Source organism: Rhodococcus sp. AG1013, from assembly GCF_003350365.1.
Lineage (GTDB): Bacteria > Actinomycetota > Actinomycetes > Mycobacteriales > Mycobacteriaceae > Prescottella.
On record NZ_QQAT01000022.1, the window covers coordinates 1 to 55,751 of the forward strand.

59 protein-coding genes (1 of these 59 running past the window's edge) are annotated in these 55,751 nt (G+C 68.4%); 33 read left to right on the forward strand and 26 right to left on the reverse strand.

Translation table 11 applies throughout. The annotated features are described in order from the left end of the window. The first annotated feature begins 104 nt into the window (after positions 1–104). Together DEU38_RS22375 and DEU38_RS22380 are read left to right on the forward strand one after the other, a co-directional pair. Complete coding sequence (locus tag DEU38_RS22375; RefSeq protein WP_114723601.1) at positions 105–569, forward strand: nitroreductase family deazaflavin-dependent oxidoreductase; 465 nt, start codon at positions 105–107, stop codon at positions 567–569. A gap of 100 nt (positions 570–669) precedes the next feature. Further along, on the forward strand, positions 670–1,341 hold the full coding sequence (locus DEU38_RS22380) for a GNAT family N-acetyltransferase (protein WP_114723693.1): 672 nt from the start codon (positions 670–672) through the stop codon (positions 1,339–1,341). A gap of 74 nt (positions 1,342–1,415) precedes the next feature. On the opposite strand, the gene DEU38_RS22385 is transcribed toward DEU38_RS22380, so the two are convergent. Then, positions 1,416–2,330 (reverse strand): SDR family oxidoreductase, encoded by a 915-nt coding sequence (locus DEU38_RS22385; RefSeq protein WP_114723602.1) that lies wholly within the window; start codon positions 2,328–2,330, stop codon positions 1,416–1,418. A gap of 10 nt (positions 2,331–2,340) precedes the next feature. Then, entirely contained in the window at positions 2,341–3,120 is a 780-nt protein-coding gene (locus tag DEU38_RS22390; RefSeq protein ID WP_114723694.1) for an SDR family oxidoreductase, read from the reverse strand. 97 nt (positions 3,121–3,217) lie between these two features. Here DEU38_RS22390 and echA20 point away from each other — a divergent pair, with 97 nt between their 5' ends. From echA20 to DEU38_RS22410, 4 genes are read left to right on the forward strand one after another with little or no spacing between them, the layout of a single operon-like run. Beyond that, the gene (gene echA20 / locus DEU38_RS22395) at positions 3,218–4,003 is read left to right on the forward strand and encodes a (7aS)-7a-methyl-1,5-dioxo-2,3,5,6,7,7a-hexahydro-1H-indene-carboxyl-CoA hydrolase (RefSeq protein ID WP_114723603.1); all 786 of its coding nucleotides are present in this window, start codon (positions 3,218–3,220) and stop codon (positions 4,001–4,003) included. Further along, positions 4,003–4,893, forward strand: coding sequence for a CoA transferase subunit A (locus tag DEU38_RS22400; protein WP_114723604.1), 891 nt, complete (start codon positions 4,003–4,005; stop codon positions 4,891–4,893). The genes echA20 and DEU38_RS22400 overlap by 1 nt, the downstream gene beginning before the upstream one ends. Beyond that, complete coding sequence (locus DEU38_RS22405) at positions 4,890–5,639, forward strand: CoA-transferase subunit beta (RefSeq protein WP_114723605.1); 750 nt, start codon at positions 4,890–4,892, stop codon at positions 5,637–5,639. The genes DEU38_RS22400 and DEU38_RS22405 overlap by 4 nt, the downstream gene beginning before the upstream one ends. Then, entirely contained in the window at positions 5,636–6,700 is a 1,065-nt protein-coding gene (locus tag DEU38_RS22410; RefSeq protein ID WP_114723606.1) for a nitronate monooxygenase family protein, read from the forward strand. The genes DEU38_RS22405 and DEU38_RS22410 overlap by 4 nt, the downstream gene beginning before the upstream one ends. Before the next feature lie 66 nt (positions 6,701–6,766). Here DEU38_RS22410 and DEU38_RS22415 read toward each other — a convergent pair whose 3' ends face one another. The 3 genes from DEU38_RS22415 to DEU38_RS22425 are packed head-to-tail and all read right to left on the reverse strand — an operon-like array spanning position 6,767 to position 9,739. Then, entirely contained in the window at positions 6,767–7,540 is a 774-nt protein-coding gene (locus DEU38_RS22415; protein ID WP_114723607.1) for a hypothetical protein, read from the reverse strand. Beyond that, complete coding sequence (locus tag DEU38_RS22420) at positions 7,537–8,535, reverse strand: hypothetical protein (protein ID WP_114723608.1); 999 nt, start codon at positions 8,533–8,535, stop codon at positions 7,537–7,539. The genes DEU38_RS22415 and DEU38_RS22420 overlap by 4 nt, the downstream gene beginning before the upstream one ends. Positions 8,536–8,590: 55 nt before the next feature. After that, positions 8,591–9,739, reverse strand: coding sequence for a hypothetical protein (locus DEU38_RS22425; protein WP_114723609.1), 1,149 nt, complete (start codon positions 9,737–9,739; stop codon positions 8,591–8,593). A gap of 321 nt (positions 9,740–10,060) precedes the next feature. Here DEU38_RS22425 and DEU38_RS22430 point away from each other — a divergent pair, with 321 nt between their 5' ends. Together DEU38_RS22430 and DEU38_RS22435 are read left to right on the forward strand one after the other, a co-directional pair. Next, positions 10,061–11,107, forward strand: coding sequence for a GlxA family transcriptional regulator (locus DEU38_RS22430; RefSeq protein WP_114723610.1), 1,047 nt, complete (start codon positions 10,061–10,063; stop codon positions 11,105–11,107). Positions 11,108–11,142: 35 nt separating this feature from the next. Continuing rightward, on the forward strand, positions 11,143–11,958 hold the full coding sequence (locus DEU38_RS22435) for a dienelactone hydrolase family protein (RefSeq protein WP_114723611.1): 816 nt from the start codon (positions 11,143–11,145) through the stop codon (positions 11,956–11,958). 3 nt (positions 11,959–11,961) lie between these two features. Here DEU38_RS22435 and DEU38_RS22440 read toward each other — a convergent pair whose 3' ends face one another. Next, on the reverse strand, positions 11,962–12,249 hold the full coding sequence (locus DEU38_RS22440; protein WP_114723612.1) for a DUF2277 domain-containing protein: 288 nt from the start codon (positions 12,247–12,249) through the stop codon (positions 11,962–11,964). A gap of 103 nt (positions 12,250–12,352) precedes the next feature. On the opposite strand from DEU38_RS22440, the gene DEU38_RS22445 reads away from it, so the two are divergent. Further along, the gene (locus tag DEU38_RS22445) at positions 12,353–13,756 is read left to right on the forward strand and encodes a cytochrome P450 (RefSeq protein WP_114723613.1); all 1,404 of its coding nucleotides are present in this window, start codon (positions 12,353–12,355) and stop codon (positions 13,754–13,756) included. Between the two features lie 93 nt (positions 13,757–13,849). Then, positions 13,850–14,770, forward strand: coding sequence for a bile acid:sodium symporter family protein (locus DEU38_RS22450; protein WP_114723614.1), 921 nt, complete (start codon positions 13,850–13,852; stop codon positions 14,768–14,770). Positions 14,771–14,777: 7 nt separating this feature from the next. On the opposite strand, the gene DEU38_RS22455 is transcribed toward DEU38_RS22450, so the two are convergent. Next, entirely contained in the window at positions 14,778–15,743 is a 966-nt protein-coding gene (locus DEU38_RS22455; RefSeq protein WP_174908172.1) for a zinc-binding dehydrogenase, read from the reverse strand. Positions 15,744–15,851: 108 nt separating this feature from the next. Between DEU38_RS22455 and DEU38_RS22460 the strand changes: the two genes are divergently transcribed. The 3 genes from DEU38_RS22460 to DEU38_RS22470 all read left to right on the forward strand — a co-directional run bounded on the left by DEU38_RS22460 (position 15,852) and on the right by DEU38_RS22470 (position 18,360). Next, the gene (locus DEU38_RS22460) at positions 15,852–16,427 is read left to right on the forward strand and encodes a TetR/AcrR family transcriptional regulator (protein ID WP_114723616.1); all 576 of its coding nucleotides are present in this window, start codon (positions 15,852–15,854) and stop codon (positions 16,425–16,427) included. Between the two features lie 35 nt (positions 16,428–16,462). Further along, positions 16,463–17,563 carry an alpha/beta fold hydrolase gene (locus DEU38_RS22465; protein ID WP_114723617.1) on the forward strand — a complete coding sequence of 367 codons (1,101 nt, stop codon included), beginning with the start codon at positions 16,463–16,465 and terminating at the stop codon, positions 17,561–17,563. Positions 17,564–17,661: 98 nt separating this feature from the next. Beyond that, on the forward strand, positions 17,662–18,360 hold the full coding sequence (locus tag DEU38_RS22470) for a class I SAM-dependent methyltransferase (protein ID WP_114723618.1): 699 nt from the start codon (positions 17,662–17,664) through the stop codon (positions 18,358–18,360). Positions 18,361–18,445: 85 nt separating this feature from the next. On the opposite strand, the gene DEU38_RS22475 is transcribed toward DEU38_RS22470, so the two are convergent. The 4 genes from DEU38_RS22475 to DEU38_RS22490 all read right to left on the reverse strand — a co-directional run bounded on the left by DEU38_RS22475 (position 18,446) and on the right by DEU38_RS22490 (position 22,401). Beyond that, positions 18,446–19,600, reverse strand: a complete 1,155-nt coding sequence (locus DEU38_RS22475; protein WP_114723619.1) for an acetyl-CoA C-acetyltransferase — start codon at positions 19,598–19,600, stop codon at positions 18,446–18,448. A gap of 19 nt (positions 19,601–19,619) precedes the next feature. After that, positions 19,620–20,243 (reverse strand): TetR/AcrR family transcriptional regulator, encoded by a 624-nt coding sequence (locus tag DEU38_RS22480; RefSeq protein ID WP_114723695.1) that lies wholly within the window; start codon positions 20,241–20,243, stop codon positions 19,620–19,622. Positions 20,244–20,383: 140 nt separating this feature from the next. Next, the gene (locus DEU38_RS22485; protein WP_114723620.1) at positions 20,384–21,193 is read right to left on the reverse strand and encodes an SDR family oxidoreductase; all 810 of its coding nucleotides are present in this window, start codon (positions 21,191–21,193) and stop codon (positions 20,384–20,386) included. Beyond that, positions 21,190–22,401: an acyl-CoA dehydrogenase family protein gene (locus DEU38_RS22490; protein WP_114723621.1), complete on the reverse strand. Its 1,212-nt coding sequence runs from the start codon at positions 22,399–22,401 to the stop codon at positions 21,190–21,192. Before DEU38_RS22490 ends, DEU38_RS22485 begins: the two co-directional genes overlap by 4 nt. Before the next feature lie 76 nt (positions 22,402–22,477). On the opposite strand from DEU38_RS22490, the gene DEU38_RS22495 reads away from it, so the two are divergent. The 5 genes from DEU38_RS22495 to DEU38_RS22515 are packed head-to-tail and all read left to right on the forward strand — an operon-like array spanning position 22,478 to position 28,182. Beyond that, positions 22,478–24,055 (forward strand): FadD3 family acyl-CoA ligase, encoded by a 1,578-nt coding sequence (locus tag DEU38_RS22495; RefSeq protein WP_114723622.1) that lies wholly within the window; start codon positions 22,478–22,480, stop codon positions 24,053–24,055. Continuing rightward, positions 24,052–24,933: an enoyl-CoA hydratase gene (locus tag DEU38_RS22500; RefSeq protein WP_114723623.1), complete on the forward strand. Its 882-nt coding sequence runs from the start codon at positions 24,052–24,054 to the stop codon at positions 24,931–24,933. Before DEU38_RS22495 ends, DEU38_RS22500 begins: the two co-directional genes overlap by 4 nt. Beyond that, positions 24,933–26,072, forward strand: a complete 1,140-nt coding sequence (locus DEU38_RS22505) for an acyl-CoA dehydrogenase family protein (protein WP_114723624.1) — start codon at positions 24,933–24,935, stop codon at positions 26,070–26,072. Before DEU38_RS22500 ends, DEU38_RS22505 begins: the two co-directional genes overlap by 1 nt. Next, the gene (locus DEU38_RS22510) at positions 26,069–27,058 is read left to right on the forward strand and encodes an acyl-CoA dehydrogenase family protein (RefSeq protein ID WP_114723625.1); all 990 of its coding nucleotides are present in this window, start codon (positions 26,069–26,071) and stop codon (positions 27,056–27,058) included. Before DEU38_RS22505 ends, DEU38_RS22510 begins: the two co-directional genes overlap by 4 nt. Continuing rightward, entirely contained in the window at positions 27,055–28,182 is a 1,128-nt protein-coding gene (locus DEU38_RS22515) for an acyl-CoA dehydrogenase family protein (RefSeq protein WP_258558106.1), read from the forward strand. The genes DEU38_RS22510 and DEU38_RS22515 overlap by 4 nt, the downstream gene beginning before the upstream one ends. Before the next feature lie 73 nt (positions 28,183–28,255). On the opposite strand, the gene DEU38_RS22520 is transcribed toward DEU38_RS22515, so the two are convergent. Together DEU38_RS22520 and DEU38_RS22525 are read right to left on the reverse strand one after the other, a co-directional pair. Then, entirely contained in the window at positions 28,256–28,897 is a 642-nt protein-coding gene (locus DEU38_RS22520) for a ScbR family autoregulator-binding transcription factor (RefSeq protein WP_114723627.1), read from the reverse strand. A 95-nt stretch (positions 28,898–28,992) separates the two neighbouring features. Next, on the reverse strand, positions 28,993–29,805 hold the full coding sequence (locus tag DEU38_RS22525; protein WP_114723628.1) for an HAD-IIB family hydrolase: 813 nt from the start codon (positions 29,803–29,805) through the stop codon (positions 28,993–28,995). Between the two features lie 100 nt (positions 29,806–29,905). Between DEU38_RS22525 and DEU38_RS22530 the strand changes: the two genes are divergently transcribed. The 6 genes from DEU38_RS22530 to DEU38_RS22555 all read left to right on the forward strand — a co-directional run bounded on the left by DEU38_RS22530 (position 29,906) and on the right by DEU38_RS22555 (position 33,514). Then, on the forward strand, positions 29,906–30,235 hold the full coding sequence (locus tag DEU38_RS22530) for a helix-turn-helix transcriptional regulator (protein WP_114723629.1): 330 nt from the start codon (positions 29,906–29,908) through the stop codon (positions 30,233–30,235). Then, a complete protein-coding gene (locus tag DEU38_RS22535) occupies positions 30,199–30,891 on the forward strand; it encodes a cation transporter (protein ID WP_114723630.1) in 693 nt (230 codons plus the stop codon). The genes DEU38_RS22530 and DEU38_RS22535 overlap by 37 nt, the downstream gene beginning before the upstream one ends. Before the next feature lie 46 nt (positions 30,892–30,937). Beyond that, complete coding sequence (locus tag DEU38_RS22540; protein WP_254622795.1) at positions 30,938–31,441, forward strand: nuclear transport factor 2 family protein; 504 nt, start codon at positions 30,938–30,940, stop codon at positions 31,439–31,441. Between the two features lie 23 nt (positions 31,442–31,464). Then, complete coding sequence (locus DEU38_RS22545) at positions 31,465–32,340, forward strand: aldo/keto reductase (RefSeq protein ID WP_114723631.1); 876 nt, start codon at positions 31,465–31,467, stop codon at positions 32,338–32,340. Positions 32,341–32,415: 75 nt separating this feature from the next. After that, positions 32,416–32,844 (forward strand): cupin domain-containing protein, encoded by a 429-nt coding sequence (locus tag DEU38_RS22550; protein WP_114723632.1) that lies wholly within the window; start codon positions 32,416–32,418, stop codon positions 32,842–32,844. 106 nt (positions 32,845–32,950) lie between these two features. After that, positions 32,951–33,514 (forward strand): hypothetical protein, encoded by a 564-nt coding sequence (locus DEU38_RS22555; RefSeq protein ID WP_258558107.1) that lies wholly within the window; start codon positions 32,951–32,953, stop codon positions 33,512–33,514. 12 nt (positions 33,515–33,526) lie between these two features. Here the strand turns inward: DEU38_RS22555 and DEU38_RS22560 are convergent, their stop codons facing one another. Further along, positions 33,527–34,732, reverse strand: a complete 1,206-nt coding sequence (locus DEU38_RS22560) for a cytochrome P450 (RefSeq protein WP_114723697.1) — start codon at positions 34,730–34,732, stop codon at positions 33,527–33,529. Positions 34,733–34,851: 119 nt separating this feature from the next. On the opposite strand from DEU38_RS22560, the gene DEU38_RS22565 reads away from it, so the two are divergent. From DEU38_RS22565 to DEU38_RS22575, 3 genes are all read left to right on the forward strand, one after another. After that, positions 34,852–35,712 (forward strand): SDR family oxidoreductase, encoded by an 861-nt coding sequence (locus DEU38_RS22565; protein WP_114723634.1) that lies wholly within the window; start codon positions 34,852–34,854, stop codon positions 35,710–35,712. Continuing rightward, the gene (locus DEU38_RS22570; RefSeq protein WP_114723635.1) at positions 35,709–36,440 is read left to right on the forward strand and encodes an acetoacetate decarboxylase family protein; all 732 of its coding nucleotides are present in this window, start codon (positions 35,709–35,711) and stop codon (positions 36,438–36,440) included. The genes DEU38_RS22565 and DEU38_RS22570 overlap by 4 nt, the downstream gene beginning before the upstream one ends. Before the next feature lie 115 nt (positions 36,441–36,555). Further along, complete coding sequence (locus DEU38_RS22575; protein WP_114723636.1) at positions 36,556–38,613, forward strand: neutral/alkaline ceramidase; 2,058 nt, start codon at positions 36,556–36,558, stop codon at positions 38,611–38,613. A 58-nt stretch (positions 38,614–38,671) separates the two neighbouring features. On the opposite strand, the gene DEU38_RS22580 is transcribed toward DEU38_RS22575, so the two are convergent. The 5 genes from DEU38_RS22580 to hsaA form a co-directional block, all read right to left on the reverse strand. Further along, a complete protein-coding gene (locus tag DEU38_RS22580; RefSeq protein ID WP_254622793.1) occupies positions 38,672–39,109 on the reverse strand; it encodes an SRPBCC family protein in 438 nt (145 codons plus the stop codon). 333 nt (positions 39,110–39,442) lie between these two features. Then, positions 39,443–40,030 carry a 3-hydroxy-9,10-secoandrosta-1,3,5(10)-triene-9,17-dione monooxygenase reductase subunit gene (hsaB, locus tag DEU38_RS22585; RefSeq protein ID WP_114723638.1) on the reverse strand — a complete coding sequence of 196 codons (588 nt, stop codon included), beginning with the start codon at positions 40,028–40,030 and terminating at the stop codon, positions 39,443–39,445. Then, positions 40,031–40,930: an iron-dependent extradiol dioxygenase HsaC gene (hsaC, locus tag DEU38_RS22590; protein ID WP_114723639.1), complete on the reverse strand. Its 900-nt coding sequence runs from the start codon at positions 40,928–40,930 to the stop codon at positions 40,031–40,033. Further along, positions 40,930–41,811, reverse strand: a complete 882-nt coding sequence (hsaD, locus tag DEU38_RS22595; RefSeq protein WP_114723640.1) for a 4,5:9,10-diseco-3-hydroxy-5,9,17-trioxoandrosta-1(10),2-diene-4-oate hydrolase — start codon at positions 41,809–41,811, stop codon at positions 40,930–40,932. Before hsaD ends, hsaC begins: the two co-directional genes overlap by 1 nt. A gap of 9 nt (positions 41,812–41,820) precedes the next feature. Beyond that, positions 41,821–42,996 (reverse strand): 3-hydroxy-9,10-secoandrosta-1,3,5(10)-triene-9,17-dione monooxygenase oxygenase subunit, encoded by a 1,176-nt coding sequence (gene hsaA, locus DEU38_RS22600; RefSeq protein WP_114723641.1) that lies wholly within the window; start codon positions 42,994–42,996, stop codon positions 41,821–41,823. A 189-nt stretch (positions 42,997–43,185) separates the two neighbouring features. Here hsaA and DEU38_RS22605 point away from each other — a divergent pair, with 189 nt between their 5' ends. Together DEU38_RS22605 and DEU38_RS22610 are read left to right on the forward strand one after the other, a co-directional pair. Continuing rightward, on the forward strand, positions 43,186–44,349 hold the full coding sequence (locus DEU38_RS22605; protein ID WP_114723642.1) for a Rieske 2Fe-2S domain-containing protein: 1,164 nt from the start codon (positions 43,186–43,188) through the stop codon (positions 44,347–44,349). Next, positions 44,346–44,687 carry a hypothetical protein gene (locus tag DEU38_RS22610; RefSeq protein WP_114723643.1) on the forward strand — a complete coding sequence of 114 codons (342 nt, stop codon included), beginning with the start codon at positions 44,346–44,348 and terminating at the stop codon, positions 44,685–44,687. The genes DEU38_RS22605 and DEU38_RS22610 overlap by 4 nt, the downstream gene beginning before the upstream one ends. Positions 44,688–44,840: 153 nt before the next feature. On the opposite strand, the gene dmpG is transcribed toward DEU38_RS22610, so the two are convergent. Then, positions 44,841–45,914: a 4-hydroxy-2-oxovalerate aldolase gene (gene dmpG, locus DEU38_RS22615; RefSeq protein WP_114723698.1), complete on the reverse strand. Its 1,074-nt coding sequence runs from the start codon at positions 45,912–45,914 to the stop codon at positions 44,841–44,843. A 13-nt stretch (positions 45,915–45,927) separates the two neighbouring features. Then, a complete protein-coding gene (locus DEU38_RS22620) occupies positions 45,928–46,830 on the reverse strand; it encodes an acetaldehyde dehydrogenase (acetylating) (protein WP_114723644.1) in 903 nt (300 codons plus the stop codon). A 129-nt stretch (positions 46,831–46,959) separates the two neighbouring features. On the opposite strand from DEU38_RS22620, the gene kstD reads away from it, so the two are divergent. The 4 genes from kstD (at position 46,960) to DEU38_RS22640 (ending at position 52,019) form a co-directional block, all read left to right on the forward strand. Beyond that, positions 46,960–48,663, forward strand: a complete 1,704-nt coding sequence (gene kstD / locus DEU38_RS22625; protein ID WP_174908050.1) for a 3-oxosteroid 1-dehydrogenase — start codon at positions 46,960–46,962, stop codon at positions 48,661–48,663. A gap of 12 nt (positions 48,664–48,675) precedes the next feature. Next, positions 48,676–49,536, forward strand: a complete 861-nt coding sequence (locus DEU38_RS22630; RefSeq protein ID WP_114723646.1) for a MaoC/PaaZ C-terminal domain-containing protein — start codon at positions 48,676–48,678, stop codon at positions 49,534–49,536. A gap of 101 nt (positions 49,537–49,637) precedes the next feature. Further along, the gene (locus DEU38_RS22635) at positions 49,638–51,485 is read left to right on the forward strand and encodes a cholesterol oxidase substrate-binding domain-containing protein (RefSeq protein ID WP_114723647.1); all 1,848 of its coding nucleotides are present in this window, start codon (positions 49,638–49,640) and stop codon (positions 51,483–51,485) included. A 153-nt stretch (positions 51,486–51,638) separates the two neighbouring features. After that, entirely contained in the window at positions 51,639–52,019 is a 381-nt protein-coding gene (locus tag DEU38_RS22640) for a CD225/dispanin family protein (RefSeq protein WP_114723648.1), read from the forward strand. Positions 52,020–52,023: 4 nt separating this feature from the next. On the opposite strand, the gene DEU38_RS22645 is transcribed toward DEU38_RS22640, so the two are convergent. The 5 genes from DEU38_RS22645 to DEU38_RS29435 all read right to left on the reverse strand — a co-directional run. Beyond that, positions 52,024–53,487 (reverse strand): MFS transporter, encoded by a 1,464-nt coding sequence (locus DEU38_RS22645; RefSeq protein ID WP_114723649.1) that lies wholly within the window; start codon positions 53,485–53,487, stop codon positions 52,024–52,026. Next, positions 53,484–54,329, reverse strand: coding sequence for a mycofactocin-coupled SDR family oxidoreductase (locus DEU38_RS22650; RefSeq protein WP_114723650.1), 846 nt, complete (start codon positions 54,327–54,329; stop codon positions 53,484–53,486). The genes DEU38_RS22645 and DEU38_RS22650 overlap by 4 nt, the downstream gene beginning before the upstream one ends. A 166-nt stretch (positions 54,330–54,495) precedes the next feature. Next, on the reverse strand, positions 54,496–54,828 hold the full coding sequence (locus DEU38_RS22655) for a DUF202 domain-containing protein (RefSeq protein ID WP_254622791.1): 333 nt from the start codon (positions 54,826–54,828) through the stop codon (positions 54,496–54,498). After that, positions 54,828–55,193: a YidH family protein gene (locus DEU38_RS22660; RefSeq protein WP_114723652.1), complete on the reverse strand. Its 366-nt coding sequence runs from the start codon at positions 55,191–55,193 to the stop codon at positions 54,828–54,830. The genes DEU38_RS22655 and DEU38_RS22660 overlap by 1 nt, the downstream gene beginning before the upstream one ends. Before the next feature lie 30 nt (positions 55,194–55,223). Continuing rightward, positions 55,224–55,751 carry the 3' portion of a DUF1214 domain-containing protein gene (locus DEU38_RS29435; RefSeq protein ID WP_258558109.1) on the reverse strand. It continues 66 nt past the right edge of the window, so the window shows 528 of its 594 coding nt (coding positions 67–594); its start codon lies off the right edge, out of view — the gene reads right to left on this strand; its stop codon occupies positions 55,224–55,226.

Here is a 55,751-nt window from a genome sequence, read left to right on the forward strand (position 1 = left end):
GCTGCACGAACTCGAGCGCCGCGACGGCTCGACCGCCCTGATCACGATGTGCGCGGGCGGCGCACTCGCGACGGGCACCATCATCGAGCGGATCTGACGCCACGATGAAGCGCCCACCGTTGCTCGATACGCAGTTCACCCGATCCCTCGTCAAGTGGATGTCGAAAACGAACGTCGTCGTGTACCGGGTCACGGGTGGGCGCATCGGCGGCAAGTGGCGGATCGGCAGCGCCGCGAAGCACGGCCTGCCGATCTGCCTGCTCACCACCACCGGACGCAAGACCGGCGAGCCACGGGTGACCCCCCTGGTGTTCCTCGAGGATGACGACCGCATCGTCCTCGTCGCCTCGCAGGGCGGCCAGCCGATGAACCCGATGTGGTACCTGAACCTGAAGGCCGACCCGAAAGTGACGATCCAGATCCGTTCACAGGTACGCAATCTGGTAGCCCGTGTCGCCGACGACGACGAGCGCGCGCAGCTGTGGCCGAAGCTGCTGGCGATGTATCCCGAGTTCGATGATTACCAGGCCTGGACCGATCGGCAGATCCCCGTCGTCGTCTGCGAATAGCGCGCGGCACTCCCCCGCAGGCGCACAGACGGGAATAATGAGGGTCGACGCCCGGCACATCGGCGCCGGGACCCCCGTTCTCGAGGAGGAATGTCGCACCATGACAGTGAAGAACCACGACCAGGTGATCGACCGGCGCGAGATCGCTTCGGCCCTGCTGAAGGCACTCGACCGTCGTCACGAGGTCCTGGACGCAATCGTCGAGAGCAAGGACCGTGCCGCCGCCGTCGCGGCCGTCCGTGACCTGCTCGAGACGTCCGACTTCTGCGCCGAGGCCGTGCTGAACCTGCGTTTCGACCGGCTGACGGTCACGGAACGCGACCGGATCCGCACCGAGCTCGAGGACCTCGACGCCACCCTGCAGTGGCTGCCCGAGCAGCGTCCGTTCAGCACCGGCGCCGGAGTTCGCTTGCGCCCCTTCACCGATTCGGACGGGGACACCGACCTGTTCCGCAAGCGGTCCGCCGAGCGCTTCGACGACTCGGGCGCGCCGTGGAGCCCGGACCGCGTCGAGCAGGAGCGTCGGGACGGGCTCGAGCGCATCGACGACGAGTCGGCAGGGTGGTTCGTCGCGGAATGCACGACCGGCGACGAGCCCAGCAGTGTCGGCCTGGTGTTCGGCGAGCTCACCGGCAACGAGGTGGACGTCGCGGTCTGGGTGGCGCCCGACGCCCGCAAGCAGGGTTACGGGACCGCGGCGCTCAAGCAGGCGCGCAGCGAACTCGCCGCCTACTTCCCCGGCACGGTCCTGATCATCCGTACCCCGGCATAAACACGCCGAAACGCGAAAACCGCCCGTGCGCATCGAGCGCACGGGCGGTTTTCGTCAGGCGAGAATGCCGCTGCTCAGGCTCCGTAGACCGGGGTGGGGGTCTCGGCCTTCTCGAGCAGGTCGGCGACGACCGGTCCGAGCTCCTTCGGGTCCCAGCGGTCACCCTTGTCCTGGGTGGGGCCGTGGCGCCAGCCCTCGGCGACGGTAATCTTGCCGCCCTCGACCTCGAACACGCGGCCGGTGACGTTCTTCGCCTCGGCGCTGCCCAGCCACACGACCAGCGGGGAGATGTTCTCCGGCGCCATCGCGTCGAAGCCCTCCTCCGGAGCGGCCATCGCCTCGGCCATCGCGCCACCGGCGCCGACGGTCATGCGGGTACGGGCCGCGGGGGCGATCGCGTTGACGGAGACGCCGTAGTTCTTCAGCTCGGCGGCAGCCTGGATCGTCATCTCGGCGATGCCGGCCTTGGCCGCGGCGTAGTTGCCCTGGCCGATGGAGCCCTGCAGGCCCGCACCCGAGCTGGTGTTGATGATGCGGGCGTCCACCGGGCGCCCGGCCTTGGACTCGGCACGCCAGTACGCGGCGGCGTGGCGCAGCGGGGCGAAGTGGCCCTTGAGGTGCACGCGGATGACCGCGTCCCACTCTTCCTCGCTCATGCCGACGAGCATGCGGTCACGCAGGAAGCCCGCATTGTTGACCAGGATGTCCAGTCCACCGAACGTGTCGATAGCCGTCTGGATCAGGTTCTGGGCACCCTCCCACGACGCGACGTCGTCGCCGTTGACGACGGCCTCGCCGCCGGCGGCCTTGATCTCGGCGACAACCTGCTCGGCAGGGGTCTCGCCGGTGTTGGAGCCGTCGCCGCCGACACCGATGTCGTTGACGACGACCTTGGCGCCCTCCGCCGCGAAGGCCAGCGCGTGCGCGCGACCGATTCCACGGCCGGCGCCGGTGATGATGACGACTCGGCCGTCAAGCAATCCGCTCACTTGATTCTCCTTAAGTTGTTGCCGCGGCCAGGAAGGCCGGGCGCTCGCCGCCGCCGTGGACGGTAAGGGTCGAACCGCTGACGTAGGCCGCCAACGGTGATGCCAGGAATGTCGCACAGTTGCCGATGTCCTCGGGCAATGCCATCCGACCCAGCGGGACGGTGGCGCCGACGGCGTCGATGCCGGCCTCGTCGCCGTAGTGCAGGTGGCTCAGCTCGGTCTGCACGAGGCCGACGACGATCGAATTGACCCGCACCTTGGGCGCCCACTCGACGGACAGGCTGGCCGCGAGCGAGTCGATGCCCGCCTTCGCGGCGCCGTACGCCGCGGTGCCCGGGGAGGGTCGGCTGCCGCTGACGCTGGAGATCATCACGATCGACCCACCGTCCTCCTGCTTCTGCATGATCGCGTTCGCGATCTGCGAGATCAGCAGCGGAGCGAGGAGGTTCAGCTCGACGATCTTCGAGTGGAACTTGGGGCTCGCGTCGGCGGCCATCGCGAACGGGGCGCCACCGGCATTGTTCACGACAGTGTCGAGCCGGCCGTACTTCGCAACGATCTGATCGATCATCGACTGCACCTGGTCCGCGTCGCGCACGTCGCACGGGATGAAGTCGATGCTGCGCAGTTCGCCTCCGGGACCCGCGACCTCGACGGGTTCGTCGGCCGGGCGACGCGCGCACGTCACCACCGTCGCGCCCGCACGCAGGAAGGACCGGCTGATGCCGGCCCCGATTCCGCGCACTCCGCCGGTCACCAGCACGACCTTGCCTTCGAGACCGAGATCCACGTTCATCCTCCCTGAAGCGGCACGAGTCATTCGCACCCGTCTGTGATAACTTACCAAGCAATCGCTTGGTTCGGTCAACAGACGTAAGGAACATGCCATGGGCATCACTTCGACCTCGGACGGTGCCGGGATCACCACGGTCACCGTCGACTACCCGCCCGTGAATGCCATCCCCTCGAAGGGCTGGTTCGAGTTGGCCGACGCCATCCTCGAAGCGGGCAAGGATCCCAGCACGCACGTGGTGATCCTGCGCGCCGAGGGACGCGGCTTCAACGCCGGCGTCGACATCAAGGAAATGCAGGCCACCGAGGGTCACGGCGCGCTCATCGACGCCAACCGCGGCTGCGCCGCAGCCTTCTCCGCGGTCTACGACTGCGAGGTGCCCGTCGTGGTCGCCGTCAACGGCTTCTGCGTCGGCGGTGGCATCGGCCTGGTCGGCAACGCGGACGTCATCGTCGCGTCCGACGATGCGATCTTCGGCCTGCCCGAGGTGGACCGCGGCGCACTCGGTGCGGCCACGCACCTCGCCCGCCTGGTCCCCCAGCACATGATGCGCACGCTGTACTACACGGCCAAGAACGTCGACGCCCAGACGCTCAAGCACTTCGGTTCCGTGTACGACGTGGTCCCGCGCGCCGAGCTCGACGCATGCGCGCTGAAGATCGCCGGCGAGATCGCCGCCAAGGACACCCGAGTGATCCGCCGCGCCAAGGAAGCGATCAACCGCATCGACGTGATGGACGTGCACACCAGCTACCGGATCGAGCAGGGCTTCACGTTCGAGCTCAACCTCGCCGGCGTCGCCGACGAGCACCGCGACGAGTTCGTCGCCACGGGCAAGCCGAAGTCGAACACCACCGCACCCAAGGGAGACAGCAAGTAATGGCTGAGAAGCGCGACAAGCGCCGCTCACTGGATGAGGCCGTCGCCGGCATCCAGAGCGGGATGACCATCGGCATCGGCGGCTGGGGCTCGCGGCGCAAGCCGATGGCACTGGTGCGCGCGCTGCTGCGGAGCGACGTCAAGGACCTGACCGTCGTCGGGTACCTCGGCCCGGACCTCGGTCTGCTGATCTCCGCGGGCAAGGTCAAGCGCGCCTACTACGGCTTCGTGTCCCTGGACTCGGCGCCGTTCTACGACCCCTGGTTCGCACAGGCCCGCGTCGCCGGGACCATCGAGTCTCGCGAGATGGACGAGGGCATGGTCAAGGCCGGCCTGCAGGCCGCCGCCGCGCGCCTGCCGTTCATGCCGATCCGTGCCGGCCTCGGCTCGGATGCGCAGACCGTCTGGGGCGACGAGCTCAAGACCGTCGCATCCCCGTACCCGCATGCCGACGGCCGCATCGAGTCCCTCATCGCGATGCCCGCGCTGAACCTCGACGCCGCCCTGGTCCACCTGGACCTGGCCGACGAGCGCGGCAACGCCGCCTACACCGGCGTCGACCCCTACTTCGACGACCTGTTCTGCCTCGCGGCCGAGCAGCGCATCCTCAGCGTCGACAAGATCGTCTCGACCGAGGAACTCGTCAAGTCCGTCCCGCATCAGGCCCTGATCCTGAACCGCGCGATGGTCGACACCGTCACCGAGGCCCCGGGCGGCGCGCACTTCACCTTCGCCGGCGAGTACAAGCGCGACGAGAAGTTCCAGCGCCACTACGCCGCGTCCGCCAAGACCCCCGAGGCGTGGCAGGCCTTCGCCGACACCTACCTGTCCGGCAGCGAGGACGACTACCAGGCCGCCGTGCGCAAGTTCGCAGAGGAGCAGAAGTCATGACCGAGGTAACCCGCGCGGAGTACTGCGCCATCGCATGCGCCGAGTTGTTCGCCGACGCCGGCGAGATCTTCGCCTCCCCCATGGCGACGCTGCCGCTGATCGGTGCCCGCCTGGCCAAGCTCACCACCGAGCCGGACCTGATCATCACCGACGGTGAGGCCCTGATCCTGGCCGACGCACCGGCCATCGGCGCGAGCGCGCCGATCGAGGGTTACATCCCGTTCTCCAAGGTGTTCGACGTGGTCGCATCCGGCCGTCGCCACGTGGTGATGGGCGCGAACCAGATCGACAAGTTCGGCAACCAGAACCTCTCCGCGTTCGGCCCGCTGGACAAGCCGACCCGCCAGATGTTCGGCCTGCGCGGCGCCCCCGGCAACACCATCAACCACGCCACCAGCTACTGGGTGGGCAAGCACTCCACCCGCGTGTTCGCCGAGCAGGTCGACGTGGTGTGCGGCGTCGGCTACGACAAGGTGGACCCGGAGAACCCGGCGTTCCGCTTCCTGAAGAACCACCAGGTGGTCACCAACCTCGGTGTGTTCGACTTCCAGGGCCCGAACCAGACGATGCGTGCGGTGAGCCTGCACCCCGGCGTCACCGCCGAGGACGTCAAGGCCAACACCTCCTTCGAGATCGCGGGCCTGGCCGAGGCCGGCATCACCCGCGAGCCCACCGCCGAGGAGCTGCGCCTGATCCGCGAGGTCATCGATCCGAGGAGCCTGCGTGACCGCGAGGTCTCGGCGTGACCGCCGTGCTGAAGACGCCGTTCACCGAGCTGGTCGGTGTCGAGCATCCGATCGTGCAGACGGGTATGGGCTGGGTGTCCGGCCCGCGCCTCACCGCGGCCACCGCCAACGCGGGCGGCCTTGGCATCCTCGCCTCGGCGACGATGACCTACGAGGAGCTCGAGGCAGCGGTCCTCAAGACCAAGCAGCTGACGGACAAGCCGTTCGGCGTCAACATGCGCGCCGACGCGTCGGACGCCTCGAAGCGCTGCGATCTGCTGATCCGCGAGGGCGTCAAGGTCGCCTCGTTCGCGTTGGCGCCCAAGAAGGAACTGATCGCCAAGCTCAAGGGCAACGGGATCGTCGTGATCCCGTCGATCGGTGCCGCCAAGCACGCCGTGAAGGTCGCCTCGTGGGGCGCCGACGCCGTGATCGTGCAGGGCGGTGAGGGCGGCGGCCACACCGGCGGAGTCGCGACGACGCTGCTGCTGCCGTCCGTGCTCGACGCGGTCGACATCCCGGTTGTCGCCGGCGGCGGCTTCTTCGACGGTCGCGGCCTGGCCGCGGCGCTGTCGTACGGTGCCGCGGGCGTCGCGATGGGCACCCGGTTCCTGCTCACGAGCGATTCGGCGGTGCCGGACTCGGTCAAGCAGGAGTACCTCAAGCGCAGCCTGACGGACACCACGGTGTCGGTGAAGGTCGACGGCATGCCGCACCGCGTGCTCAACACCGAACTGGTGAACGCACTCGAGAAGTCCAGCTACGCAAAGGGACTCGTTGCGGCCACCAAGAATGCCATGAAGTTCAAGGCGATGACGGGCATGAAGTGGTCCACGCTCGCCAAGGACGGACTCGCCATGAAGAAGTCGGGCGACCGCACGTGGCAGCAGATCATCATGGCCGCCAACACCCCGATGCTGCTCAAGGCCGGTCTGGTCGAGGGCAACACGGAGGCCGGTGTGCTCGCGTCCGGTCAGGTGGTCGGCATGATCGACGACCTGCCCAGCTGCCAGGAACTGATCGACCGCATCATGGCCGACGCCACGGCGCGCATCGATGCACTTGGAGACCTCAAGGCCTGATCGGCCGGCCTCCAGCTGAAGGGACCCATCATGCGCCACCAGCGCGTGAAGGGTCCCTTCGTCCGTTCAGGCGAGTTCCTCGCTCGCCTCCCCCGGCTGCTCCGGCCGGGAGAACAGTCCGCCGAGCACGTCCAGGACGTCGGTCCAGGCGTCGATCGTCGAGGTCGCCAGACGGCGGTGGTCGATGACTCCGGGCTGCGCGAGGGCCGCGTCGAAGGGCACCTCGACGAATCCTGCGATCCGCGGTGACAGTGCGTCCCGGATCGGCCCCAGATCGACTGGCGCGTCGGGCATCTGGTGCGAGACGACGACGGTGGTGCCGCCGAGCACCTGCGCACCGTACGTCGACATCACCCAGGTGAGGGCGTCACGCATCCGGCTCAGCGGTTCGGAACGAGCGGGCGCGACCACCACCAGTGCCGCACCGGAGCGGATCAGTGGCGCCAGTCGCGGCGAGCGCAGCGCGGTACCGACGTCGTGGACGCGAGCGCTGTGCCGGGCCGCGAGCAGCTCGTCGACGATCGCGGGGTCGCTCGCCTGCGCGTTGCCGCTGCCCACCACCACCACACCGGCGGACGTGAGCGCCATGCGCGACTCGAGCTGCCGGATCGATCGGGCGGGATCGACAGCGCCGAATCCGGCACGCGCGAGGAGGTTTCCGCCGTCGCTGGTCGCGTCGACCGCCGAGACGTCCTTGCCGGTACCGAGGCGGAGCGCAGTGGCCAACCCGTACACCGTCGTGGTGGTCGCGGCCCCACCCGATCCGGCGACCACCATCGCGGACACCCGCTCCGGCTCGGGCACCCTGGGGGTGCGGCGCAGCGAGACCACGTTGTTCATCGCAGGTCCTCCACCTTGGCGATCTTGAATCCCGCCGACGACGGTGCGACCGTGACACGTTGGCGGATCACGCCGTCCGAACCGGTCGGCGACCGCAATCCCAGATCGACCTCGAATACGTTCGGGTCGGCGGTGGGGACGACGGTGACGCAGTGCTCGGTACCGAGCGGAACCTCGTCGATCCACTTCTGGATGTCCGGAACGGCGTTGGGCGTCACCATCAGTGACGCGACCCTGGCGCCGTCGCGGTCGACGTAGTACGCGTGGTCGAACGCCCTGATCGCGCCCGGGCCGTCGTCGACACTTCCCGGTCCGCGACCGACGCTCCGCCCGTCGGCGACAGAATCCGCACACCACCCGGCGGACTGCGCCGGCGCCACCGCGACCGTCGTGTCCGCCGCCGCCGACGACGACGCCGCAGTGGAGCCGGCGACGGGATTCGGCGAGCCCGCGATCGCGTCGCTTGCGCCGCGGAACCCGACGATCGTCGCGGTCGCAGCGATGACGAGGAGCGCGGCGGCGCCGCCACCGATCAGCAGCGGCTTCCTCTTCGCGGACGGCTTCTCCGCCGGTGACTCCGCCGGGGCGGTCACCAGCCACGTCGGCAACTGGTCGAACTCGGCGACCGGTTCAGGTACAGCGTCGGACTCGGGCGGTTCGATGGGCCCGGGTACGGCGAGCGATTCGGCGGTTGTGGCCGACTCGGGAGTTGCAACAGGCTCGGGGGTTGCGACCGGCTCCGGGTTTGCGACCGGCTCGGGGTTTGCGACCGGCTCGGGGGTTGCAACAGGCTCGGAGGTTGCAACAGGCTCGGCGACCACGGCGGGCTCGGGCGCCGGGTGCGCCTGCCCCGAGGGGCGCCCGAGGTCCGGTTCGGACGGAACCGGCAGCGCCGCAATCTCTTCGGTCACCGGGCGTTCGGGGACCGACTCCGTCCCGTAGTGCTCGGTGACGTCCGGGAACAGCGAATTGTCCGCTCGGTTGTCCGTCGCCATATGTCCTCCCCGAAGTCGACGGATGGGGCGGACACCGGTCCGCCCCACCCGTGGCTCATGCCTGGATGCCGCCCCCGACGGCTCCACTGATCATGTTCGCGGCAACGCCGAGTGACGACTCGGCGACGAATGTGGTGAGCGCCCCGTCGATCTGGTCGAGCACCTGCGAGCCGCCGGGCCGCGCGGCCACGAAATCACGTGCCTGACGGTCGATTCCGGGTGCGGCGTTCACGACGTCCCGCACGGCCGACGCGGTGGCCCCACCGATCGGCGTGGTCTCCCACTGCGCGAGGGTCTCCTGCGTCTGCGCCGTGACCGCGGGCTGGTCGACGTCGTTGAAGTAGCTACGCACCTCGGCAGGCAGCTCCTGCGGCTCGCCGAGATCACCAGTGCCGATGGTGGTTCCCGCGATAACACCAGTCACAGCGCCCGGCACAGCGCCGAGCACTCCGCCGACGGCAGCACCGATCGCGGTGCCGGCCACACCGTTGGTGACGAAGACGACCTGCCCACCTGGAATGAGCAGATCGGTTCCGCCCCACATTCCTGCTCCGATGCCGCCGCCAATCGTCCCGCCGACCAGCGCGCCGACAACACCCGTCCCGATCGCGCCCGCCGCACCCATACCCAATTGTGCCGCCGCCAACCGGTTCGCGCGCGTGGTCTCGACGCCCAGCGAGCGCCAGAACGTCGACACCTCGGCCTCGATGACGGCGGACGTGTTGTTGGTGCGCGCGAGGTCACCGTCGGTGATCCAGTTGGGCTGCGGCGTGTGGAAGGTACCCAGGCGCAGGGTTTCGCGCGGCGCGATGATCGGCGCGGTCGGCTCGACATACGTCGGCAGGTGCAGGTCCTCGAACTGGACGGGCGCCACGTAGTAGTTGTCGGGCGCGTTGTAGGTGTTCGTGTCGTAGTCGTAGTTGTCGAGCGGCTGGTACTCGATGTTCTGGTACTGGGCCGGGGGCTCCACCCAGTAGACCGGCTCCGGCTGCGCGGGCGCGGACGTGACGCCGCCCTGCGACGACGGTCCGGAGGTGACGCCGCCCTGCGTCTGCGGAGCGGAGGTGACACCGCCCTGCGACGGCAACTGGTCCGGCGCAGCCGACGCCGCGCCCGATGCCGCCACGACCACTGCGGCCGCGGCGGAGGGAACCAACGCCACCCGAGCGATCGTCCTCGCCCGGCTCTTGCGGTGCTTACCCATCTGTGAAACCCCCTAGTGATATGTCGAGCTGACTCGAGTCTGAGACGTCGCGGATGATCAGGCCTGGAAGAACCGCAGGCCGGCGGGCGCGAGGTACACCGATGTCGTGGCCGGGTATGTCTCGGAGATCGCGGGCGCCGACGCTGCCCACACACGATCGTGGGCACACACGTGCCCGTTCGTCCCCCTCGGCAACAAAGCCGCCCCCATCGCGAAAGTCCTCCCCCACCGACCCGATGCCCCCGGTCGGTCCTTTGCATTGGGCAATATAACAGGGGTTCAGGGTGACTTCGGTACACCCCTGGAGACGGGACGGGAAGCATGCGGATCGGGATCCTCGCCTACGACGGCTGCCTCGCGGCCGAGATCTTCCTCTTCTCCGATCTGCTGCTCATCGCGAACCGCGTAGCGCGGGAAACGGGTGTTGCGTCGGAGGATCCGTTCCAGGTGTCGGTCATCGCTTCGTCGGCATCCCCTGTCACGGCAGCCGGCGGATTCCCGATCGGGGCGCAGGCGTGGCACCACGACTTCGACCGCCTGGTCGTGCCGGGTTTCGAGCTCGCGCCGTCGGCGGATCTCGACGCCCGACTGTCCGGCCTGAGCCGCGAGACCGCGTTCCTGCGCGCCGCCGAGGCCCGAGGCACTCGTATCGCATCGGTGTGTGTCGGTGCGTTCCTACTCGGGGAGGCCGACCTGTTGGACGGGCGTCGGTGCACCACGTCGTGGCTGTTTTCTTCACAACTCGCCCAACGGTATCCACGCGCGAGCGTTCGCGGCGAGGCGCTGATCGTGGATGACGACCGCGTCACCACGACGGCGGCGTTCAGTGCCGCTCTCGATCTCGCGACGGTCATCATCCGCGAGCATCTCGGCGACGACGTCGCCCGGGCCACGGCCCGCATCACCCTCGTCGCCGAGAACCGCTCGAGCCAAGCGCCGTACATCGTCGAATCGATGCTCCCGCCGCGCCGCGGGCAGTTCGTCGAGGACGTCGGCCGATGGCTGGTCGAACACCTGGCAGACCCCTACGACCTGACTCGTCTCGCGGCGGCGTTTCACGTCAGCACCCGAACGATGTTGCGGCGGTTCGGTGCCGAGGCCGGCGAGTCGCCACTGTCATTCCTGCGGCGGGCGCGGGTCCGCGCCGCCAAACGGCTGTTGGAGACGACGGACCGGCCGTTGGAGGAGATCGTGAGCCTCGTCGGCTATCGGGACGCCGGCACGTTCCGTCGACTGTTCGTCGAGCAGGTGGGTGTCAGCGCCGCCGACTACCGCCGACGGTTCCGCGCCGACACGCGAGGTGGCGAGAATGCCCCCGAACGTGGCGATCGCGCCTCTCGTCCCGTCGACGCGGCGAGGAGAGACTGATCTCGTTCGCACACACGGGATGAGGAGGTACGGCGGTGCCGCACCGGAGCATGAACGTCGACGATCCCCTCGAGGACTTCACGCGTCGGCAGATCGACCTCGAAGGCGTGACGAAGGTGGTGCACGTGGCCGGCGCGGGACCGGCGGTGATCGTCATGCCGGAGATGCCGGGGATCAGCCCGCACGTGGCCCGCTTCGCCCGGTGGGTGCGGGACGCGGGCTTCACCGTGTACCTGCCGTCGCTGTTCGGTCGCGACGGCGCGGTGCCCACCGTCGACGAGGGCACCGCAGTGTTACGGCGGGCGTGCGTCAGCGCGGAGTTCCGCGCGTTCGCGGCGGACGAGCAGAGTCCGGTGACCGTGTGGCTGCGGTCCCTCGCCAGGCTCGCCCACGCGGAATGCGGCGGCCCGGGCGTCGGGGCGATCGGAATGTGTTTCACGGGCAACTTCGCGCTGACGATGATGCTCGAGCCCGCGATGCTCGCGCCGGTCCTGTCACAGCCGTCGCTCCCGCTCGACGATCCTGACGCAACGGCCAGTCCCGCAGATGAGCTCGCCGCCGTTCGGAAACGTCTCGACAACGACGATCTGACGGTGCTGGCCTACCGGTTCCGGGGCGATCGATTCTGCCGGGCGCAGCGGTTCGCGGCGTACGCCGAGGCGCTGGGCGACCGCTTCATCGCGCGCGAACTTCCCGACGAGGCGGCCAATCCGGCGACCTCGCCGTTCTTCGAGCACGTGATCGGGAGCCCGCACAGCGTGGTGACGGCCCACCTGATCGACGACGCGGGCCAGCCCACGATCGCGGCCCGCGACGAGATCCTGGCGTTCTTCGCCCACCGTCTCAGCTGACGGTCAGGATCCCGCGGCCGCACCCTTCGCCGCCGCCATCCGCGCCCGCACCTCGGGCCGGCGCAGGGGCGGCACCGTCGGGGGCGGCTGCTTGCGCGGCGGCAGCGCCCCGAGCAGTTCCGCCGTGGTCGCGGTGACCTCCTCGACGGCCCGCTCGAACGCGGCGCGGTTGGCGTCGGACAGCTTGTGGATGCCGCTGACCTTCCGGACGTACTGTCGGGCGGCAGCCTCGATTTCCTCGGGGGTGGCGGCCGGCTCGAGCCCTCGCAGCTCAGTGATGTTTCGGCACATGCCTCGAACGGTAATCCCGCGTCCGGCCGCGCAAAAGGCTGTTCCCCGGTCCGGTTACCGCGTACTTTCGGTATCAGACACCGGACGGTCGAACGGGGGCGGGATGCGCGTCGAGGAGAACCTGGAAACCGCAGCGACGGCCGTCCCGCATCCGCCCCGGCGCCTTCCTCTGCTCGGCGACGTCCTGGGCGTCTCGCTGCACACCCCGGTGCAGGACTCGATGAGGATCGGTCGACAGCTGGGGCCGATCTTCGAGCGCAACGCGCTCGGGCACCGCTTCGTGTTCGTTTCGGGCGCCGACATGGTCGCGGAACTGTCCGACGAGTCGCGCTTCGCGAAGAACGTCGCACCCGGGATCGCGGAACTGCGCGGCATCGGCGGCGACGGCCTGTTCACCGCCTACAACGAGGAACCCAACTGGGGCAGGGCGCACAACCTGCTGCGGCCGGCATTCACCCAGTCTGCGATGCGGTCGTACCACGACATCATGGTGCAGGTGGCCGACGAGCTCACCGAGCACTGGGACGGCCTCGCCGGCGGCGCACCGGTGGACGTCTCGTCGGACATGACGAAGCTGACGCTCGAGACGATCGGACGGACCGGCTTCAGTTACTCGTTCGATTCGTTCCGCCGCGAGCGGCCGCACCCGTTCGTGGAGGCGATGGTCCGCGCCCTCACACACGCGCAGCGCCGGACGTTCCGGGCCGTTCCGGTCCTCGGGAAGGCTCTCTACCGCAGGTCCGATCGACAGAACGCCGCCGACACCGCGTACCTGGCCGACGTGGTGGACGAGGTGATCCGCAGCCGCCGCGACACCGCTGCGGCCGGCCCGGAGGACCTGCTCGAGATCATGCTCCGCGCTGCCCGCGAGGACGATCCGAACCGCCTCGACGACGTCAACATCCGCCACCAGGTGGTGACGTTCCTCGTCGCCGGGCACGAAACCACTTCGGGCGCGCTGTCGTTCGCGTTGTACTACCTGGCCCACAACCCCGACGTCCTGGCGAAGGCCCGCGCCGAGGTGGACGCCGTGTGGGGCGACGAGACGCCGCCGTTCGAGAAGGTCGCAAAGCTGCGCTACGTCCGACGTGTGCTCGACGAGACACTGCGACTGTGGCCCACCGCGCCCGGCTACGCGCGGGAGGCCCGTGAGGACACCGTGCTGGGCGGCCGCTACCCGATGCGGGCCGGCGACTGGGTGCTGGTGCTGATCCCGTCGCTGCACCGCGATCCTTCATGGGGCGACGATCCGGAACGCTTCGACCCGGACCGATTCGCCCCCGATAATGTTCGCGGCCGGGCACCGCACATCTACAAGCCGTTCGGAACCGGTGAACGCGCCTGTATCGGACGGCAATTCGCACTGCACGAGGCGGTCCTCGTGCTGGGCACGATCCTGCGCCGCTACGACTTCTCCGCCGACCCCGACTACCAGTTGCGCATCCAGGAGCGACTGACACTGATGCCTACGGGGTTCACGCTGTCGCTGCGGCGGCGTCGAGACTGATTCCGCCAGTATCTATTCGGGCATTTCGCCCACCCGCGCAGTGCAGTGTCGTTACCGTTCGCGTCACATCCGCACACCAGAACGGCGAACAACATGGACTCAGCCCTGGCCACGGTGGCCCTGCCGGCCGCCCTCGCGATCATCATGTTCGGCCTCGGCCTGTCGCTGACGGTCGCCGACTTCGCCCGCGTCGCACGACATCCCCGCGTCGTGACGATCGCTCTCGCCTGCCAGCTGCTGATTCTGCCGGCGGTGGCGTTCGGACTCGTGCTGCTGTTCGACCTGCCGCCGCTGCTCGCGGTCGGCATGATGGTGCTCGCGGCCTCCCCCGGCGGCACCACCGCCAATCTCTTCAGCCACCTCTACCGCGGCGACGTCGCCCTCAACATCACACTGACGGCGGTCAATTCGGTGATCGCCGTCGTGACGCTGCCACTCATCACGAATTTCGCGCTCGGCCACTTCGACCCCGATGACACCGGCACGTCGATGGGCCTCGACTTCACCAAGATCCTGCAGGTGTTCGCGATCGTGCTGATCCCCGTCGCGATCGGCATGCTCGTGCGTGCCAGGCGCGAGGACTTCGCGCAGCGGATGGACCGCCCGGTCCGGATCGCGTCGGCCCTCGTCCTGGTGCTCGTCATCGTCGGCACCATCGCGGCCGAGCGGGAGAACGTGCCGTCGTATCTCGCGGACGTCGGCGTGATCACGATCCTGTTCTGCCTCATCAGTCTCGCCGTGGGCTACTGGATCCCGAAACTGCTCAGCGTCGGGCAGCGTCAGGCGATCGCGTGCTCGATGGAGATCGGCGTCCACAACAGCACCCTGGCGATCGCGATCTCCATCAGCGTCCTCGACAGCGTCGACATCGCGATCCCCGCCGCCGTGTACGGCGTCGTGATGTTCCCACTGGCCGCGGCCGTCGGCTGGCTGATCAGTCGCGGCACGCAGGCCGGGGCGACGGATGCCGTCTCGGTTCAGGATCGAACCGAGAGGGCCTCCGAGGCAGGCTGACACAACGTCACGGCACGAGCACGATCGTTCCGCTGGTCGCTCGCTCGTCGATCCGGCGGTGGGCCGTGGCCACCGCATCGAGCGGCATCGTTGAATCGAAGACGGGCCGGACCGTGCCGCCGGCGACGCGATCGAGCGCGATCGAACGAAGCGCGGCGACGCGGTCGAGCCAGGCGGGCCCGGCGCAGGCGGTGACGGTGTACCCACCGGCATACAGATCCGCCGCTGCGATCCGGGGCGCCTCCCCGGAGAGCATCCCGTACGACAGCAACTGTCCGCGCAGCGGCGTGAGGGCGTCGAGCACACGCCGTGCGGTCGATCCCCCGATCGAGTCGAACGCCGCATCGATCGTGCGCCCACCGGCCGCCGCCGCGAGTGCGCCCGGTCGGTCCAGGTCGGCATGATCGAGCACGACATCTGCACCGAAGGATGCTGCACGGGTGCGGCTTTCATCGCTCCCCGCGGTTGCGACCACCAGCCCCGCCCGGCCTCGCAGCAGCTGCGTCAGGTACGCACCGATCCCGCTGCCCGCCGCCTCCACGAGCACCGTCGCATCACTCAGATCACCCGCCCGTTCCAGCAGTGCGAGCGCGACGGGGAGCCCGGTGAGCGCGACGGCCGCATCCACGGCCCCGATCGCGTCCGGCACCGCCACGCACTGCTCGACCGCGGCGCAGACGAACTCGGCGTGTGCGCCGATCCCCACACCACTCACCGCGACCCGGGTGCCGATCAGTTGCGGATCGACGCCGTCGCCCACCTCATCGACCAGCCCCACGGCCTGGGAGCCGAAGACCGTCGGCGGCGCGGCCGGCGACGGCACCAGCCCTGCCCGCATCTGCGTCTCCACCCACAACACCGGACTGGCCTCGGTGCGCACCCGCACCTGCCCACCGGCGGCATGCACATCGTCGCCGTCTCGCGCCGCCAGCGTGTCCGGCCCGCCCGCCTGTGACCACAGAACCCCACGCATCACATCACCCCTTAAATGGACCATCGGTTCAGTTAAAGCATGCGTCGATCTGGACCGGCGGTCAAGATATATTCGGTCACCCTCGTACAACGGCTTCCAGGAGATGTAATGCCCGACGCGCGACCGGAACGCGCCGACGCCGCCCGAAACCGGCGCGCGATTCTCGCCGCCGCGCAGCGTCTGTTCACCGAGCACGACCCGGACCGGGTGTCCGTCGACCAGATCGCCGCGGCCGCCGGTGTCGGGAAGGCGACGGTGTTCCACCGGTTCGGCAGTCGCAACGAACTGGTCCGCGCGGTCGTGTACGAACAGGCGAACGCGCTGCGCCAGGCGGTCCTCGACGCGCCACCGCCACTCGGTCCCGGAGCGCCCGCGGACGCGCGGCTCGTCGCATTCCTCGTCGCCTTCGCGCACCTGATCGTCGACCACCCCGCACTCACCGCCGCATACGACGCCTCCGATGCCGACGAACGCGCCGACGACCTGCACCGGTTCTGGTACGACCACCTGAGCGCGCTGATCACCGAGGTGCGGCCGGACATGGACCCGGACGGGACCGCCGTGCTGCTGCTCGCGATGGTCGCCGGGGCGGCGCGTCCGCTCGCCGCCGGCGGCGCCCGCGCCGGACGGATCGTCGACTCGGTCGAGGCGGTGGCCCGCTCGATCGTCGGCGACCGGGCATGATGGTTTGACGTAGGCATCACAGGCTGGAGGCCCACATGGGCCAACCGTCCTCGCGGGAGGCATTCGAGCCGCGCCGCCCGGTCCGCTTCTGCACGGCGCCGACCGGCACGCGGATCGCGTACACCTGCATGGGACGGGGAAAGGCGCTTCTGGTTCCCGCGGCGTGGATCAGCCATCTGGAACTGCTGTGGCAGGACCCGGCCTACCGAGCCTTCTTCACGCCGCTGGCGGCGGTCCGGACAGTGGTGCAGTACGACCGGCCCGGCTGCGGGCTCTCCGACCCCTGGCCGGGGGCGCAGGGGCTGGACACCGACGTGGCGGTGCTCCAAGCCCTTGCCGATCATCTGGAACTGGAACGCGTCGATCTGCTGGGCATCTCCCTGGGCGCGCCGGTGTCGGTCGCCTTCGCAGCGCAGTTTCCCCAGCGGGTCGACCGGCTGATCCTGTACGGCGGTTACGCCGACGGCGCGCACATCGCCACGCCCGAGGTCCGCACTGCCATGCTGGGCATGATCCGAGCCCACTGGGGATTGGGATCGGAGTTGCTGTCCGACATCTTCCTGCCGGACGGCAGTGCCGCGACCAAGGCAGTCTTCGCCCGGCTGCAGCGGGAGGCGGCATCTCCTCGCCTCGCCGTCGACCTGCTGGCGCAATGCTACGAGGTCGACGTGGTCGATCGGCTCGCCCGGGTCGCCGCCCCGACCCTGGTGGTGCACCGGCGCGGAGACCGGGCGATCCCCTACCGCGCGGGCCGAGAGCTGGCCGCGCGGATCCCCGGCGCGCGACTGGTCTCGCTGCCCGGCAACAGCCATTTCCCGCACGTGGGCGAGGCCGCCGCCGTCGTCCGGGCGATCCTGGAATTCCTGGGGGACGGTCCCGCCGTGCCCCCACCGGAGCGGCCGGCCCCGCCCTCGGGCGAGTTGACCCCGCGGCAACTGCAGGTGGCGGCACTCGTCGCCGAGGGCATGACCAACCGGCAGATCGCCCAGCGGCTGGGCATCGAGGAGCGCTCCGCCGAGGGACACGTCGAGCGCATCCGTCTCCGCCTCGGCGTCACCTCCCGCGCCCAGGTCGCCGCCTGGTGGGCCCGACGCGTCTCCCCCGGCCCGGGAACCGACGTCGAGGTACCGGATTGAGGTACCGGCAGGGGTGATTCCCGCCTATCCGCCGGTGCGTCCCTCCGCGAGGCTCGTAGTCACATCGACCGACCACGAATCTGGAAGGAGCGCCCGCGATGGACGCCAGCCACGATGTGTTGCCCTCGAAGCTCGAGGAGTATGCACCGACCACGCCGGAAGCATTTCGGCCCCATCCACTCCGCGGGCCGTTCAACGCCCTGTTCTTCACCGCTCTCGACCGGTACCTGGATCACCTACTGCAGCCGCACAAACGATCCCTGTTCGGCAACCTTCCCCGCACGGTCGTCGAGCTGGGGCCCGGTGTCGGCGCCAACCTGCGCTACCTCCGTGCGGGCACCCGGCTGATCGCCGTCGAGCCGAACCCGGCCATGCATGATCGCCTGCGCGCACGAGCCGCCCGCGCCCGAATCGATCTCGAACTGCACACGACCGGCGCCGAACGGCTCGATCTGCCCGACGCGTCGGTGGACGCGGTGATATCCAGCCTCGTGCTCTGCACCGTGCCCGACCCCGTCGCCGTCCTCACCGAGGTCCACCGCGTCCTGCGTCCCGGCGGGCAATATGCCTTCCTCGAACACGTCGCCGCTCCGGACGGCACAGTGCTCCGCCGCCTGCAGCGGGCCGCACGCCGGCCATGGAGTTGGACCTTCGAAGGCTGCTCCTGCGAGCGGGACCTGCAGACAGTCGTCGAGGCTGCCGGATTCGCCGAGACGACCATCGAGGCCTACCGGCTGCGCTCACCCTTCCTGCCGGTCAACACCCAGATCGCCGGCGTCGCCCGCAAACACAACTGACAAACACCGAAGCCCTCCCGATCGATGATCGGGAGGGCTCGGGAGGGCTCGGGAGGTCTCGGGAGGTCTTCGGAAGCGGCCGGGACTAGTCCTGGATGCGCTCGATGATCGTGACGTTCGCGGTGCCGCCACCCTCGCAGATGGTGAGCAGGCCGTAGCGGCCGTCGGTGCGCTCGAGCTCGTTGAGCAGCGTCGCCATCAGCTTGGTGCCGGTGGCGCCCAGCGGGTGGCCCAGCGCGATCGCGCCGCCGTTGACGTTGACCTTGGCCGGGTCGGCGCCCAGCTCCTTGATCCACGCGAGGACGACGGGCGCGAAGGCCTCGTTGATCTCGACCAGGTCGATGTCGTCGATGGTCAGGCCGGTCTTCTCCAGCGCGTGCTGGGTGGCCGGGATCGGCGCGCTCAGCATGAAGATCGGGTCGTCGCCGCGGGCGCTCATGTGGTGGATGCGCGCGCGGGGCTCGAGGTTGTACTTCTGCACGGCCTCCTCCGACGCGAGCAGCAGCGCGCTGGCACCGTCGGAGATCTGGCTGGCGACGGCCGCGGTGAGGCGTCCACCCTCGACCAGGACGTTGAGTCCGGCCATCTTCTCGAGGCTCGTCTCACGCGGGCCCTCGTCGGTGGTGACGTCGCCGAAGGGGACGATCTCGTTCGCGAAGCGGCCCTCGGCGATCGCGGCCTTGGCGCGCTCGTGGCTCTGCAGAGCCCACTTCTCGAGCTCCTCGCGGCTGATGTCCCACTTGTCGGCGATCATCTCGGCGCCGCGGAACTGCGACACCTCCTCGTTGCCGTAACGCTCGGTCCAGCCCTTGGACTCGGCGGTGGGAGTGCTGAAGCCGTACTGCTGACCGACGATCATCGCGGCCGAGATCGGGATCTGGCTCATGTTCTGGACGCCACCGGCGATGATCAGGTCGGCGGTGCCGGCCAGGATCGCCTGCGCGCCGAACTGGATGGCCTGCTGGCTCGAGCCGCACTGGCGGTCGACGGTCACGCCGGGCACGTGCTGCGGCAGGCCCGCGGCCAGCCACGACATGCGCGCGATGTTGCCGGCCTGGCCACCGATCGCGTCGACGCAGCCGAAGACCACGTCGTCGACGTCGGACGGGTCGATACCGGTGCGCTCGACGACGGCCTTGATGACGTGCGCGCCCAGGTCGATCGGGTGAACGGGGGCCAGGCCGCCGTTCTTCTTGCCGATCGGGGTGCGGATGGCGTCGACGATGTAAACCTCGGGCATAACAGCTCCTGGATTCGGATTACTTGTGGGAGTCGGGGCTGGCAAGCCCGTCCAGAACGATGGAGAGGTACTGCTTGGCGACGGCCTCGGCGGTCAGCGGGCCACCCGGCCGGTACCAGCGCACGGCCACCCAGACCGTGTCGCGCATGAAGCGGAAGACGATTTCGATGTCGAGGTCCTGACGGAAGCTGCCGTCGGCGACACCGGCCTCGAGTACCCCGACCCACAGGTCGCGGAACTCCTGGCTACGCTCGGCAAGGTACGCGAAGCGTTCGTTGGCGGCGAGGTGCTTGACCTCGTCCTGATAGATCGCGACCGCGCTGTGCCGGGTGTCGATCGCCTCGAACGACGCGACCACGAGGGCCTCGAAGGTCTCGCGCGAGCCCATGCCCGCGTCGACGATCTCGTGGTAGCGCCCGAACAGGTCGTCTTGGAATCCGCGCAGGATCTCGTCCACCATGGACTCCTTGGAGTCGAAGTGGTGGTAGAGGCTGCCGGACAGGATGCCCGCCGCGTCGGCGATGTCGCGCACGGTGGTGGCCCGCAGACCGCGTTCGGCGAACAGGCCCGCAGCGAGGTCGAGGAGCTCGGCGCGGCGGCCCGACTTGCTCGAAGACTCGTCGGCGTCTCGGGGTGGAGTCATGCCACGCATCCTACCAACCAAGCGATTGCTAGGGTATCGGCGAGTTTCACTCGGCGGACACTCCCCAACAACGGCCGAATGTCACATCGGTCCAGTCGAACTGAACCGATGTGACATTCGGTGACGGTCACGAGCGGGTGTTACGCGCGCTGGCTGGAGATCGAGACGATCTCGCCGGTGAGGTAGGTGGTGTAGTCGCTCGCGAGCATCGCGATGGTCGCGGCGATCTCCCACACCTCGGCGGCGCGGCCGAAGGCCTCGGACGAAGCCAGCTGGTCCAGCAGCTCCTCACTGGTGACCTTCGCCAGGAACGCGTGACGCGCGATGGACGGCGCTACGGCGTTGATGCGGACGCCGTACTCGGCGGCCTCGATCGCCGAGCAGCGGGTGAGCGCCATGACGCCGGCCTTGGCGGCGGCGTAGTGCGCCTGCGAGTGCTGCGCACGCCAGCCGAGCACCGACGCGTTGTTCACCAGCACGCCGTTGTGGTCGACGGACTTGAAGTAGCGCAGCGCCGCGCGGGTGGCGCGGAACGTGCTGGTCAGCGTGATGTCGAGGACGCGGTCCCACTGCTCGTCGGTCATGTCGACGACCGGGGTCTCGCCGCCCAGGCCGGCGTTGTTGACGAGCACGTCGATGCGGCCGAGCTTCTCGGCGGCACCGGCGATGAGAGCGTCGACCTGCTCGGTGCTCGAGACGTCGCACACGAACGACTCGACCTGCTGGCTGCCGAACTCGGCGGACAGCTTCTCGACGGTCTCACCGAGGCGACGCTCGTGGAAGTCCGAGACCAGGACGTCGGCACCCTCGAGCAGCGCGCGGCGGGCGGTGGCGAAGCCGATGCCCGTGCCGGCGGCGGCCGTCACGACGACCTTCTTGCCCTTCAGCAGGTTGTGACCCTCGATCTCCTCGGGGGCGACGGAGAGCGGGGACTTGATGGTGGCGGTCACGGGCGTGCCTCTCGGGGAAGGCCGAGCACGCGCTCGGCGATGATGTTGCGCTGAATCTCGTTGGATCCGCCGTAGATGGTGTCGGCGCGGGTGAACAGCCACAGACGCTGCAGGTCGTTCAGCTCCTCACCGGGCTCGGTGTTCTCGACACCCACCAGCGAGGCCGCACCCTGGACCTCCATGGCGAGTTCGCCGAGGCCACGGTGCCAGTTGGCCCACAGGAGCTTGGCGACCGACGCCTCGCCACCGTTGGCGCTCGCGTCGACCGCCGCGAGGGTCCGCAGCGCGTGGGCACGCATGACCTGCAGGCCCATCCACGCGCGGGAGATCTTGTTGCGGATGGCCGGATCCTGGGCGGCGCCGTTGCGCTCGGCCAGTTCGACGATGGACTCGAGCTCACGGGCGAAGCCGGTCTGCTGGCCGAGAGTCGAGACGCCGCGCTCGAAGGTGAGCGTGCCCATCGCGACGCCCCAGCCGTTGCCCTCGCCGCCGACGACGAGGTCCGCATCGGTGCGGGCGTTGTCGAAGAACACCTCGTTGAACTCGGAGGTGCCGGTGAGCTGGATGATCGGACGGACCTCGACGCCCTCCTGGTTCATGGGAACCAGCAGGTACGACAGACCCTTGTGCCGCGAGGAGCCCGGCTCGGTGCGCGCGACCACGAAGCACCAGTCCGACAGGTGTGCGAGCGACGTCCAGACCTTCTGGCCGTTGACCGACCACTGGTCGCCGTCGAGGCGCGCGGTGGTCGACACGTTCGCAAGGTCGGAGCCCGCACCGGGCTCGGAGTAGCCCTGGCACCACAGCTCGGTGACCGTCTTGATCCCCGGCAGGAAGCGCTTCTTCTGCTCCTCGGTGCCGAACGCGATGAGCGTCGGACCCAGCAGTTCCTCACCGATGTGACTCACGCGCGCAGGCGCATTGGCGCGCGCGTACTCCTGATGGAAGATGATCTGCTGGCTCAGCGTCGCCTCGCGTCCGCCGTATTCCTTCGGCCACCCGAGGCAGGTCCAACCGGCGGCAGCCAGGTGGCGATCCCACTCGAGGCGTTCCTCGAACGCCTCGTGTTCACGCCCCGGCCCGCCCAGGCCCTTCAGCTCGGCAAACTTCCCGGAAAGGTTCTCTTCGAGCCATTCGCGAATTTCCCGCGCAAAGGCCTCGTCAGCAGCTGCCTGCTCGCTGGTCTCAATACCCTGGCTAACGTCCACAGCGATACGGTACCCTACCAAGCACTTGCTTTGTATAGAGGTTCTGCCTCGTTGAGGAGAGATTGTGAGCACGAATGTGACCACCGAGCCCCGGACGACCCCGGCTGCGCTGTGGCGCGCCGCTGAGCAATTCGGATCGAACGAGGCTGTAGCGGACGGATCCGACCGGACCACCTACACCGAGCTGCTCGAACGGGTCCGCCTCGCGGCCCGGGCGTTCATGGCGAAGGGCGTCGAGGCGGGCGACCGCGTCGCGGTGTGGGCCCCCAACACTCATCACTGGATCGAGGCGTTCCTCGCCGCGCAGTACGTCGGCGCGACGCTCGTCCCGATCAGCACCCGCTACACCGGTCACGAGGCCCTCGACCTGCTCGAGCGCACCCGGGCGAAGGTCCTGGTCGTCCCCGATCGCTTCCTCAAGAACGATCGCCTCGCGGACGTCCTGAAGGCCGCCGGACCCGAGGGCATCCCGACGCTGAAGCTCGTGCTCCGCACGCCGTCGGACGATCCCTCCGCCGGCGCCCCGACCACCGAGTTCCCCGGCGGCGAGATCCTCGAGTGGGATCAGCTCGCGGCCGCTGCCGAGCCGGTTTCCGCCGACGACGCTGATGCGCGTGCTCGCGCCGTCTCCCCCGATGACGTCGCCGACATCCTGTTCACGTCCGGGACCACCGGGAAGAGCAAGGGCGTCATGACGGCTCACCGCCAGACCGTCGGCATCGCCGACGCGTGGGCGGACTGCGCCGAGGTCGACAGCAACGACCGTTACCTCGTCATCAACCCGTTCTTCCACACGTTCGGCTACAAGGCCGGAATCATGGTGTGCATCCTGCGTGGCGCCACCATCGTGCCGGCCGCGGTCTTCGACGTCCCCACGATCATGACGACGATCGCGAACGAGAAGATCAGCGTGCTGCCGGGCGCCCCGACCATCCACCAGACGATCCTCGACTTCCCGACCCGCGACGAGTACGACCTGTCGAGCCTGCGCGTCGCGATCACCGGCGCCGCCGCGGTGCCCGTCGTTCTCGTCGAGCGCATGCAGGCCGAACTCGGCTACGACGCCGTCATCACCGCCTACGGCCAGACCGAGGCCGTCGTGGTGACGATGTGCCGCACCGACGACGACCCGGTCACCGTGTCGACGTCGTCCGGTCGCGCGATCCCCGGCATGGAAGTCAGGATCGGCGACCACGGCGAGATCCTGGTGCGCGGCGACAACGTCATGCTCGGCTACCTGGACGACCCCGAGTCGACGAAGAAGACGATCGATCCGGACGGCTGGCTACACACCGGAGACGTCGGCGTGCTCGACGAGCGCGGCTACCTCGACATCACCGACCGCCTCAAGGACATGTACATCTCGGGCGGCTTCAACGTGTACCCCGCCGAGATCGAGAACGCCCTCGCACGAATGGATTCCCTCGCCGAGGCGGCCGTGATCGGCATCCCCGACGAGCGGATGGGCGAGGTGGGCCGCGCCTACGTCGTACCGAGGCCCGGCGTCACCGTGACCGCGGAGGATGTCATCGCGTTCTGCAAGGAGCGCCTGGCGAACTTCAAGATTCCGCGCGAGGTGACGGTCGTCGGCGCACTGCCGCGCAACCCGTCGGGCAAGGTCCTCAAGAACGATCTGCGCGAGGGCAAGGAATGACCGTCGCCCACAGTGTTTCCGATCGGGGCGATGTTCCCGACGAGGGCGATGTCGTCACGTACGAGGTCCGCGACCATGTCGCGTACGTGACGATGAACCGTCCCGACTTCCGCAACGCGCAGAACTCGGTGATGACGTACGCGCTCGACGCCGCATTCGTGCGGGCCGTCGAGGACGACGACGTGAAGGTGATAGTGCTGGCCGGGAACGGCGAGCACTTCAGCGGCGGCCACGACATCGGCACGCAGGGTCGCGACCATCACGTGCACTACGAGAACAAGGCCGCCCTGTGGTGGGATCACCTCGACAAGCCTGGCGGTGACCAGCGTTTCGCCCGCGAGACCGAGGTGTACCTGGGGATGTGCCGCCGCTGGCGGGAGATCCCGAAGCCGATGATCGCCCAGATCCACGGCGCGTGCATCGCCGGCGGCCTGATGCTCGCATGGTGCTGCGACCTGATCGTCGCGTCGGAGGACGCGTTCTTCTCGGATCCCGTTGTCCGGATGGGCATCCCGGGTGTCGAGTACTTCGCGCACCCGTGGGTGCTGGGGTCGCGGTTCGCGAAGGAGATCCTGTTCACCGGCGACCGCTTCACCGCGCAGCGCGCGTACGAGGTGGGCATGGTCAATCGGGTGGTGCCGCGCACCGACCTCGAGGCCGAGACGCTCGCTCTCGCCGGCCGTGTCGCGGAGATGCCGCGCTTCGGTCTGGCACTCACCAAGAAGGCCGTCAACCAGTGCGAGGACCTGATGGGTCAGCGGGCCGGTATGGATTCGGTGTTCGGCCTGCACCACTTTGCCCACGCACACAATGCCGAGGTGGGCAGGGACTCGCTGGGTGGAATGGACGTCAACAGTATGAAAGCGAAGGCGAAATAGTGGATCTCGAACTGGACGAAAAGGCCCGCGCCTTCCAGCTGGAAGTGCGCGAATGGCTCGCGGCTAACGTCCCGGCACAGCCGCTGCCGTCGATGGACACCGCGGAGGGCTTCGAGGCTCACCGCGAGTGGGAGCACAAGCTGGCCGACGCCCGCCTGTCGACCGTCGCGTGGCCGGTCGAGTACGGCGGCCGCGACGCGTCGATGATCGAGTGGGTCCTCTTCGAGGAGGAGTACTACAAGGCCGGCGCCCCCGGGCGGGTCAGCCAGAACGGCATCTTCCTGTTCGCGCCGACGCTGTTCGAGCACGGCACCGAGGAGCAGCTCGCGCGCATCATGCCGAGCATGTCGAACGCCGACGTCATCTGGGCGCAGGCGTGGTCCGAGCCGGAGGCCGGCAGCGACCTGGCAGGCATCCGTTCGACGGCCCGCCGCACCGAGGGCGGCTGGATCCTCAACGGCCAGAAGACGTGGAGCTCGCGCGCCACGTACGCCGACTGGGGCTTCGGCATGTTCCGCACCGACCCGGAGGCGCAGCGCCACAAGGGCCTGACGTACTTCATGTTCCCGCTGAACGTGGACGGCGTCACGGTGCGCCCGATCCCGCAGCTCGACGGCGAGCCCGGCTTCGCGGAGATCTTCTTCGAGGACGTCTTCGTCCCGGACACCGACGTCGTCGGTGAGGTCAACAACGGCTGGCGCGTCGCGATGAGCACCGCCAGCAACGAGCGTGGCCTGTCGCTGCGCAGCCCGGGCCGCTTCACCTCCGCGGTCGATCGCCTGGTCGAGGTGTGGAAGGCCGAGAGCGAACCGGCCGATACGTCCTCCAGAGACCGCGTCGTCGACGCGTGGATCGGCGCCGAGGCCTACCGCCTGCACACGTGGGGCACGGTCACCCGCATGCTCGAGGGTGTCCCCCTCGGCGTCGAGGGCTCGATCAACAAGATCTTCTGGTCGGAGCTCGACGTCCGCATCCACGAGACGGCCCTCGACCTGCTGGGCGCCGACGGCGAGCTCGCCGGCAAGTGGCAGGACGGGTACCTGTTCTCGCTGTCCGGCCCGATCTACGCCGGCACCAACGAAATTCAGCGCAACATCGTTGCCGAGCGGATGCTCGGACTCCCGAAGGCGGATCGATGAAATTCTCCCTGTCCACCGAGCAGCGCGATTTCGCGGACAGCCTCCGCGGCATGCTCGCCAACGCCAACACCCCGGCCGTCGTCCGGTCGTGGGGTGGGAACGACACCGCTTCGGGTCTGGCACTGCTGCAGCAGCTGGCCGAGACCGGCGTGACCGCACTCGCCGTGCCCGAGGAGTTCGACGGCATCGGCGCGCATCCGGCCGATCTGGCCGTCGCGTTCATCGAGCTTGGCCGCGCCGCCGTCCCGGGCCCGATCCTGGAGACGGCCGCCGCCGTCCCCGCGCTGCTGTCGGCGCTCGACGACCAGCAGCTCGCGAAGCGCTTCCTGCCCGGCATCGCCGAGGGCGCGTCGCTGGCGTCGCTGGTGCTCGAGCCGTCCACGCCGCGGGCGCTCGACGGTGACATCGCGGATCCGGTCCTGCGGGTCTCGGGCGACACGCTCGAGCTGGTCCGCGCGACCACGCAGCTCGAGTCGGTCGACCCGGCTCGCCGCCTGTTCGAGGTCGAGTCGGTCGAGACGCTCGCGCAGGGCGCGGACGTCGCCGCCGCCGCGGAGAAGGCGTACGACCTCGCGGTCCTCGCCGCCTCGGCGCAGCTGATCGGCGCCGGTCACGCGATGATCGAGACGGCCACCGAGTACGCCAAGAACCGTTCGCAGTTCGGCCGCGTCATCGGCAGCTTCCAGGCCATCAAGCACCACCTCTCGGACGCCCTCGTGGCCGTCGAGATGGCCACCCCGCTCGTGTACGGCGCGGCGATCTCCATCGCCGAAGGTTCCGACACCATCGCCCGCGACGTGTCGGCCGCGAAGGTCGCCGCCGCGAACGCCGCGTACGTGGCGTCGCGCAAGGCGCTGCAGGTCCACGGCGCGATCGGCTACACCCTCGAGTGCGACCTGTCGCTGTGGCTGACCAAGACGCGGGCGCTGCAGTCCGCCTGGGGCACCGCTTCCGCACACCGCGCACGGATTGCGAGCGCGCTGTGAGTGGGGTCGGAGTGTTCGCGGAGGAGCAGATCGAACTCCGCAAGACGGTTGCCCAGCTGCTCGCCAAGCGCGCCGACCCGGCCGCGCTGCGCAAGACGCTCGAGTCGGGCGAGAGCTACGACCGTGGCCTGTGGGACGTGCTGTGCCAGCAGGTCGGTGTCGCGGCGCTGGCGATCCCGGAGGAGTTCGGCGGCTTCGGTGCCACGCTCGTCGAGCAGCACCTGGTGCTCGAGGAGCTCGGCGCCGCGCTGACGCCGTCACCGATGTTCGGTTCCGCAGTCCTGGCCGCGCAGGCGATCCTGGCGACCGGCAACACGGAAGCGTGCGAGCGCCTGCTGCCCGGCATCGCCGAGGGCTCGTCGATCGCGGCACTGTGCTGGGTGGGCCCCGAGGGCCACTGGCGCAGCGACGAGGTCGCGTGCACCGCATCCGGCAGCGACGCCGACGGCTACACCGTCTCGGGCACCGCGCACTACGTGCTCGACGGCGCGCACGCCGACGTGCTCATCGTCGCCGCTGCGGTCGACGGCGCGATCGCGCTGTTCGAGGTGGACCCGTCCGCCGAGGGCGTCGCCCGCCGCGAGCTGCCGACGATGGACCTGACCCGGCCGATGTCGTTGGTGGAGTTCACCTCCGCCGCGGCGGTCCGGCTCACCACCGACGATGCGACGGACGCGCTCGAGCGCGTCCGCACCATCGCGATCGTCGCGCTGTCCGCCGAGCAGGTCGGCGCCGCCGCGCGCTGCCTGCAGATGACGGTGGACTACAGCAAGGACCGCGTGCAGTTCGGTCGCGCGATCGGCAGCTTCCAGGCCCTCAAGCACCGCATGGCCGAGCTGTACTTCCAGGTCGAGACGGCCCGGTCCGCGTCGTACGCGGCGGTGTACTCGCTGAGCGAGGGCCTGCCCTCGGCCGCCGCCGACGCCGCGGTCGCGAAGGCGTACTGCTCGGAGGCGTTCAACATCGTCACCGGCGATTCGATCCAGCTGCACGGCGGCATCGCGATCACGTGGGAGCACGACGCGCACCTGTTCTTCAAGCGCGCCCACGGCAGCTCGCAGCTGTTCGGCCAGCCGGAGGAATACATCAAGGGCATGGAGTCGCTGGCGGGCCTGCCGGCCTGATTCCGTCCCCCATCAGCCGAGGGCCGGCCCGGAATTTCCGGGCCGGCCCTCGGCGTCATTCGGACCGCTCGTCTCAGTCCGCGGCCGGTGTCCAGCGGGCCGCCAGGGTCCGGTCGATCTCGCTCCGTCGATCCGGCGGAACGATCCCGGGAAGCAGCAGCGTGAGCATCTGGTCGATGCAGTCGTAGAGATCCGTCCGGGCAGTCAGCACATTCGAAACGATCTGCACGCCGGTGAAAGCCGAGACGATGAAGCGTCCGAGTTGGGCGGGAACGACCGTGTCGACCACGTCGCCCTGCGCGACGGCGTCCCGCGCGAGCCGCTCACAGCTGTCGATCCAGTCGAGGTAGGGCCGCTGGGGCCCACCGACGGCGCTCATCTCCAACGTGAGGCGGATCCCCGCTCGCACCACCGGATCCTCGACGATCGACCGGCCCATCTCGTAGCAGAGCATGACCAGTTGTTCGAGCGCGGGAGCACCGGTACGACCGATGGCCACGACCGCGTTCATCGAGATGGCGTGCTGTTCCTCGATGACGACACCGGCGAGGTCGTCCTTCGACCTGAAATGGAAATACAGCGCCCCTTTGGTGATTCCGGACAGGGCGACGATCTCGGCGAGACTGGCTCGTTCGTATCCCACGCGGTCGAACATCTCGGCGGCACCCTGGATGATCTGCTTCCGCGTGATCACCGCGCGCTCCTGTTTGAGCATTCAGCCGCACCCTTCGTCTCGCTTCTCCGACGGATTGCATCATTGCCGACGACAACGATTCGGGCCAGAGGCACCCCTGGCCGGGCGAAGCCGGTTCAGCCCCCGATCTCCTCGAGATACTGCGCGACGCCGTCGTCGTCGTTGCTCGGCAGCACCCGGTCGGCCAGCGCACGCACCTCCGGCAACGCATTCTCCGGGCACAGCGCGGTGCCGGCCCACAGCAGCATCGGCACATCGTTGACCGCGTCGCCGATCACCGCAACCTCATCGGCCGCAATGCCTCTCGCCGCGCAGAGCCGGGCGAGGGCGCTGGCCTTGGACACCCCGGACGCGGCCATCTCCACGTACGGCGCCCCCGAATGCGTCAGCTCCACGCCGTCGACGCCGGCCGCGACGGCGAGCCGGTACAGCTCGTGGCTGGGGACCTCCGGATGCCGGGCGACGATCTTGACCATCGGCTCCCCCATCCGCGGCAACTGCTCCTCGAGGATCATCTCGTCCAGGGTGCGGTGGTGGTCGGCGTAGTCGCAGAGCGCGGCGTACTCGGGTTCGGCGACGAACGTCGTCGGCCCGACGTTCGCGAACACCACGCCCGGTACGAGGGTGCGGACGCGGTCCATCGCGGCGAGTGCCTCGGTGACCTCGATCGAGACGGTGCCGGTGATCTCGGGGGTGCCGTCCGCCAGGTCGAGGGTGACCGCCCCGTTGGCGCAGATCGCCTCGCCGCGGAACCCGCACGAGCGGGCCAGTGTGTCCACCGAGTGGCGGGCGCGGGCCGTCGCCCACACCACCTCGATACCGGCGTCGCGTGCAGCGGTCATCGCGCGCGCCGTGCGCGGCGAGACCGTCCGGTCGGACCGCAGGAGGGTCCCATCGAGGTCGGATGCCACCAGTCTGATTCGCGTCACCTGTGAATGATCCCAGCATCCCCACGGTGGTGGCCGCCCACGTCCGACCGCGCCTCTGTACACCCTTTTCTGAATACAGAATCGGATGTACTGTTGGGTCATGGAGACCCTCGTCCACCGTGACGCGCTGGCCCGGTTCGGCTACGCGTTGTCCGACCCCACGCGCGCACAGATCCTGCTGAGCCTGCGGTCGAGCCCCGGCTACCCGTCCGATCTCGCCGACACCATCGGGGTCTCCCGCCAGCTGGTGTCGAATCACCTTGCCTGCCTACGCGGTTGCGGACTGGTCGTCGCGGTACCCGAGGGCCGGCGCAGCCGGTACGAGCTCGCGGACCCGCGGATCGGGCACGCGCTCGGCGACCTCATCGGCCTCGTACTCGCCGTCGACCCGGCATGCTGCCCGGCCGCCGCGAGCGAGGGTTGCTGCTGATGGCGCCCGGCGTCGCGGTCTCGTCCGATCGACGGGCGGTCCTCGCGCGCCGCATCCGGTTCCTCGTCGCGGCCACCATCACCTACAACATGATCGAGGCGGCCGTCGCGCTCACCGAGGGCGCCCGGGTGTCGTCGGTGGCGCTGTTCGGCTTCGGACTGGACTCGGTGATCGAGGTGTCGTCGGCCGCCGCAGTGGCCTGGCAGTTCTCGGGACGCTTCCCGGAGGCACGGGAGAAGGTGGCGTTGCGGATCATCGCGTTCTCGTTCTTCGGTCTCGCCGTGTACGTCACCGTCGACGCCGTCCGCTCGCTGCTCGGTGTGGGCGAGCCACAGCATTCGACGGTAGGCATCGCGCTGGCCGCGGCGAGCCTGGCGATCATGCCGGTGCTGTCGTGGGCCCAGCGCCGGGCCGGCCGGGAGCTGGGGTCGCTGTCCGCGGTGGCGGATTCCAAGCAGACGCTGCTGTGCACCTACCTGTCCGCAGTCCTGCTGGTGGGGCTGCTGCTCAACAGCCTCGTCGGTTGGACCTGGGCGGACCCCGTCGCAGCGCTCGTCATCGCCGTCGTCGCGGTGCGTGAGGGCGTCGAGGCGTGGCGGGGCGACACATGTTGTCCCACACCGGCTGCCTCGCGCCCGGATTGCTGCGAATCCTGACGCGAATCGCCTGCGGCCGGCCGATGCGACGTGCCATGCTCCGCGCGTGAGCATCCGTTCCCTCGAAGAACTCGCCGCCCTCGAAGACCTCCGGCAGCTCAAGTACCGCTACTTCCGGACGTTGGATCTGAAGCGGTGGGACGAGTTCGCGGACACCCTGGCGGACGACGTCGTCGCCCGGTACGGGACGCATGCGCTGCGCGATCCGCTGGTGTTCGAGGGCCGCGACACGCTCGCCGGCTTCATGCGGGACTCGCTCGGTCCGGCGGTCACCACCGTCCACGTCGCGAACCACCCCGAGCTCACCGTCGACGGGTCGCGGGCGTCCGGCTCGTGGGCGTTCGAGGACACCGTCATCGTCCCGGACGCCAAGAGCGTCATCCGCGGCGCCGGCTACTACACCGACCGGTACCGGCGCGACGACGACGGCCGCTGGCGGATCGTCGAGACGTCGTACGACCGCATCTACGAGTCGATCACCTCGCTCGACGACACCCCGAGCTTCAAGCTGCTCTCCCACATGTGGGAGGCCGGTTCCCAGCAGGGCTGAGCCGGAACTCCTAGCCTGGATCCATGACCACTCCAGAGATCACCCTGAATTCCGGAACAGTCATCCCTCAGCTCGGCCTCGGTGTGTGGCAAGCGACCAACGACGAGACCGAGCACGCCGTCCGCTTCGCCTTGGACGACGCCGGATACCGCCACATCGACACCGCCGCCGCGTACGGCAACGAGGAGGGCGTCGGACGCGGCATCGCGAACGCGTCGGTCCCCCGCGAGGACATCTTCGTCACCACCAAGCTGTGGAACTCCGACCAGGGGTACCAACCGGCCCTCGACGCATTCGACGCGAGCCTCGCGCGCCTGGGCGTCGACTACGTCGACCTGTACCTCGTCCACTGGCCGCTGCGCGACCGGAACACCCGCCTGCGCACGTGGGACGCGATGGAGAAGATCGCCGAATCGGGCCGCGCGAAGGCCGTCGGCGTGTGCAACTTCGAACCGCACCACCTGCAGGAACTCGTCGACCGCGGCGGCCTGCTGCCGGCCGTCGACCAGGTGGAGTTGCACCCGCACCTGCCGCAGCACGCGATCCGGGACTTCTCCGCCCTGCACGGCATCGCGGTGGAGTCGTGGAGCCCGCTCGGCGGCACCAGCAACTCCGGCTGGGGCAACGCGTCCAAGCCCAACACCCTGCTCGACGACCCGGTCATCACCCGTATCGGCGAACGCCACGGCAAATCGGCCGCGCAGGTCCTCATCCGCTGGCACCTGCAGAACGGACTGATCGTCATTCCGAAGTCCGTGCACGACAACCGGATCGCCCAGAACTTCGACGTCTTCGACTTCGAGCTCACCGACCGGGACCTCGCCGACATCGCCACCCTCGACGACGGCGTGCGCGTCGGCTTCCATCCGGACGAGATGAATCTCGGGGCACCCGCGTAGGCGAAAACCCCACGGTCGAGGCCGACCGGCGCGCACGATGTTCTCGCACCTCCGCAGGTTCGGGAAGGAACAGCGATGCGCCGTCGGTACCGAATTGCACTGGCCGCCACCTCCGCCGCCCTCGTACTCGGCCTGGCACCGGCAACCGCCGCCGCGACCCCCAGCGAGGGCGTCACCGGCGAGATCCTGGCCCAGGCCACGGTCGGCGGGCAGGACTACATCCTGCGCCGGATCACGATCGCACCCGGCGGCACCACGGGCTGGCACTTCCACGACGGCATGCTGTACGGCCTCGTCACGGAGGGCACGCTCACGCACTACAAGTCGGACTGCACCACCGACGGCATCTACAACGCCGGCGGAACCATCGTCGAGCCGAGCGGGCACGGATACGTCCACATGGGCCGCAATCTCGGCCCGACGCCGATGGTCCTGCACGTGCTGTACGTGAACCCGGTCGGCAGTCCGCTGTCCGAGGACGCACCCGCCCCGAGCTGCGCTTAGTCTTTCCGACTGCTCACCGACTGGCGGACAAACAGTCGGTTTCGATCGGGAGGGAAATCGTGAACGTAGGCTGCCCGATATGGGGGCTTCAAGGATTTTCGTGGGGATGACTGCGGTCGTACTACTGGCCGGTTGTGGATCGTCGGGCGACAACGCCACCACCGCGGCGCCGCAACCGACCACGCCGACGACCGTGCCCGACCTGGTGGAACCGACCTGTCTGGCCGGCAATCTCCTCGGATTCTCGGGTCTGCCCCAGACCGCGCCGCCCGTGCCCGACCCGATGCCGATCCCGGACGACTTCGCCCCGGTCCGCGTCGTCACGTGCGTAGACGACGGGGATGCCAGCGTCGCCGACGACCACACCGTCTCGTGGGTCGAGGAGCGTCGCGGGGGCGACATGACGGCGATCATCGCCGGCTACCGGCTCCCCTCCGAACCGCCCGACGAACAACCCTGCCGTATCGATCAGCCGACGCCACCGATCGTCTGGCTCGTCAACGAGAACGGACTCGGCCTGCGGGCACCGGGTCTGCCGACCGGCGAGTGCGGCGCGTTCAAGTGGGACGCGATCACCGCGATCCGTGCGCTGCCGCTCACCGAGCGGATCGTGCACCGGATCCCGCTGTCCCCGACGATGGAGGCCCGTTTCAACGGCGAACCGGGATGACCCGCCACGACCTCAACTATGCTGCGCTGCAGTAAATTTCACCGGCATCGCCTCGAGCCCTGACACGAAGTTCGCCGGCCGCCGCGACAGTGGCTCGCTCGTCGCCAGGGCCATGTCGGGCAGCCGGGCCAGGAGGCGGTCGAACATCATGTTCCCCTCGAGCCGGGCCAACTGGTTGCCGAGGCAGAAGTGGGCACCGAAGCCGAAGGCCACGTGCGGGTTCGGGGAGCGTCCGATGTCGAAGCGGTCCGGGTCGTCGAACACGGCCCCGTCGAAGTTGGCGGACTCGAAGAGCAGCAGCATCTTCTCACCCTCCTTCAGGTCGGTTCCGAGGAACGTGGTGTCGCGGGTGAGCGTGCGGGCCATGTTCTTGATCGGCGACACCCAGCGCAGCATCTCCTCGATCGCCAGCGGAATGCCCGACGGATCGGCCACCAGTCGGTCGCGCTGATCCTCGTGCCGCATCAGCTGTTCCATGCCGCCGCTGAGGACATGCCGGGTGGTCTCGTCACCGCCGATGAGGATCAGCAGCGACTCGTTCACGATCTCCTGGTCGTCGAGTCGCCGGCCGTCGATCTCGGCGTGCACGAGGATGCTGATCAGGTCGTCGGTGGGGTTCTCCCGCCGCTCCGCGATGGTGCGGAACGTGAACTCGTTGAACGCGACGTACGCGTCCATCATCGCCTTCAACTGTTCCTCGGTCGCGTTGCTGCCCAATGCCTTCACCAGATCGTCGGACCAGCGCAGGAACGTCTCGCGCTCCTCGGCCCGAACCCCGAGCATGTCGCCGATGACCGCCATCGGCAGCGGCGCCGCGAGGTCGGCGACGAAGTCGCACTCCCCCTTCTCGCACACCGCGTCGATCAACTGATCGCAGATCTCACGGATCCGCCCGATCTTCGCCTCCACCTTCTTGCGGGTGAAGCCGGTGTTCACGAGCCGCCGGCGCTGCAGGTGTGCGGGGTCGTCCATGTCGATCATCTGCGGCAACGGGCCGGTCTCGGGGCGGATCCCGCCCGCGTTGGAGAACAGGCCCGGAGCGCGCTCGGCGGCGATCAGCGCCGCATACGTCGTCGCGGCCGCCATCCCGTTCCGGTCCCGGAACACCGGTTGATGCGCCCGCATCCACGCGTACGCCGCGCGGGGGTCACCCAGTTCGCCGGCGTAGAAACGCCCGTCGAGCAGATCCGTGTCCTTCACGTTGTTCACGATCGTCATCCGGTGCTCCTCGGTCCGTACGGACAAACTGGAAGGCCTCGACAATCACCCAAACCTGCCCCGATAGTAGAACTTGTTCCTACTATCGGCGGGGTATCGGACACACGAGGGGAGACGTGATGAGTTCGGACGGCGTATCCGGGACCTTCACCGGACGATCGATCCTGGTCACAGGAGGTGGCAGCGGCATCGGCCTGGGCATCGCGCAGGCTCTGGTCGCCGAGGGTGCCCACGTCACGATCTGCGGCCGCAGCGCGGACAAGCTGTCGACCGCGGCCGAGAAGATCGCCGCGACCGGTGCGTTCGCGTCGGGCGGGTCGATCTCCACCGTCGCGGCGGACGTCACCGACGAGGCCGACGTCGCCCGTGCCGTGGCCCGCGCGATGGAGACCACCGGGCGACTGGACGGCGTCGTCGCGTGCGCCGGCGGCAACGAGACCATCGCACCCATCACGCAGCTCGACGCCGACGCGTGGCGCCGCACCGTCGACCTCAACGTCACCGGCACGATGCTCACCATCAAGCACGGGGCCCGCGCGCTCGTCGCGGCCGGCGGCGGCGCGATCGTCGCGATCTCGTCGATCGCCGCCAGCAACACGCACCGCTGGTTCGGCGCCTACGGCGTCTCCAAGTCCGGCGTCGATCATCTCGTCCAGCTCGCCGCGGACGAACTGGGCGCCAGCGGGGTTCGCGTCAACGGCATCCGTCCGGGACTGACCCGGACCGATCTGGTCGCGATGATCACCGACGGCGGACCGATCCTCGACGACTACATGGCGTGCACTCCCCTCGCGCGAGTCGGCGAGGTGGACGACATCGCCGGGCTCGCCAAGTTCCTGCTCGGTCCGGAGTCCACGTGGATCACCGGGCAGGTGATCAACGTCGACGGCGGCCAGATGCTGCGCCGCGGACCCGACTTCACGTCGATGCTCGAACAGGTCTACGGCGCCGACGGACTGCGCGGGGTGGTGTCGGAGTGAGTTCACATGAGGTGCTCGGCCGACGGGTCGACATGCCCGTCGAGATCCGCGCCGCCACCGCGTTCATGGCGATGTACTCGGTCCCGACCGCGGCCGCCCAGGCGCTCATCGACTACACCGGGCTCGAGATCCTGCAGTTCCGCCCCGGGCGCGGCCTGTGTGGCCTGGTGTTCGTCGACTACGTGGACGGAGACCTCGGCCCGTACAACGAATTCGGCGTCACGTTCATGGTCCGCAACCACCGTGGCCGGGGACGGTCGTCGGTGCTCGGCGACCTGCGGGCACTGGCCACGGGGCAGGCCGGCGCCCTCATTCACCAACTGCCCGTCGACGGCGAGTTCACCCTGGCCGCGGGCCGTGGGATCTGGGGATTCCCCAAGATCCTGGCCGACTTCGAGGCCGACCACACCAGTGACGTCCGCCGTGGCAAGGTCAGCCAGGACGGCCGGCTCATCGCGGAACTCACCGTCAAGCAGGGCATCCCGACACCCGGCGGCGGCGCCAACACCTCACTCGAGGCGTACTCGCACGTCGACGGCGTCACCCGGCACACGGCCTGGGACATGAATCCAAGCGGCGTCCGGTCGCGGCTCGGTGGCGCCGAACTGCGTCTGGGTAACCACCCGATCGCCACCGAACTCCGGTCCCTCGGCCTGCCGCGGCGAGCCTTGATGACCACCACGATCCCCGACCTGCAGATGACCTTCGGGGACGCGGCGAAGGTCTGAACCGGGACGACACTCGACGGAAGAACCCTTGCGAAACGAGACCTACTGGTGTGTGCTTGAAGACTTGGACGTTTGATCAAGTAATGATTCTCGACCTCGCGCAAAGGACTTCGTCGTGACGATCAGTCGACGCACCGTGCTGGCCGGAGCCGCCGCCGCACCGGCGCTCGCAGCAGTTGCCGGTGCCACCGCACACGCTCTGCCCAGAACCACCGCCGCACCCGCGCGTCGCGCCGCCGACAGCCAGGGATTCCGGGTGGGCGTCGGCCTGTCCGACATGACGGGCCCTGTCGCCGAGAACGGCATGATGGGCTACTCGAGCTTCGAGCAGCGCGCGGAGGGTCTGCATCAGCGGACCCGGGTCCGCGCGTACATCTTCGCCGATGCCGACGACAACCGCGTCGTCTACGCATGCGCCGATACCTGCATGGTGTTCCAGGCCGTGCACGACGCGGTCCTGGCCCGGCTGGCCGCGAAGTTCGGTGGCCTCTACACCGAGAAGAACGTGATGCTCACGGCCGTGCACTCGCACGCGGCATGTGGCGGTGCGTCGCAGGACTACGCGTACAGCCTCGCGACTCTCGGCTTCCAGCCGCAGGTGTTCGGCGCCGAGGTCGACGGCATGGTCGAGGCGATCGTCGCCGCGCACGACAACCTCGCCGCGGGTGTCGTCTCCTACGGACGCAGCGAGCTGAAGGACGCGAGCGTGAATCGTTCGCGTGCAGCATTCGATCGGAACCCGCAGCGCGACAAGGACTACTACCCGCTCGGAATCGACACCTCGATGCGGGTGCTCAAGATCAGCCAGGGCGGCGACAACGTCGGCGGCATCGGCTGGTTCCCCACGCATGGCGCATCGCTCACCAACAAGAACCACCTGATCTCGGGCGACAACAAGGGTGCGGCCGCGTACTTCTGGGAGCACGACGTCGCCGGCGTGCGCTACCTCGACGGTGCGCCCGGGTTCGTCGCCTGCTTCCCGCAGACCAACACCGGCGACATGTCCCCCAATCTCGACCTCGAGCCCGGACACGGCCCCACCGCCGACGAGTTCGAGAACGCGCGGCTCATCGGTGAACGTCAGGTGACCGCGGCCCGGACGGCGTTCAAGGCTGCGTCACCGCTGGCGTCGACCACCGTCGACAGCCGAATCATCTACCTGGACATGGCCGACCAGCTGGTGGACGGCAAGTACACGTCCGACGGGCAGCCGCGCCGCACCGCACCCGCGTGCGTGGGCGCCGCGATGGCTGCGGGTAGCACCGAGGACGGCCCCGCGATCGAGATCTTCACCGAGGGCACCCGCAACCCGCTGATCGGCGCCCTCGGCGGCATCGACACCCCCACCCCGCAGTGGCTCGCCGACGCGCAGGCCCCCAAGCTGGTGCTGGTGCCCGTCGGCCTGCTGCCTCCGGACGGCTGGGTGCCGCACGTGGTCAAGATCCAGATCATCCGGATCGGCGACATCTACGTGGTCGGCGGACCGGCCGAGTTCACCATCGTCTCGGGCCTGCGGATTCGCCGCACCGTCGCCGAGGAACTCGGAGTCCCTTTGGAGAACGTCATCTTCCAGGGCTACGCCAACGCGTACTCGAGCTACTGCACGACGCCCGAGGAGTACGACGCCCAGCAGTACGAGGGTGGTTCGACGCTGTTCGGCCGCAACACCCTGCCCGCCTACCAGCAGGGGTTCGCGAAGTTGGCCGCGGCGATGAAGACCGGTGCCGACGTCCCCCGCGGCCCGGCACCGCGCGACCTGTCCGGCTTCCAGCCCGGCTTCGGGCAGGACTTCCCGGTCGACGAGCCACTGCCCGGACGCGCGTTCGGTGACGTGGTGGTCCAGCCCGCCGGCAGCGCCGGGGTGGGCGATCAGGTGGCCGTCGAGTTCGTCACCGGACATCCCAAGAACGACCTGCACCGCCGCGGAACGTATTTCGAGGTGCAGCGCCGCGACGGCGGCCGCTGGGTGCGGCACGCCGACGACGGCGACTGGGCCACCAAGTACCGGTGGCGCCGCGAAGGCCTGGGCGCATCGATCGCGCGCATCACCTGGGACGTCCCGACCGGAACTCCGTCGGGCACGTACCGGATCCAGCACTTCGGCGACCGCAAGGCCCCGGACGGCGCGGTGTCCCCCTTCACCGGCACATCCGCGGAGTTCACCGTCCGCTGAGCCTGCTGTCGAAAGCTGAAGGGCCCCTTCGTGCGCTGTCGGCGCGTGAAGGGATCCTTCAGCCGTTCGGGGTCTCGAGAATCGTCTTGGCGTTCTCCAGATTGCCGTGCACGTCGCGGGCGTACAGCTTCATCGCGACCGAGTCGGCGAACTTGAACAGTCCCGGACTGGGCTTGGCGTCCACCTTGAACGTCACCCGCGTCGCCCCGTCGCCGTCCCCGTCGAAGTCGAGCTCGCGGGTGTACTCGACGCGCGAGTCGCGCGACTCGAACCCGATCCGCTTGTTCTCCTCGTACGCGGTGATCTCCTCCGTCGCCTCGACCTTCACGCCGGCAACCTTGAGAGTGGTCGACGCGACCGAACCCACCTCGTCGGGAGCACCGGAGACCATCCGGTAATCGACGACGTCGCTCGACCATTCGGTGGCCTTGTCCGGATCGGAGAGGTAGCTGAACACATCCGCGATCGGTCGGTCGATGACAACGGAATCGCTCATACTGAGCGTCTTGGCCATGGATCTCACATCCTCAACTGGAGGCGACCGTCGACGCGTCACGCAAGTCGTGAACACACCCGCGCCGATCAGGCACTCGGGTAATGGATTTCGCGGTACGCATTCGATTTCAGGAATGCGGTGACCGCCGGATCACGCGGCGCCCAGCGGGGCTACCTCGTGTGTACCAATCCCAATCCTAGACCCGCACGCCGTCCCGATGAAGGCCCCCAACGAGTTGAAGGGTCCCTTCACACGCGGTGAGCGTGTGAAGGGACCCTTCAACTCTTTCCCCAATCCATCATCTGATGGAGCTATCCCCCCGATGGGCGGAGCCTACAACCAGGTGTCCTCGCTGGCGGTCGTGAGGAACGCCTCGAGGTCGTCCCGCCACTTCGCCGGCACCGTCTTGTCCGGCTCGATCCCGGTGTACTGGCCGCGGTAGAACAGCAGCGGCCTCTCGGTCTTGATCTCACTCATCGAGTGGACCCGTCCGAAGACCACGTAGTGGTCGCCGCCGTCGTGCACCGTCTCGACCGTGCAGTCGATGTGCGCGAGCGAGCCGTCGAGGATCGGCGACCCCAACGGCGATGGAGTCCAGTCGATTCCGGCGAACTTATCCGGTTCCCGCGACCCGAACCGGGCGCAGGTGGACTGCTGTTCCTCCGCGAGCACGTTCACGCAGAATCGCCCGGTCCGCTCGATCGCCGCCCACGACCGCGACCCCTTGGTGGGGCAGAACAGCACCAGCGGCGGTTCGAGCGACAACGCCGCGAACGACTGGCACGCGAACCCGACGGGCACACCGTCGTCCATGGTCGTGATGATCGTGACGCCGGTGCAGAACTGACCGAGGACGGTCCGGAACTGTCGCGGATCGATCTCCGTTCCCGTTCCCACTCTGGACGTCTCATGGCCGGACATTTACTTGAACCCCACCGTGAAGTCGTGCCCCCACAGACTCACAGCGGTGCTCTCCTTCGCGATCCACTTCTCGTCCTCGACCTCGAGCCCCTCACAACCGAATTCGACATCGAATCCGCCCGGGGTCTTCATGTAGAACGAGAGCATCAGATCGTTGACGTGACGGCCGAGCGTCGCCGACATCTTCACGTTCTTGCGGAGCGCGCGATCGAGGCACAGTCCGACGTCGTCGGAGTTCTCGACCTCGACCATCAGGTGCACGATCCCGGTGGGGTTCGGCAGCGGCGCGAACGCGAGGCTGTGGTGACGCGGGTTGCAACCGAGGAAGCGCAGCCAGGCCGGCTCCCCGTCTGCCGGACGCCCGACGACCTGCGGAGGCAGTCGCATCGAGTCGCGCAGCTTGAACCCGAGGACGTCGCGGTAGAACTCGAGGTCCGCCTCGTCGTCCTTGGTCGCGAGCACGACGTGCCCGAGACCCTGCTCGCCGGTGACGAACTTGTGTCCGTACGGGCTCACGATGCGGCGGTGCTGCAGAGCGACGGTGTGGAAGATCTCCAGGCGGGAACCGGAGGCGTCACGGCACTTGATGAACTCGACGACGTTGCGTTCGGCCGCCTCCTCCTTGGTGCCCTCCTCGAACTCCCAGTCGGCCTTGGCCAGGCGCTCACGAATCTCCTGCAGACCTTCGGCATTCGCACATTCCCAGCCGACGGAGTAGAGCCCGTCGCGCTCACCGGGAACGATGACGAGGCGCGCCGGGTAGTCGTCCATGCGCAGGTAGAGGGCGTCGGGGTTGGTGCCCTTGCCCTCGATCATCCCGAGAACCTTGAGACCGTACTCGCGCCACGCGGCCATGTCGGTGGCCTCGATGCGCATGTACGCCAGTGAACGAATACCCATCACTTACCTCCGTCGAGAAGGAAGTCCGCTGCGAGACGGTTGAACTCGTCGAACTTCTCGAGCTGAGCCCAGTGGCCGCACCCACCGAACACGTGCAGCTGCACGCGCGGGATCATCTTGAGCGCCACCAGGGCGCCGTCGATCGGATTGACCCGGTCCTCGCGACCCCAGATCAGCAGCACCCGCTGGCGCAGCTTGTAGGCGTCACGCCACAGCATGCCGAGTTCGAACTCGGAACTGGAGAACGACTTCCCCATCGCCTTCGCGGCCGCCAGCGATTCCGGAGCGCTCGCCGCGGCGAACCGCTCGTCGATCAACTCGTCGGTGATCAGTTTCTGGTCGAACACCATGATCCGCAGGAACGCCTCGAGGTTGTCCCGCGTCGGCTGGTAGCTGAACTTGCCGAGGTTCTTGACTCCCTCGGTGGGGTCCGGCGCGAACAGGTTGACGCTGAGGCCGCCCGGTCCCATGAGCACGAGCCGTCCGGCCCGCTCCGGGTAGTCCAGGGCGAATCGGACCGCAGCGCCACCGCCGAGCGAATTGCCCAGCAGGTGAACACGATCGGTGATGCCGAGCGTGTCGAGCAGGTCCTTCAACGCCGACGCACTGTGCCGGAAGTACTGCGGGTGCTCGGTGGGCTTGTCGGACTGGCCGTAGCCCGGCTGGTCGACGGCGATCACGTGGAACTGCTGCGCCAGAACGGGAATGTTCCTGGCGAAGTTGGACCAGGACGACGCACCCGGGCCGCCGCCGTGCAGCAGCACGATCGTGGGGCCGTTGCCGACCCCCGCCTCGTGGTAGTGCAGCTTCAGGTCCGGGCGGACCTGCGCGAACCGCGAGGTCGACTCGTAGGAGAGCTCGATGGCTTCGGTGGCTGTCATCGGTGCCCCCTAGACCATCGTGTCGGTGAGCGGCAGGCCGAACTCGGCGCCACCGAACATCACGTACGCACGCTCGGGGTCGTTCGCAGCATGCACGCGTCCGGCATGCGCGTCACGCCAGAAGCGCTGGATCGGAGTGCCGTTCGTGAGAGCGGTCGCACCCGAGTTCTCGAACAGTCGGTCCACCGAGGCGATCGCACGACCGGTGGCGCGCACCTGGTCGCGACGGGCCCGCAGGCGCAGCTCGATCGGTACCTCCTCACCCGCGAGCAGGTGGGCGTACTCGTCGGCGACGTTGCCCGACAGCTGACGCCACGCGGCGTCGATGTCGCTGGACGCCTCGGCGATCCGGATCTTGGCGAACGGGTCGTCCTTGGCCTTCTCGCCGGCGTAGGCCGCGCGCACGCGCTTGCCCTGGTGCTCGACGTGAGCCTCGTAGGCGCCGTAGGCCATTCCGACGATGGGGCTCGAGATCGTGGTGGGGTGGATGGTGCCCCACGGCATCTTGTACACCGGCGCGGTGTTGACCGCGAGGCCGGCGGCGGTGTGGTCGTTCATCGCCTTGAAGCTCAGCACGCGGTGCGTGGGGACGAAGACGTCCTCGACCACGATGTCGTTGCTACCGGTGCCGCGCAGGCCGACGACGTTCCACACGTCGTTGATCGTGTAGTCGCTGCGCGGGATCAGGAAGGTGACGAAGTCGACCGGACGGCCGTCCTTGATGACCGGTCCGCCGAGCATCGCCCAGTCGGCATGGTCGCAACCGGACGACCACGACCACTTGCCGTTGACCTTGTAGCCGCCGTCGACGACGACGCCGGCGCCCATCGGCGCGTACGACGAGGAGATCCGGACGTCGGTGTCCTGGCCCCACACGTCTTCCTGCGCCTGCTGGTCGAACAGTGCGAGGTGCCAGTTGTGGACACCGATGATGCCGGCGACCCAACCGGTGGATCCGCAGGCGCTCGCCAAAGTGCGGACCGCGGTGTAGAAGGTGACCGGATCGGCCTCGTAGCCGCCCCACTGCTTCGGCTGGAGCAGGCGGAAGAACCCGGTCTCCTGCAGCGCCTTGATGGACTCGTCGGGAATGCGACGCAGATCCTCGGTCTCCTGTGCGCGTTCACGCAGCACCGGCAGTAGCGCGTCGATCCGCCGCATCACCTCGCGGCTGTCATGGTCACCCACTGGACGCTCCCGTCTGTAAGAGATGTTCACTTGACCTGAGACTAGAACACGTTCTCTTCCGTGTCGAGAAAACCGGAATTCCACTGGTAACAGGATGTCGATGGGGATACCAAGCACGCGAAATCTAGCGGAATCCGACGAAGTTCTATAACGTGTTCTAGCAACAGCTAGAAGGGATGTGAGGTACTGATGGCGCAGATTCGTGAGATCGATGTGGGAGCTCCGCAGACGCGTTTCGCACGCGGTTGGCACTGCATCGGCCTGGAGAGCGAATTTCTCGACGGCAAGCCGCACGCGGTCGAGGCGTTCGGCACCAAGCTGGTGGTCTTCGCCGACAGCCAGAACAAGCTGCACGTGCTCGACGCATACTGCCGGCACATGGGTGGCGACCTGAGTCAGGGCGAGATCAAGGGTGACTCCGTCGCGTGCCCGTTCCACGACTGGCGCTGGGGCGGCAACGGCAAGTGCACGGACATCCCGTACGCCCGTCGCGTGCCGCCGATCGCGCGGACCCGTTCGTGGACCACGTTGCAGCGCAACAAGCAGCTGTTCATCTGGAACGACCCCGAGGGCAACCCCCCGCCGGACGACGTCACGATCCCGGAGCTGCCGCAGGTCATGACCGACGAGTGGACCGACTGGCAGTGGAACCGGATCCTCGTCGAGGGCTCCAACTGCCGCGAGATCGTCGACAACGTCGTGGACATGGCGCACTTCTTCTACGTCCACTTCGGTTTCCCGAAGTACTTCAAGAACGTCTTCGAGGGCCACGTCGCGACCCAGTACCTGCAGAACCACGGCCGGCCGGACGTCGGGAGCATGGGCACGCAGTACGGCGATTCGGTGCTCGACTCCGAGGCGTCCTACTTCGGCCCGTCGTACATGGTCAACTGGCTGCACAACAACTACAGCGGGTACAAGGTCGAGAGCGTCCTGATCAACTGCCACTACCCGGTCACGCAGGACTCGTTCATGCTCATGTACGGCGTGAGCGTGGAGAAGCCGAAGGGCCTCGACGACGCCACCAGCAACAAGCTCGCCCGCAAGTTCACCGAGGGCGTGGCAATGGGCTTCGAGCAGGACGTCGCGATCTGGAAGAACAAGACCAAGATCGAGAACCCGCTCCTGTGCGAGGAGGACGGCCCGGTCTACCAGCTGCGCCGCTGGTACGACCAGTTCTACGTCGACGTCGCCGACATCGACGAGAAGGCGACGCAGCGCTTCGAGTTCGAGATCGACACCACCAAGGCCGTCGAGGCCTGGCAGCGTGAGGTCGACGCGAACCTGGCGCGGCAGGCGGAGGAGAAGGCCTCCGCCGAGGCCGCGGAGAACGAGCACAAGACGGGAGTGTGACGATGACCTCGACCTGGGCCAAGTCCCCGAACTTCGCCGACAGTCCGGCCCGGGTCGAGGCTGTCCGCACACAGACCGCCGTCGACCTGCAGACCTACCTCGAGGACGGTCTGCAGGAGGTGGAATGCCGCGCGTGCGGGACGTGCGTGCTGGTTCGCAAGAACAGCTACAAGCACACCAGCATCCAGTGGCAGGCCGATCCGGCCGAGGTGTGCCCGGAGTTCACCGGCGCCGGTGGGCAGACCGGGTCCCGACAAACGTGCCCGCGCCTGCTCAGCAGCATCGATCACGCGGTACTGGAAGGCATCCTCGAGGTGCGCGACACACTGTCGCAGTAGGCGATCACACGAGACGAGGGGCGCTCATCGACCAGGATGTGCGCCCCTCGTCTCGTCCCGTCCTCCCGCGCCGCCGGTGACGACGACAGCCCGATGTCACATCGGGTCAGTCCAACCGAACGCGTGTGACATCGGGCCGAACGGGCGTCCGACCTAACGGGCCGCGGACTCGCGCTGCAATTCGAGTGCGATGTCGATCAGCTGGTCCTCCTGGCCGCCGACGAGCTTGCGCCTGCCGGCCCGGACCAGCAACTCCGCGGCGGAGACGCCGTAACGCTCGGCCTGGCGCTCGGCATGCTTGAGAAAGCTCGAGTACACCCCGGCATAGCCCATCATCAGCGCCTGCCGGTCGAGCAGGCACTCGGTCGGCATCGCCGGCCGCACGATGTCCTCGGCGGCGTCGGCGATCGCGAAGAAGTCGATGCCGGTCTTGATGCCGATCTTGTCGCACACCCCGACGAACGCCTCGACCGGCGTATTACCCGCACCCGCGCCGAAACGCCGGGTGCTGCCGTCGATCTGCCTGGCACCGGCACGGACCGCGGCGATCGAGTTGGCGACGCCGAGCCCCATGTTCTCGTGGCCGTGGAAGCCGACCTGGGCGTCCTTGCCCAGTTCCTGCACCAGAGCCTCGACACGCTCGGAGACCTGTTCGAGCACGAGCGCACCGGCCGAGTCGACGACGTACACGCACTGGCAACCGGCATCGGCCATGATGCGGGCCTGCTGGGCCAACTGCTCGGGCGCGATGGTGTGCGCCATCATCAGGAAGCCGACGGTCTCGAGGCCCCGGTCACGGGCCAGGCCGAAGTGCTGGATCGAGACGTCCGCCTCGGTGCAGTGCGTCGCGATGCGGCAGATCGACGCGCCGTTGTCCTGCGCCTCGATGATGTCTTCCTTGACGCCGACACCCGGCAGCATGAGGAACGCGATCTTCGCCCGCTTCGCGGTGTCCACCGCAATCGTGATCAGTTCCTGCTCGGGCGTTTTCGAGAACCCGTAGTTGAACGAGGAACCACCGAGACCGTCACCGTGGGTGACCTCGATGACCGGGACGCCGGCGCCGTCGAGCGCGGCGACGATCGAGCGCACCTCGTCGCCGGTGAACTGGTGGCGCTTGTGGTGCGAGCCGTCACGGAGCGACGTGTCGGTGATCCGGATGTCCCACGAGCCGTCGAAGTGGAGATCGTCGGTCCAGTCGGCCCTGCTGTCGGTCCTGTCGCCCATGTCGCTCACGCCCTCACGCCCTCACGCTGAGAAACTGCTGGGCGATCTCCTCGCCCACCTTGGTTGCCGCCGCGGTCATGATGTCGAGGTTCCCCGCGTACGGGGGCAGGAAGTCGCCCGCACCCTCGACCTCGACGAACGTGGTCACCGTCGCGTGCCCGCCGGAGACGACGCTCGGCTCGCCGAATTGCGGCTCGTTGAGCAGCCGGTACCCCGGCACGTACTGCTGCATGTCGGCGACCACCCGGTGGATCGATTCGATGATCGCGTTCCGGTCAGCATCCTCCGGGATGGCGCAGAAGATGGTGTCGCGCATGATCATCGGCGGATCGGCCGGGTTGAGGATGATGATCGCCTTGCCCTTGCGGGCGCCACCGATCACCTCGACACCACGGCTGGTGGTCTTGGTGAACTCATCGATGTTGGCGCGGGTACCGGGTCCGGCGGAGACCGACGCGACCGAGGCGACGATCTCGGCGTAGGGGACGTCGACGACGCGCGAGACCGCGTACACGATCGGGATGGTCGCCTGCCCACCGCACGTGATCATGTTGACGTTGGGCGCGTCGAGGTGCTCGCGCAGGTTGACGGGCGGCACCACGGCCGGTCCGATCGCGGCCGGGGTGAGGTCCACTGCGCGGATGCCGTGTTCGGCGTACTTGGGCGCGGCCTCGCGGTGCACGTATGCCGACGTCGCCTCGAACACCATGTCCGGCTTCTCCGCCTGCTGCAACAGCCAGTCGACCCCCTCCGCGGAGGTCTCCAGGCCCATCGCGCGGGCGCGCGCGAGACCCTCGCTGGCGGGGTCGATGCCGATCATCCAGCGCGGCTCGAGCCACGGGGATCGCTGCAGTTTGTAGAGGAGATCGGTGCTGATGTTGCCTGAACCCACAATTGCGACACTTGCCTTGGTCATGTGAACTCACCTCTTCGGCGTCGACTGCAACGTGTGTTCGTTTGTCAACATCACCATCGCGAGCTGCCAGCAATACTTCCTGGCAGAAAGCATGGACTGTCAGCCACCTCATTCTATAACGTGTTCTACATGAGCAAGCAGGAATACGACATCGTCGTCGTCGGCAGTGGTGCTGCCGGCATGACCGCCGCCCTTACCGCCGCACACCAGGGCCTGAGCGTGGTCGTCGTCGAGAAGGCAGCCCACTACGGCGGCTCGTCCGCGCGATCGGGCGGAGGTGTCTGGATCCCGAACAACGAGGTGCTGCAGCGCGACGGAGTCACCGACACCACGGACGCGGCACGCACCTATCTGCACAGCATCATCGGCGACGTCGTCGCCCCGGAGAAGATCGACACCTACATCGACCGCGGCCCCGAGATGCTGTCGTTCGTCTTGAAGAACAGTGCGCTGGAACTGCAGTGGGTTCCGGAGTACTCGGACTACTACCCGGAGGCGCCGGGTGGACGCCTCGGTGGGCGTTCGGTCGAGCCCGTGCCGTTCGACGGCAACCGCCTCGGCGACGACCGCGACAACCTCGAGCCCGATTACGTCAAGGCCCCCAAGAACTTCGTCATCACACAGGCCGACTACCGCTGGCTCAATCTGCTGATGCGCAACCGCCGCGGACCGCTGCGGGCGATGAAGGTCGGCACCCGGTTCCTCGCCGCCAAGTTGCGGGGCAAGGACCTGCTGGTGCGCGGACAGGCCCTCATGGCCGGACTGCGTCTGGGCCTGCGTGACGCCGGGGTCCCGATCCTGCTGAACACCCCGCTCACCGATCTCTACACCGAGGACGGCGTCGTGCGCGGCGTGAAGGTTCTCGTCGACGGCCCCGACGGAGCCACCGAGCAGATCATCCACGCCCGCCACGGTGTCGTCCTGGGCTCGGGCGGTTTCGAGCACAACGACGAGATGCGCAAGAAGTACCAGCGCGGCCCGATCGGCACCGAGTGGACCGTCGGCGCCAAGGCCAACACCGGCGACGGCATCGTCGCCGGCCAGAAGCTGGGCGCGGCAGTCGACTTCATGGACGACGCGTGGTGGGGTCCGTCGATCCCGCTCACCGGTGGACCGTGGTTCGCGCTGTCCGAGCGGACGCTGCCCGGTTCGATGATGGTCAACACCCGCGGCAAGCGGTTCGGCAACGAGGCCGCGCCGTACGTCGAGGCCACCCACATGATGTACGGCGGCGAATACGGTCAGGGCGAGGGCCCGGGCGAGAACATCCCCACCTGGATGATCCTCGACCAGCGCTACCGCAACCGGTACACGTTCGCCGGCATCACGCCGCGCTCGCCGTTCCCGGGCCGCTGGCTCAAGGCCGGAGTCGTCGTCAAGGCGAACACGATTGCCGAACTCGCGGAGAAGACCGGCCTGCCGGTCGAGGCCCTCACCGAGACGGTGGAACGCTTCAACGGGTTCGCGCGCAACGGCAAGGACGAGGACTTCGGTCGCGGCGACAGCGGTTACGACCACTACTACGGTGATCCGCGTCTGAAGAACCCGAGCCTCGCCGAGATCGACAAGGCGCCGTTCTACGCCATCAAGATGGTCCCGGGCGACCTGGGCACCAAGGGCGGCATCGTCACCGACGTAAACGGACGCGCCGTCCGTGAGGACGGCTCGGTGATCGAGGGCCTGTACGCCGCGGGCAACTGCAGCTCCCCCGTCATGGGCCACACCTACGCCGGCCCCGGCGCGACCATCGGCCCCGCGATGACGTTCGCGTACCTGGCCGTGCTCGATATCGCCGACCGCGCCCGTGCCGCAGCGCAGTCCGTGACGAACTGACAGGAGAAGCCAGTGCCCATCGATCCGTCGATCGCGATCGGAGCCGAGCTCCCCGCACAGGAGTTCTCCTGGACCCCGTCGGATGTCCAGCTGTACCACCTGGGTATCGGCGCGGGCGCGCGTCCGCTCGATCCCCGCGAACTGAGGTACCTCGACGACGCCAAGCCTCAGGTCCTGCCGACGTTCGCGACGGTGGTCGCGAACATCCATGCGACCGAGGCGCCGCGCGTGTCGTTCCCGGGCGTCGAGATCGACCTGGCCAAGGTCGTGCACGGCAGCCAGGAAGTGACCGTCCACCAGCCGATTCCGGCGAGCGGCTCGGCTCGGACCACCACTCGGATCACCGAGGTGTGGGACAAGGGCAAGGCTGCGGTGATCGTCCAGGAGTCGTCGACCGTCGCACTCGACGGCTCTCCGCTGTGGACGGCCCGATCGTCGATCTTCGCGCGTGGTGAGGGTGATTTCGGGGGTGAACGTGGCCCGTCGGAGTCGGTCGCGCTACCCGATCGGGCTCCCGACGCCGAGGTTGTCTCGCAGGTCCTACCGCAGCAGGCCCTGCTGTATCGGATGTGCGGGGATCGCAATCCGCTCCATTCGGATCCCGAATTTGCCTCCGCTGCGGGCTTTCCTGCGCCTATCCTGCATGGACTGTGCACATACGGGATTATTTGCAAGGCTGCGACCGACACCGTCCTTGACGGAAATGCCGATCGTGTCAAGGGATTCCGGGCCCGTTTCGCGGGGGTAGTCTTTCCCGGCGAAACGCTTCGGACACGAATCTGGCGAGAGGCCGACAGGCTACTCATCTCTGCAACTGTTCCCGAGCGGGACGACTCGCCGGCGCTGGCGGACGTCGTGCTCACCGTCGCGTAGCGAACACGAAGCTGTACCGGTCGGGTCGATGTGCTCGTCGACCCGGCCGGGCATATCTGCACCCGGACTTCATTCCCCCTCACACACCTTGGAGTACACGAATGACGCTCAACGACGAGCAGCCCCGGCTGTCGCGGCGAGGATTCCTCGCGGCGGGCGCCGGTGCCCTTGCCGCCGGTGCCGTGGTCGGCGCTTGGACGCCCGCCTTCGCGGTTCCCGCCGGATCCTCCGGGTCCCTGGGATCCCTCGGGTCCCTGGGATCCTCCGGCCCCGTCGCACCGCTCCCGACGCCGCCGAACTTCCCGCAGGGCATCGCACTGTTCCAGCAGGCGTACCAGAACTGGTCCAAGGAGATCATGCTGGACGCCACCTGGGTCTGCTCGCCGAAGTCGGCGGACGACGTGGTCACCCTCGTCAATTGGGCGCACGAGAACGGCTACAAGGTCCGTCCCCGCGGCGCGATGCACGGCTGGACCCCGCTGACCGTGGTGAAGGGCTCCAACGTCGAGAAGGTGATCCTCGCCGACACGATGACGCACCTGAACGACGTCACGGTGCATCCGGACGGGTCTCCTGCGACCGTCACCGCTGGTGCCGGCGCCAGCATCGAGGCGATCGTGACCGAGCTGCAGGAGCACGGCCTCGGTTGGGCCAACCTGCCGGCTCCCGGCGTGCTGTCCATCGGCGGCGCCCTCGCGGTGAACGCCCACGGCGCGGCCCTCCCTGCTGAAGGCGAAGAGACGCTGCCCGGCCACACGTTCGGTTCGCTGAGCAACCTCGTCACCGAACTCACCGCGGTCGTGTGGGACGGCAGCAAGTACGCGCTGAAGACGTACCGGCGCAACGACCCCAAGATCACTCCGATGCTCACCAACCTCGGGCGTTGTTTCCTCACCTCGGTCACGATGCAGGCCGGCCCGAACGTGCGGCAGCGGTGCCAGAGCTTCACCGACATCACCTGGCAGGAGCTGTTCGCACCGAAGGGCACGTCGGGCCGGACGTTCGAGAGTTTCGTTGCCGAATCCGGTCGCGCGGAGGCGATCTGGTATCCCTTCACCGAGAAGCCGTGGATGAAGGTCTGGTCGAACTCGCCGACCAAGCCGGACGGGGCGTCCGGCAGCCTCGGCTCGCTCGGCTCGCTCGGCTCGCTCGCGGGCAAGCCCCCGCAGTCGCGTGAGGTCACCGGCCCGTACAACTACGTCTTCTCGGACAACCTGCCGGAGCCGCTCACCGACATGATCGGCGCGATCAACGCCGGAAACCCCTCGATTGCGGCGCAGTTCGGTCCGGCGATGTACGAGATCACCAAGCTCGGGCTGGCCGCGACGAACTCGTCCGACATCTGGGGCTGGTCGAAGGATGTCCAGTTCTACATCAAGGCCACGACGCTGCGGCTCACCGAGGGCGGCGGCGCCGTCGTCACGAGCCGCGCCAACATCGCGACCGTGATCCACGACTTCACCCAGTGGTTCAACGAGCGCATCGAGTTCTACCGCGCGAAGGGTCAGTATCCGCTGAACGGTCCGGTCGAGATCCGCTGCTGCGGCCTCGATCGGCCGGAGGACGTCAAGGTCGATTCGGCGGGCCCGCCGACCATCTCGGCGACTCGTGAGCGTCCCGATCATCCCGACTGGGACGTCGCCATCTGGCTGAACGTTCTCGGCGTTCCGGGCACCCCCGGCATGTTCGAGTTCTATCAGGAGATGGAGCAGTGGATGCGGTCGCACTACAACAACAACGCCGCCACGTTCCGTCCCGAGTGGTCGAAGGGCTGGGCGTTCGGCCCGGACCCGTACACCGACGAGGACATCGTCAAGAACAAGATGCGGGCCACCTACATGGACGGCGTGCCGGCCGACGAGAACTGGGACACGGCCCGGGCGCGGTACAACGAGATCGACCCGCACCGCGTCTTCAGCAACGACTTCATGGATCAGCTGCTGCCGTAAGGTTGCCGGATCCCGATCCACCGACGCCGGTGGTGCCTGGCCAGCTGCCAGGCACCACCGGCGTTCTCGTGGGCGGGGCCGAACCCGCATTCGGAGTACCGTCGAAGGTGATGCACGACAACCGATGGTGACCTGAGCCTAGGGAGCGCTGTCATGACCGCATCCACGCCGGATCCCACTCCGCCCCCGCCGGAGCCGACTCCTCCCGTGCCGCCGGCCCCCGCACAGCCGCCCGCGCCGCCCCCGCCACCCCCGACCAATGCCGGCTGGGCCGTCGCGGCGCTCGTCGCGTTCTGGCCGCTCGCGTTCGCCGCGTTCAACAACGCGTTCGAGGTGTATCCGCGTTGGGCCCGGGGCGACTTCGCCGGAGCCCAGTACGCATCGGACCGCGTCCGCAAGCTCGGCCAACTCTCGCTGTGGATCCTCGCCGGAATCCTCGTGCTGATCGCCATCGCCTACATCGTGATGGCGGCGGTGTGGATCTCGCACGGCGGATACGACGACAACTGGCACCGCGGCCGGATGGACTGGTAGCCGCTCACCGCACCCGGACAGCGTCACCGTCCGAATCCACGACGACGCCAACCCGGGCGGTAGTGCGGTCGGTCCGGATCGGCACGCAGGTGACGACGAGCAGCGCCACCGCCGCCACCGCCGCCCCGAGCCAGAACAGCCGGTCCAACCCGATCTGAGCCGGAACCACGACGGCCCCCGCCATCACGGTCGACGCGGCGAGCACCGCCGCGCCCACCGCACTCGCGGCGGAGGTTCCGACGGCCCGAATCAGGCTGTTGACGCTGTTCGCCGACGCCGTCTGGTCGCGGGGCACCGCCGTCGTGATGAGCACCGGCATCGCCGCGAGCGCGAAAGCCACGCCCACCGACACGACGAAGGCACTGACGCCGATGACGAGGACGCCGGTGCCGAACACACCACGTTCGACGAACCCGAGAGCGATGGCCCCGCCGCCGACGGCGAGCGTCACCCGGGCACCCCAACCGCGGATCATCGCCGCCGACACCGGGGCCAGGACGATCATCACCAGGCCGCCCGGCAGCATCACCAGCCCGGCCGTCGCCGCGCTCAGGCCGAGGCCGTGCCCGGTCGACGCGGGCACCTGCAGTTCCTGCGTGGAGGCATACGAACTGAGGAACATCGCGAATCCGAGCAGCAGCGCGCACATGTTGGCCACCAACACGGGGCGCAGCATCGACGTCCGGAGATCGACGAGCGGGTGGGACATCCTCAGCTCCAACGGAACCCATACCGCCATCCCGACGATGCCGCCGACGGCCAGGCCGACGATCGGCCAGCTCCCCCATCCCCACGTGCCGCCCTTGGAGATCGCGAGCAGCACCGCGGTCAATGCTGCGGTCAACAGCACCGCGCCCCGATAGTCGAACCGTCCGGACGCGCGGGTGGTCGACTCCGGGACCACGAACGGCAACAGCGCCGCCATCACCACCGCGAACCCTGCCGGAAGCCAGAACAGCGACTGCCAGCCGGCGTGCTCGTAGAGGACACCGGACAGCGGCATTCCGAGCACACTGCCGACGCCGATCGTCGCGCTCATCAACGCGACACCACTGCCGAGTCGTTCCGGCGGAAGCACGTCGCGCATCATGCTGATCCCGACCGGCAGCAACGCCATCGCGAAACCCTGCAGCCCACGCCCGGCGACCACCGTCGCGAAGCCCGGTCCCACGGCGGCGAGCACCGAGCCCGCCACCATCAGCCCGAGACACACCAGCATCATCGCGCGCTTGCCGAACATGTCGGCCAGCCGACCGATCAGCGGCGTGCCGACGGCACCGGTCAGCAACGTGATCGTGACCAGCCACGACGCGCTGGTGGGCGGCACGCCGAGATCGACGGCGAACGCCGGCAGAACCGGCACCACCAGCGTCTGCAGGAGCGCGACCAGGATCCCGCTCAGGCTCAGGGCCGCGATGACGACCCCGCTCCGGGCAGTGCTCGGAGCGGGTGTCGGTACCGCGATCACCCGGTGACGCGTGCTGCGTTACCGGCGTCGATCGGAAGGACGGTGCCGCTGATGTGCGCGCTGGCCTCGGCGGCGAAGAAGAGGACGGCCCGGGTGATCTCGAACGGGTCGAGCCACGGCACCGGCTGCGCGTGCAGACTCTGGAACACGGGCGCGACGTCGTCCATCGTCGGCTCTGCGAGGTCCGGTCGCATCATCGAGTAGAGCGCCTTGTTGTGGATCATCCCGGTCGAGATGTTGCCGGGTGCGATCGCATTGACGGTGATGCCGTTCTGCGCCAGATCGAGCGCGGCACTCTTCGTCATGCCGATGACGCCCCACTTGGAGGCCGCGTAGGCGGCCATGTTGGTGTTGCCCGCGCGTCCGAGCATCGACGAGATCGTCACGATCCGGCCGTAGCCGCGTTCGATCATGCCGGGCGAGACGGCGCCGAGGGTGTTGAAGACGCCGGTGAGATTGGAGTTGATGGCCTCGTTCCACTGGGCCGAGGTCATCGACTGGATCGGCGCCGCCACGGACACGCCTGCGTTGGCGACCGCGATGTCCACGCGGCCGAACTCGGACTCGGCGCGGGCGACGAGGGCGTCCATCGCGTCGCGGTCGGCGGTGTCCGCCTTGACCGCGATGACGCGGCGGCCGGTGGCCTCGACGAGGCGCACGGTCTCGGCCAGGTCCTCCTCGGTCCCGAGGGGGTAGAACACCGAATCGCTGTCCTCGCAGCGGTCGCAGATGACCACGTCGGCGCCGCGCTCGGCGAACGCCACGGCGTGCGAGCGCCCCTGTCCCCGGGCGGCGCCCGTGATCAGTGCGACTCGGCCTTCGAAGCCTTCGAACTCCTCCATTGCTGCTCTCCTCGAGATCGGGGACCGCGAATCACGCAAGTCCGAAACTATCCCTACCTGCTACCGCTGTGACGACGCGCACAGATCCCGGCCAGTGGGAGGCGCAGACGTCCCCGTCCACACAACCACCGGCCACCGCGTGTGACAGCGGGATGCGACGGGATCGTCACCGACCGACGACGAGGATCACGACCGCCGACGCCGCCGCAAGCACGACGACCGTGACCGCCAGCCCCGCCATCAGCGCGAACGGATAGACCGCCCGCTCGTCCCCGAACGCGGTACTCATGCGCTCGTAGCGGCGCCGAGCGGTCACCACCACCACCGACGACGACACGATGGCCCACGTTCCGACCACCTGGACGACGACGGAGGATCCGGGTACATAGCGCAGACAGAGGAACGCGACCGCCGCCAGGCTCGCCGCGGTGCGTACCCACGCGAGCGTTGTCCGTTCCGGCTGAAGTCCCGGATCCCGGTGTGCGGCGGCCGCGGACATCACCTGCTCACCAACACGACGAGCAGCGTGACACCGGCACCCGCGATCAACCCCACCAGGAGCGCCGCGAGGGCCGGCACCGGCAGGCTCCGGCCCATCCGCATCGCCGCCTCGACACCCATCCAGCGTAGGAACGCGAACACCACGAGCAGGATCGCGCCGACGAGCAGGCCCACCACCAGCACCGTGTGGACGTTCGGGCCGACGACGTCGGCTCCGAACGCCTCGAGACCGACTGCCGCCGCAATCAGTCCGAGCGCGGTGCGAACCCAGGCCAGGAACGTGCGTTCGTTGGCCAATGTGAACCGCGGATCGGGATCATCCCCGTCCCGGAACGCTCTCGGACGCCAGCCGCGCAGTGTCACGTGACGGTCCCTTCTCACTCACTCTGTGGTTCAACGAAAGTAGCGTTTCAGCACCGCTGCACGCCGCCGACCGAGTACCTCGCGGCGCTCCCCCACCCCGACACGCGCGGTCGTGGCGGGCAGTGCTGCGAGCACGTCGTCGAACATCACCTTACGCACCGTCGGCGCCGGCAGATCCTGGGTGGACGCGAGCCACCACCGGTACACGCAGCGGGTGAAGGTGTTACCCGCCGTGTCGAGCCAGTTCGCGACGCCGGGATCGCGATGCGCCACGACGGCCCTGAACACCCCGTCCTCGTCGAGCACGGCTTGATGGCCGTTGAGCGAGGTCTGCCGATACGTGTAGTCGAGAGACTGACCCCAGTAGTCCCCGAGGTGGATGTTCCAGAAGTGGCAGTCCGGCGGCGTCACCTCGAGAATCAGGGCCTCGTCGGGACCGATCTCGAAAGATCCACCACCGTAAGCGATATCGCCACCGTCGCTCGCATACGTCGAACTGACCGTCGACTGCGTCCGCAGGACGTTGCGTTCGGCGTCGCGCAGGGTCCGCGGATCCAT

What these genes read in the sequence shown, in the direction of transcription:
- DEU38_RS22375 (WP_114723601.1), top strand. Translation starts at nt 105, where the DNA reads ATGAAGCGCCCACCGTTGCTCGATACGCAGTTCACCCGATCCCTCGTC.
- DEU38_RS22380 (WP_114723693.1), top strand. Translation starts at nt 670, where the DNA reads ATGACAGTGAAGAACCACGACCAGGTGATCGACCGGCGCGAGATCGCT.
- echA20 (WP_114723603.1), top strand. Translation starts at nt 3,218, where the DNA reads ATGGGCATCACTTCGACCTCGGACGGTGCCGGGATCACCACGGTCACC.
- DEU38_RS22400 (WP_114723604.1), top strand. Translation starts at nt 4,003, where the DNA reads ATGGCTGAGAAGCGCGACAAGCGCCGCTCACTGGATGAGGCCGTCGCC.
- DEU38_RS22405 (WP_114723605.1), top strand. Translation starts at nt 4,890, where the DNA reads ATGACCGAGGTAACCCGCGCGGAGTACTGCGCCATCGCATGCGCCGAG.
- DEU38_RS22415 (WP_114723607.1), bottom strand. Translation starts at nt 7,540, where the DNA reads ATGAACAACGTGGTCTCGCTGCGCCGCACCCCCAGGGTGCCCGAGCCG.
- DEU38_RS22420 (WP_114723608.1), bottom strand. Translation starts at nt 8,535, where the DNA reads ATGGCGACGGACAACCGAGCGGACAATTCGCTGTTCCCGGACGTCACC.
- DEU38_RS22425 (WP_114723609.1), bottom strand. Translation starts at nt 9,739, where the DNA reads ATGGGTAAGCACCGCAAGAGCCGGGCGAGGACGATCGCTCGGGTGGCG.
- DEU38_RS22430 (WP_114723610.1), top strand. Translation starts at nt 10,061, where the DNA reads ATGCGGATCGGGATCCTCGCCTACGACGGCTGCCTCGCGGCCGAGATC.
- DEU38_RS22440 (WP_114723612.1), bottom strand. Translation starts at nt 12,249, where the DNA reads ATGTGCCGAAACATCACTGAGCTGCGAGGGCTCGAGCCGGCCGCCACC.
- DEU38_RS22445 (WP_114723613.1), top strand. Translation starts at nt 12,353, where the DNA reads ATGCGCGTCGAGGAGAACCTGGAAACCGCAGCGACGGCCGTCCCGCAT.
- DEU38_RS22450 (WP_114723614.1), top strand. Translation starts at nt 13,850, where the DNA reads ATGGACTCAGCCCTGGCCACGGTGGCCCTGCCGGCCGCCCTCGCGATC.
- DEU38_RS22455 (WP_174908172.1), bottom strand. Translation starts at nt 15,743, where the DNA reads ATGCGTGGGGTTCTGTGGTCACAGGCGGGCGGGCCGGACACGCTGGCG.
- DEU38_RS22460 (WP_114723616.1), top strand. Translation starts at nt 15,852, where the DNA reads ATGCCCGACGCGCGACCGGAACGCGCCGACGCCGCCCGAAACCGGCGC.
- DEU38_RS22465 (WP_114723617.1), top strand. Translation starts at nt 16,463, where the DNA reads ATGGGCCAACCGTCCTCGCGGGAGGCATTCGAGCCGCGCCGCCCGGTC.
- DEU38_RS22470 (WP_114723618.1), top strand. Translation starts at nt 17,662, where the DNA reads ATGGACGCCAGCCACGATGTGTTGCCCTCGAAGCTCGAGGAGTATGCA.
- DEU38_RS22475 (WP_114723619.1), bottom strand. Translation starts at nt 19,600, where the DNA reads ATGCCCGAGGTTTACATCGTCGACGCCATCCGCACCCCGATCGGCAAG.
- DEU38_RS22480 (WP_114723695.1), bottom strand. Translation starts at nt 20,243, where the DNA reads ATGACTCCACCCCGAGACGCCGACGAGTCTTCGAGCAAGTCGGGCCGC.
- DEU38_RS22500 (WP_114723623.1), top strand. Translation starts at nt 24,052, where the DNA reads ATGACCGTCGCCCACAGTGTTTCCGATCGGGGCGATGTTCCCGACGAG.
- DEU38_RS22510 (WP_114723625.1), top strand. Translation starts at nt 26,069, where the DNA reads ATGAAATTCTCCCTGTCCACCGAGCAGCGCGATTTCGCGGACAGCCTC.
- DEU38_RS22520 (WP_114723627.1), bottom strand. Translation starts at nt 28,897, where the DNA reads ATGCTCAAACAGGAGCGCGCGGTGATCACGCGGAAGCAGATCATCCAG.
- DEU38_RS22530 (WP_114723629.1), top strand. Translation starts at nt 29,906, where the DNA reads ATGGAGACCCTCGTCCACCGTGACGCGCTGGCCCGGTTCGGCTACGCG.
- DEU38_RS22535 (WP_114723630.1), top strand. Translation starts at nt 30,199, where the DNA reads ATGCTGCCCGGCCGCCGCGAGCGAGGGTTGCTGCTGATGGCGCCCGGC.
- DEU38_RS22545 (WP_114723631.1), top strand. Translation starts at nt 31,465, where the DNA reads ATGACCACTCCAGAGATCACCCTGAATTCCGGAACAGTCATCCCTCAG.
- DEU38_RS22550 (WP_114723632.1), top strand. Translation starts at nt 32,416, where the DNA reads ATGCGCCGTCGGTACCGAATTGCACTGGCCGCCACCTCCGCCGCCCTC.
- DEU38_RS22555 (WP_258558107.1), top strand. Translation starts at nt 32,951, where the DNA reads ATGACTGCGGTCGTACTACTGGCCGGTTGTGGATCGTCGGGCGACAAC.
- DEU38_RS22560 (WP_114723697.1), bottom strand. Translation starts at nt 34,732, where the DNA reads ATGACGATCGTGAACAACGTGAAGGACACGGATCTGCTCGACGGGCGT.
- DEU38_RS22565 (WP_114723634.1), top strand. Translation starts at nt 34,852, where the DNA reads ATGAGTTCGGACGGCGTATCCGGGACCTTCACCGGACGATCGATCCTG.
- DEU38_RS22580 (WP_254622793.1), bottom strand. Translation starts at nt 39,109, where the DNA reads ATGAGCGATTCCGTTGTCATCGACCGACCGATCGCGGATGTGTTCAGC.
- hsaB (WP_114723638.1), bottom strand. Translation starts at nt 40,030, where the DNA reads ATGTCCGGCCATGAGACGTCCAGAGTGGGAACGGGAACGGAGATCGAT.
- hsaC (WP_114723639.1), bottom strand. Translation starts at nt 40,930, where the DNA reads ATGGGTATTCGTTCACTGGCGTACATGCGCATCGAGGCCACCGACATG.
- hsaD (WP_114723640.1), bottom strand. Translation starts at nt 41,811, where the DNA reads ATGACAGCCACCGAAGCCATCGAGCTCTCCTACGAGTCGACCTCGCGG.
- DEU38_RS22605 (WP_114723642.1), top strand. Translation starts at nt 43,186, where the DNA reads ATGGCGCAGATTCGTGAGATCGATGTGGGAGCTCCGCAGACGCGTTTC.
- dmpG (WP_114723698.1), bottom strand. Translation starts at nt 45,914, where the DNA reads ATGGGCGACAGGACCGACAGCAGGGCCGACTGGACCGACGATCTCCAC.
- DEU38_RS22620 (WP_114723644.1), bottom strand. Translation starts at nt 46,830, where the DNA reads ATGACCAAGGCAAGTGTCGCAATTGTGGGTTCAGGCAACATCAGCACC.
- kstD (WP_174908050.1), top strand. Translation starts at nt 46,960, where the DNA reads ATGAGCAAGCAGGAATACGACATCGTCGTCGTCGGCAGTGGTGCTGCC.
- DEU38_RS22635 (WP_114723647.1), top strand. Translation starts at nt 49,638, where the DNA reads ATGACGCTCAACGACGAGCAGCCCCGGCTGTCGCGGCGAGGATTCCTC.
- DEU38_RS22640 (WP_114723648.1), top strand. Translation starts at nt 51,639, where the DNA reads ATGACCGCATCCACGCCGGATCCCACTCCGCCCCCGCCGGAGCCGACT.
- DEU38_RS22650 (WP_114723650.1), bottom strand. Translation starts at nt 54,329, where the DNA reads ATGGAGGAGTTCGAAGGCTTCGAAGGCCGAGTCGCACTGATCACGGGC.
- DEU38_RS22655 (WP_254622791.1), bottom strand. Translation starts at nt 54,828, where the DNA reads ATGTCCGCGGCCGCCGCACACCGGGATCCGGGACTTCAGCCGGAACGG.